Origin of the sequence: Chryseobacterium glaciei (assembly GCF_001648155.1) — a bacterium.
GTDB lineage: Bacteria > Bacteroidota > Bacteroidia > Flavobacteriales > Weeksellaceae > Chryseobacterium > Chryseobacterium glaciei.
On sequence record NZ_CP015199.1, the window covers coordinates 4,599,661 to 4,657,331 of the forward strand.

At 34.7% G+C, this 57,671-nt stretch carries 46 protein-coding genes (2 of these 46 only partly in view); 26 read left to right on the plus strand and 20 right to left on the minus strand.

The features are described 5' to 3' along the window. A protein-coding gene (locus A0O34_RS20845) for a YciE/YciF ferroxidase family protein (RefSeq protein WP_066758974.1) crosses the window boundary here: on the minus strand, positions 1–455 show its 5' portion. The gene continues 136 nt to the left of window position 1, outside the view; the window shows 455 of its 591 coding nt (coding positions 1–455); the start codon lies at positions 453–455; its stop codon lies off the left edge, out of view. 185 nt (positions 456–640) lie between these two features. Between A0O34_RS20845 and A0O34_RS20850 the strand changes: the two genes are divergently transcribed. The 11 genes from A0O34_RS20850 to A0O34_RS20900 all read left to right on the plus strand — a co-directional run bounded on the left by A0O34_RS20850 (position 641) and on the right by A0O34_RS20900 (position 13,470). Further along, entirely contained in the window at positions 641–2,140 is a 1,500-nt protein-coding gene (locus A0O34_RS20850; RefSeq protein ID WP_066758976.1) for a serine hydrolase, read from the plus strand. A 72-nt stretch (positions 2,141–2,212) separates the two neighbouring features. Then, positions 2,213–3,337: a helix-turn-helix domain-containing protein gene (locus tag A0O34_RS20855; RefSeq protein ID WP_066758977.1), complete on the plus strand. Its 1,125-nt coding sequence runs from the start codon at positions 2,213–2,215 to the stop codon at positions 3,335–3,337. 159 nt (positions 3,338–3,496) lie between these two features. Next, on the plus strand, positions 3,497–4,432 hold the full coding sequence (locus A0O34_RS20860) for an alpha/beta fold hydrolase (RefSeq protein WP_066758979.1): 936 nt from the start codon (positions 3,497–3,499) through the stop codon (positions 4,430–4,432). 26 nt (positions 4,433–4,458) lie between these two features. Continuing rightward, positions 4,459–5,586: a serine hydrolase domain-containing protein gene (locus tag A0O34_RS20865; RefSeq protein WP_066758981.1), complete on the plus strand. Its 1,128-nt coding sequence runs from the start codon at positions 4,459–4,461 to the stop codon at positions 5,584–5,586. Positions 5,587–5,704: 118 nt separating this feature from the next. Next, on the plus strand, positions 5,705–5,941 hold the full coding sequence (locus A0O34_RS20870) for a hypothetical protein (RefSeq protein ID WP_066758983.1): 237 nt from the start codon (positions 5,705–5,707) through the stop codon (positions 5,939–5,941). Positions 5,942–6,188: 247 nt separating this feature from the next. After that, the gene (locus tag A0O34_RS20875; RefSeq protein WP_066758985.1) at positions 6,189–7,664 is read left to right on the plus strand and encodes a hybrid sensor histidine kinase/response regulator; all 1,476 of its coding nucleotides are present in this window, start codon (positions 6,189–6,191) and stop codon (positions 7,662–7,664) included. A 5-nt stretch (positions 7,665–7,669) separates the two neighbouring features. After that, entirely contained in the window at positions 7,670–11,278 is a 3,609-nt protein-coding gene (locus A0O34_RS20880) for a response regulator (RefSeq protein WP_066758987.1), read from the plus strand. Positions 11,279–11,293: 15 nt separating this feature from the next. Further along, positions 11,294–11,659 carry a response regulator gene (locus A0O34_RS20885; protein ID WP_066758989.1) on the plus strand — a complete coding sequence of 122 codons (366 nt, stop codon included), beginning with the start codon at positions 11,294–11,296 and terminating at the stop codon, positions 11,657–11,659. Further along, entirely contained in the window at positions 11,660–12,490 is an 831-nt protein-coding gene (locus tag A0O34_RS20890) for a CheR family methyltransferase (RefSeq protein WP_066758992.1), read from the plus strand. An 11-nt stretch (positions 12,491–12,501) separates the two neighbouring features. Then, a complete protein-coding gene (locus A0O34_RS20895; protein WP_185097269.1) occupies positions 12,502–13,068 on the plus strand; it encodes a chemotaxis protein CheB in 567 nt (188 codons plus the stop codon). A 39-nt stretch (positions 13,069–13,107) separates the two neighbouring features. Further along, positions 13,108–13,470, plus strand: a complete 363-nt coding sequence (locus tag A0O34_RS20900) for a response regulator (RefSeq protein ID WP_066758997.1) — start codon at positions 13,108–13,110, stop codon at positions 13,468–13,470. Positions 13,471–13,554: 84 nt separating this feature from the next. On the opposite strand, the gene A0O34_RS20905 is transcribed toward A0O34_RS20900, so the two are convergent. The 18 genes from A0O34_RS20905 to egtD form a co-directional block, all read right to left on the minus strand. Continuing rightward, positions 13,555–13,848: a hypothetical protein gene (locus A0O34_RS20905; protein WP_066758999.1), complete on the minus strand. Its 294-nt coding sequence runs from the start codon at positions 13,846–13,848 to the stop codon at positions 13,555–13,557. A gap of 70 nt (positions 13,849–13,918) precedes the next feature. Further along, positions 13,919–15,214, minus strand: coding sequence for a cryptochrome/photolyase family protein (locus A0O34_RS20910; RefSeq protein ID WP_066759002.1), 1,296 nt, complete (start codon positions 15,212–15,214; stop codon positions 13,919–13,921). Then, a complete protein-coding gene (locus tag A0O34_RS20915) occupies positions 15,201–15,893 on the minus strand; it encodes a lycopene cyclase domain-containing protein (RefSeq protein ID WP_066759004.1) in 693 nt (230 codons plus the stop codon). Before A0O34_RS20915 ends, A0O34_RS20910 begins: the two co-directional genes overlap by 14 nt. Before the next feature lie 2 nt (positions 15,894–15,895). Beyond that, positions 15,896–16,354: a sterol desaturase family protein gene (locus tag A0O34_RS20920; protein ID WP_066759006.1), complete on the minus strand. Its 459-nt coding sequence runs from the start codon at positions 16,352–16,354 to the stop codon at positions 15,896–15,898. 5 nt (positions 16,355–16,359) lie between these two features. Beyond that, positions 16,360–16,821, minus strand: coding sequence for an SRPBCC family protein (locus tag A0O34_RS20925; protein ID WP_066759008.1), 462 nt, complete (start codon positions 16,819–16,821; stop codon positions 16,360–16,362). Positions 16,822–16,829: 8 nt separating this feature from the next. Beyond that, the gene (locus A0O34_RS20930; RefSeq protein WP_066759010.1) at positions 16,830–17,666 is read right to left on the minus strand and encodes a phytoene/squalene synthase family protein; all 837 of its coding nucleotides are present in this window, start codon (positions 17,664–17,666) and stop codon (positions 16,830–16,832) included. Positions 17,667–17,668: 2 nt separating this feature from the next. Further along, positions 17,669–19,141 carry a phytoene desaturase family protein gene (locus A0O34_RS20935; RefSeq protein ID WP_066759011.1) on the minus strand — a complete coding sequence of 491 codons (1,473 nt, stop codon included), beginning with the start codon at positions 19,139–19,141 and terminating at the stop codon, positions 17,669–17,671. 2 nt (positions 19,142–19,143) lie between these two features. Beyond that, positions 19,144–19,818, minus strand: a complete 675-nt coding sequence (locus tag A0O34_RS20940; protein WP_066759012.1) for a MarR family winged helix-turn-helix transcriptional regulator — start codon at positions 19,816–19,818, stop codon at positions 19,144–19,146. Positions 19,819–20,448: 630 nt separating this feature from the next. Then, positions 20,449–21,102 (minus strand): response regulator transcription factor, encoded by a 654-nt coding sequence (locus A0O34_RS20945; RefSeq protein WP_066759013.1) that lies wholly within the window; start codon positions 21,100–21,102, stop codon positions 20,449–20,451. Further along, the gene (locus A0O34_RS20950; protein WP_066759014.1) at positions 21,086–22,819 is read right to left on the minus strand and encodes a sensor histidine kinase; all 1,734 of its coding nucleotides are present in this window, start codon (positions 22,817–22,819) and stop codon (positions 21,086–21,088) included. Before A0O34_RS20950 ends, A0O34_RS20945 begins: the two co-directional genes overlap by 17 nt. Before the next feature lie 212 nt (positions 22,820–23,031). Then, positions 23,032–23,349: a hypothetical protein gene (locus tag A0O34_RS20955; protein ID WP_157886084.1), complete on the minus strand. Its 318-nt coding sequence runs from the start codon at positions 23,347–23,349 to the stop codon at positions 23,032–23,034. Between the two features lie 85 nt (positions 23,350–23,434). Continuing rightward, positions 23,435–24,574 carry a lysophospholipid acyltransferase family protein gene (locus A0O34_RS20960; protein WP_066759018.1) on the minus strand — a complete coding sequence of 380 codons (1,140 nt, stop codon included), beginning with the start codon at positions 24,572–24,574 and terminating at the stop codon, positions 23,435–23,437. A gap of 162 nt (positions 24,575–24,736) precedes the next feature. Then, positions 24,737–25,186: an IS200/IS605 family transposase gene (tnpA, locus tag A0O34_RS20965; protein ID WP_066759020.1), complete on the minus strand. Its 450-nt coding sequence runs from the start codon at positions 25,184–25,186 to the stop codon at positions 24,737–24,739. 115 nt (positions 25,187–25,301) lie between these two features. After that, positions 25,302–26,738 (minus strand): serine hydrolase, encoded by a 1,437-nt coding sequence (locus tag A0O34_RS20970; RefSeq protein ID WP_066759027.1) that lies wholly within the window; start codon positions 26,736–26,738, stop codon positions 25,302–25,304. A 276-nt stretch (positions 26,739–27,014) separates the two neighbouring features. Next, positions 27,015–28,580: an ABC transporter permease/substrate-binding protein gene (locus A0O34_RS20975; protein WP_066759028.1), complete on the minus strand. Its 1,566-nt coding sequence runs from the start codon at positions 28,578–28,580 to the stop codon at positions 27,015–27,017. Next, positions 28,577–29,494 (minus strand): ABC transporter ATP-binding protein, encoded by a 918-nt coding sequence (locus tag A0O34_RS20980; protein WP_066759029.1) that lies wholly within the window; start codon positions 29,492–29,494, stop codon positions 28,577–28,579. Before A0O34_RS20980 ends, A0O34_RS20975 begins: the two co-directional genes overlap by 4 nt. Before the next feature lie 9 nt (positions 29,495–29,503). Next, the gene (gene egtB, locus A0O34_RS20985; RefSeq protein ID WP_066759030.1) at positions 29,504–30,676 is read right to left on the minus strand and encodes an ergothioneine biosynthesis protein EgtB; all 1,173 of its coding nucleotides are present in this window, start codon (positions 30,674–30,676) and stop codon (positions 29,504–29,506) included. 19 nt (positions 30,677–30,695) lie between these two features. Continuing rightward, positions 30,696–31,679, minus strand: a complete 984-nt coding sequence (egtD, locus tag A0O34_RS20990) for an L-histidine N(alpha)-methyltransferase (protein ID WP_066759032.1) — start codon at positions 31,677–31,679, stop codon at positions 30,696–30,698. A 931-nt stretch (positions 31,680–32,610) separates the two neighbouring features. Here egtD and A0O34_RS20995 point away from each other — a divergent pair. The 8 genes from A0O34_RS20995 to A0O34_RS21030 are packed head-to-tail and all read left to right on the plus strand — an operon-like array spanning position 32,611 to position 50,399. Then, positions 32,611–39,600 (plus strand): type I polyketide synthase, encoded by a 6,990-nt coding sequence (locus A0O34_RS20995; RefSeq protein ID WP_066759034.1) that lies wholly within the window; start codon positions 32,611–32,613, stop codon positions 39,598–39,600. A 19-nt stretch (positions 39,601–39,619) separates the two neighbouring features. Then, positions 39,620–43,858 (plus strand): type I polyketide synthase, encoded by a 4,239-nt coding sequence (locus A0O34_RS21000; protein ID WP_066759036.1) that lies wholly within the window; start codon positions 39,620–39,622, stop codon positions 43,856–43,858. After that, on the plus strand, positions 43,846–44,145 hold the full coding sequence (locus tag A0O34_RS21005; RefSeq protein WP_066759038.1) for an acyl carrier protein: 300 nt from the start codon (positions 43,846–43,848) through the stop codon (positions 44,143–44,145). Before A0O34_RS21000 ends, A0O34_RS21005 begins: the two co-directional genes overlap by 13 nt. Beyond that, positions 44,136–44,930, plus strand: coding sequence for an alpha/beta fold hydrolase (locus tag A0O34_RS21010; RefSeq protein WP_066759040.1), 795 nt, complete (start codon positions 44,136–44,138; stop codon positions 44,928–44,930). The genes A0O34_RS21005 and A0O34_RS21010 overlap by 10 nt, the downstream gene beginning before the upstream one ends. Continuing rightward, complete coding sequence (locus tag A0O34_RS21015) at positions 44,923–47,319, plus strand: glycosyltransferase (RefSeq protein ID WP_066759042.1); 2,397 nt, start codon at positions 44,923–44,925, stop codon at positions 47,317–47,319. Before A0O34_RS21010 ends, A0O34_RS21015 begins: the two co-directional genes overlap by 8 nt. Positions 47,320–47,323: 4 nt before the next feature. Then, positions 47,324–48,592, plus strand: a complete 1,269-nt coding sequence (locus A0O34_RS21020; protein ID WP_066759044.1) for a condensation domain-containing protein — start codon at positions 47,324–47,326, stop codon at positions 48,590–48,592. Continuing rightward, the gene (locus A0O34_RS21025) at positions 48,589–49,836 is read left to right on the plus strand and encodes a condensation domain-containing protein (RefSeq protein WP_157886085.1); all 1,248 of its coding nucleotides are present in this window, start codon (positions 48,589–48,591) and stop codon (positions 49,834–49,836) included. Before A0O34_RS21020 ends, A0O34_RS21025 begins: the two co-directional genes overlap by 4 nt. Next, entirely contained in the window at positions 49,833–50,399 is a 567-nt protein-coding gene (locus A0O34_RS21030) for a hypothetical protein (RefSeq protein ID WP_066759046.1), read from the plus strand. The genes A0O34_RS21025 and A0O34_RS21030 overlap by 4 nt, the downstream gene beginning before the upstream one ends. Before the next feature lie 47 nt (positions 50,400–50,446). On the opposite strand, the gene A0O34_RS21035 is transcribed toward A0O34_RS21030, so the two are convergent. Then, positions 50,447–50,719, minus strand: coding sequence for a bacteriocin-like protein (locus A0O34_RS21035; protein WP_066759047.1), 273 nt, complete (start codon positions 50,717–50,719; stop codon positions 50,447–50,449). A gap of 501 nt (positions 50,720–51,220) precedes the next feature. Between A0O34_RS21035 and A0O34_RS21040 the strand changes: the two genes are divergently transcribed. From A0O34_RS21040 to A0O34_RS21070, 7 genes are all read left to right on the plus strand, one after another. Continuing rightward, positions 51,221–51,694: a Dps family protein gene (locus tag A0O34_RS21040; RefSeq protein ID WP_066759049.1), complete on the plus strand. Its 474-nt coding sequence runs from the start codon at positions 51,221–51,223 to the stop codon at positions 51,692–51,694. 66 nt (positions 51,695–51,760) lie between these two features. Then, entirely contained in the window at positions 51,761–52,456 is a 696-nt protein-coding gene (locus tag A0O34_RS21045) for a LytR/AlgR family response regulator transcription factor (protein ID WP_066759051.1), read from the plus strand. A gap of 95 nt (positions 52,457–52,551) precedes the next feature. Continuing rightward, the gene (locus A0O34_RS21050) at positions 52,552–54,738 is read left to right on the plus strand and encodes a hybrid sensor histidine kinase/response regulator (RefSeq protein ID WP_228394329.1); all 2,187 of its coding nucleotides are present in this window, start codon (positions 52,552–52,554) and stop codon (positions 54,736–54,738) included. Between the two features lie 53 nt (positions 54,739–54,791). Next, the gene (locus A0O34_RS21055; RefSeq protein ID WP_066759054.1) at positions 54,792–55,343 is read left to right on the plus strand and encodes an antibiotic biosynthesis monooxygenase; all 552 of its coding nucleotides are present in this window, start codon (positions 54,792–54,794) and stop codon (positions 55,341–55,343) included. A 357-nt stretch (positions 55,344–55,700) separates the two neighbouring features. Next, a complete protein-coding gene (locus tag A0O34_RS21060) occupies positions 55,701–56,747 on the plus strand; it encodes a cupin domain-containing protein (protein WP_066759055.1) in 1,047 nt (348 codons plus the stop codon). A gap of 26 nt (positions 56,748–56,773) precedes the next feature. Beyond that, entirely contained in the window at positions 56,774–57,484 is a 711-nt protein-coding gene (locus tag A0O34_RS21065) for a YoaK family protein (RefSeq protein WP_066759056.1), read from the plus strand. 4 nt (positions 57,485–57,488) lie between these two features. Then, on the plus strand, positions 57,489–57,671 hold the start of the coding sequence (locus A0O34_RS21070) for a redoxin domain-containing protein (RefSeq protein ID WP_066759058.1). 279 nt of this gene lie beyond the right edge of the window; only the first 183 of its 462 coding nucleotides appear in the window; its start codon is at positions 57,489–57,491; its stop codon lies beyond the right edge, outside the window.

Below are 57,671 nucleotides of genomic sequence, written 5' to 3' on the forward strand. Positions count from 1 at the left end.
GCTAGCGTACCATAAGTTGCGATCTCATAATGTTCTACTTTTTGTGCCGCAGCGATGATTCCAGCATCTCTTACAGCTCCCGGCTCGGTTTCTTCCATGATTCCTTTGCCTTCGTCTAATAGACCTTGCATTGCATCGCATTTTTTTGCTTGAGCTTTTTTACCCAATGAAGCAAAACACTCTTCCAGTCTTTTTACGTGTACATGAGTTTCGGCAAGATGCAGTTCAATCGCTGACTGTAACTTTTTGTCCGTTGCATTTTTATGCATTTTTGGAAGAGCCTTCGTAAGCGCTTTTTCTGCCCAATAAATATCTTTTAAAGAATCTTCAAATAAATCTTTCAATTCTTTAGCTGCATTTTTTTTAGCAGGAATTTTTGCCTGAGTCTTAGTTTGCGTCTTTGAAGATGCCGTTTTTTTAACCGTCGCTTTCTTAGCTGGTGTTTTAGTTTCCATAAGTATTATAATTTAGTGATTAATTGTAGAATTTGTCCTGTAACTCTAACAATTTTGAGACCAAAAGTGATAAAATTTACGATTGAATTAACATCTTATTAATTTATCATCAATTTTTCAGATGTAATAAAACCCTTTTCAAGATTGTCTTATTACTAAGCTAAAATTAATAACAATAAAACAAAATGAGAAAAATATTTTTTCTAATCTTACTGACTTCATTTCTCACTACTACTCTTTCGGGACAGGAATTTAATAATCTATTTTCAACACTTTCTAAAAATAATCTTTTCAATGGAAGTGTTATCATTTCCAAATCAGGAGAAACCGTTTTTTCCAATTCGTACGGGTTTTCAAATATTGAAAAGAAAGAGAAAATTAATAATCAATCTCAGTTCGCTATTGCCTCCATAACAAAAACGTTTACAGCAACGGCAATACTTCAACTTAAACAGAAAGGAAAACTCAATATTGATGATTCGGTTCAGAAATATCTTTCGGATTTTCCTTATCCAAATATCACCGTTAAACAATTGCTGAATAACACTTCAGGACTGGCGCAATATTATAATTTATTTGATACTGTCATAAAAGAACAACCGGAAAAAATAATTTCTAATCAGGATATTATACCAACATTTATTCGCTTCAAAACACCACTTTCATTTGTTCCGGGAAGCAAATGGGAATACAACAATGTTAATTTTTGCCTTGCTGCTCTGATCATTGAGAAAATATCCGGAATGAGTTATGCCAATTATTTGGAGAAAAATATTTTCAATCCTGCGAAAATGAAAGATTCATTTGTTCCGCTTAACAGGAAGATCAAGAAAGTAAATCAGGTAGAGTTATATACGTATCCTAACTTCTATTCCACTCAACTTGTGAATATCACTACTCAAAAAAAACCTTTTATAATCGATGAAAAAAGTAACTTTTACGGAAACGGAGGCATCGTAAGCACAGCCGCAGACTTACAAAAATACCAAAATGCATTGTTTACCTATAAAATTTTAGGCAAAAAAGAATTAGAAGAAGCTTTAACAGCAACAACACTTAATGATGGAAAAAAAGTAAGTTATCAAATAGACGGAAAAGAAGTGAGCTACGGCTTAGGCTGGGAAATGTACACCGATGAAAGTAACGGGAAAATTGTTTTTCATGATGGCTTCATTACCGGACTTACCAGTATCTTATTGCATAACATCACTAAAAATGAAACCATAATATTATTATCCAGCATCGGAAATAGCCCTGTTTTTCCAATATCCAATGCCGTTTTACAAATAATTGATAATAAACCTTATACAATTCCTGTACAGAATTTATCGAGAATTTATGGAAACCTGCTTGAAAGCGGAAATAAAGAAAAAGCAGATCAGCTGATTCAAGAATATCTAAAAAGCCCATGCAGTTATGAAGCCAGTGAAAATGATTTTAACCGATTAGGCTATCAATTTCTAAGACTTCAAAAAAATGAAAATTCTTTGCAGACCTTCTATTCGGCAACATTGATTTTCCCAAAAAGCGCGAATATATTTGATAGTTATGGAGAAGCATTACTTCAATCCGATAAAAAAGAAGAAGCACTGAAAATGTATCAAAAATCAGTTGAATTAAATCCTGAAAACACCAATGCAAAAGATATGATCAAGAAGATTGACGAACTTTTGATTAAAAAATAAGATATTTTAAAAATTTGTTCTTTATCAGTCTGTTTTCTTCACAACTTAAATCCTATTTTTGCAAAAAAACTAATGGACAAATTGAATTTTCTGGAAGTTATTGCAGCGATTTCCGTTTTTATATCGCTGCTTCTTGCCGTATTTTTATTAACGGTAAAAACAGAAAGGAAACTAGAAAACAGATTATTTGCGGCGTTCCTTATCATTAATGCAATTGATATGAGCGGACTTTTTATGCATTATTTTACTGATAGTTACAACCTGAAAACTTTCAAAATGTCTGCTTACTTATTGGTAATGCCTCTTTTCTATTTGTACGTTAATGCTGTCTGTTATTCAGATTTTAGATTAAAAAGAAAGCACTTACTTCATCTTATCCCTTTCATTGTTGTCAATTTACTTTTAGTTCCAAGACTTTATCTTGCAGAAGGTTCTCCTAAAGAATATTTTTTCAAGCATATGTGGGACTCTCCCGAGATGTTTTTTTATCAAGTTATTGCAGAACTACAGTATTTCTTTTATATCGTTGGCGTATTCATAATACTCAAAAAATACAAGAAAATTTATCTTGAGAATTACACGAACCCCAACACATTGTTGTACAAATGGCTGTTTCAGCTTACAATGATTTTACTATTCATCCATGTATTTATTATTTTTAAAAATACAATACGATATACAGCATACAACGACCTGTTTATTTGGATACATATTGTCGCGGGAACTTCCTTTTTATTGGCTGCCTGCTGGTTTATATTGAAGGCATTAAATTATCCTGAGCTTTTTCGAAGAATTGATTCTACCTTACAACCGACAGAAGATTTTACTGAAACTCTCGAAACTGAAAATAAAACCGACGAAACAAAAAGTTTTCAGATCGAACAACTTAAAAATTTCATGACTGAAAAGGAGCCGTTTTTAGAACCTTCATTAACGATTCAGGAATTGGCGGATCAGGTGAAAATTCCCGTTCGGGATTTGTCTGTTTTAATTAACCATCACATCAATCAGCATTTTTTTGATTTTGTGAATGAATATCGCGTGAAAAAAGCAATGACCATTCTAAAAGATCCTTCAAAAAAAGAATATACCGTGCTGGAAATTTTATATGAAGTGGGTTTTAATTCAAAATCTTCGTTTCATACCTCATTCAAAAAATACACGAACCAAACACCTACAGCTTTCAGAAATAATTGATATTTAACTAATTGCAAATACTCAAACTTCAGTTTGTAGAAAGTCGGACTCATTTCAACAGGAAAAATGAGTCCGACTTTTTTTACATGGACTTATCTCAAAACTTTCTACAGCATATTTGTATCAGAAAATTCAAAGTCAAATTAAAACTTAGAAACTATGAAAAAAATAAGCCTGTTTATCCTAACTCTATTATCCGTATTTTGTTTAGCACAACTAAATCCAGTAAAAATTGACACCCTTTTAACCACTGAAATTGGCGGAATAAAACAAGTCATAGAAATTAAAACTGATGATGCCAACAAGCCCATCCTTTTATTTTTATCGGGCGGCCCGGGAAGCTCAATGATGAAAAACGCAGACTCTTATACTAATATTTTAAAAAACAAATTTACCATAGTTCAATGGGATCAGAGAGATGCAGGAAAAACATTAGCCTTGAATCCTTCACCTGTGCAGCCGTCAGTTGATTTAATGGGAAAAGATACTTATGAGGTTATTAATTTTCTATTAAAGAGATTAAATCAGAAAAAACTTTACTTATTAGGCAGCTCTTGGGGAAATGCTTTGGGTTTTTATATTGTTAGAAACCATCCGGAATTATTACATGCTTATTTTGCTGTAAATCCTGTTATCAGTCAATTAGAGAGTGAAAAAGAACTACTCAAAACATTGAAAGTTCATTTTAAAGATAAGCCTGCTGCCATGGAAGAATTGGAAAAAGTACATTTTCCTTTTACCAATGATGAAGAAATGTTTTATTTAAGAAAATGGCTTTTTTACAAAGATGGCAAAGAATATGTAACGACTGATGATTTCAAAAAGGGCTTCCTTCAATGGTCAAAAACATGGTCTCCTGCATGGAACGAAGTCATGAAAATTGACCTTCCAAAAACTTTAAAGAAAGTCGACTGCCCAATTTATTTCTTTGTTGGAAAAAATGATATTCAAACCTTGACGAGCATTACAAAACAATATTTTGAAAAAGTGAAAGCGCCTAAAAAAGATTTATTTCTATTTGAAAATTCAGGGCATCAAATTCATAAAGACGAAGCAGAAAAATTTCAAAATACAATCATTCAAACAATGAATTAATACACTCCTATTAAACTTTGGAAACCATGAAAAAAACAAGCCTTTTTACCGCAATAATAGTATCAGTATTTTGTTTAGCACAACAATCATTAAAAGAAAGCATCAACCTTAAATCTGTCGTTGATAACGCCGCTCAAAAGATGGTTGAAAAACCATTGATCAATGCAGTCTCCATAGGAATTGTTTATCAAGGACAAGAATACATTGGACATTACGGTGAATTAGAAAAAGGAAAAGCCAATTTGCCAACCGATAAAACCATCTATGAAATTGGTTCGTTAAGCAAAACGATTACCGGAACATTAGTTGCAAAAGCTGTGTTGGAGGGGAAAATAAGCCTTGAAGATCCTGTTCAAAAATATTTATCCGAGGATTATCCTAATTTAAAATTTAATAATCATCCCGTTCGCATAAAGGATTTAGTGACGCATACCAGCGGATTACCTCCTATGCTGCCTTTATCCATCAATGCACTTTTTAAAGATTTTACCAATCAAAAAACGCCGGAAAACATCAATAATGTGTTGAAAAATTATATTCAAAAAGATTTTTTAAGAGACTTGCATACCGTGAAAATCGACACGATTCCCGGATATAAATACGCCTATTCAAATGCAGGAATAGAAGTATTAGCTTCTGTATTGGAAAAAGTATACCATAAAAAGTTTGAGTTGCTGTTAAAAGAATATTTGGCTCAACATATTCAGATGAAAAATACGACCATCAATCTGACAAAACAGGAAGAAAAAAACCTTGCAGTGGGCTATCATTCTAATTATAACGATATAACAATGAAGATGCCTACATTACCTTGGGGTTCGTCCGGCAATATAAAAACCACCCTTCCGGACATGATGAAATATCTTACCTATCAGTTGAAAAATAATCCTGAAATAGCAGAATCTCACAACCCATTGGTGAAAATTGATGATACATTTAGCGCAGGTTACGCTTGGCGCATTATTAAAGATGAAAAATTGGGAACGTTATACAAGCATCACGGCGGAGTTTTTCGTTCACAATGTTTTATTTATATCATTCCAAAATATAATTTGGGAGTATTTATTATCACTAATCAAAGTGGTGAAAACACTCCAAAAGATATGCAGGATACATTAAATGAAATATTTGAAAAAATAGAAAAAAACAGCTGATTATCTACATAACATCAATAAACCAAATCCTTTAATAATATGATCCAACTCATAATATTAAAGGATTTTTCTTTGTTTCTTACTCTAAAATTTACAAAATAATTAAAAATCAAGTTACATGAAATACAGCGAAGCAGTACAACACAAAAAAGAATCTTTAAAAAATGCAGACGAATCTGTATTAAAAGATTACCACATCATAATCACTCCGGCCAAAACAGATGAAAGCCAAAAGTACATTGAAGCTTTTACGGAAAATCCTGAAAAATTTGATGATGAAAGCTGTAAAAAATTCTGTTCCAACGATGATTATGAAGTCGTAAGTTTTAGAAAAGAGACAGAAGAAGAAAATTAAGACATCACATTTTAATTATTCTAAAACTAAATGATATTCTCATTTATTATCTAATTTTTAGGAATAAAAAACATAATTAAATTAATCTTCAAATAATCACTAATGAAAATTTTTCTAAAAATTAGATTTAAATTTTCAAACATGTGGTATGTAAGCATAAATGGTTAAAAAAATAAATGTTTTTCGGATTTTTGTGAGTATTTTTGATGCAAGAGTAAACATAATTAATTATTGATTTTTCATTCCTATGATCTTAATTGTTGATGATAACCAAAATAATCTTTATTCACTAAAAAAATTATTAGAATCTAAAGATTTTCAGGTTGATATAGCGAGTTCCGGTGAAGAAGCATTGGGAAAAGCATTAAAAAATGATTACGCTTTGATTATCCTGGACGTGCAGATGCCCGACATGGATGGTTTCGAAGTCGCAGAAACATTAGCTGATTACAGCAAAACCAAAGAAATACCTATCATATTCCTATCTGCCGTAAATACTAAAAAAAAATTCATCACCCGTGGATACGCTTCAGGCGGAAAAGATTATGTAACCAAACCTATAGATCCCGAAATTCTTTTATTGAAAGTAAAAACTTTCTACAGCCTTCAGGAACAGAATCTTGCGATGAAAAAAGCACAGCAAGGCCTAGAATTGGAAGTAAAAGGAAGAAGAGAATCTCAGGTCATTATGAAATCCCAGATCGATCATTTTCACCTAATGCTGGAATCTCTACCTCAAATTGCTTTTACATTAAATGAAGACGGAATTGTAGATTTTGTCAACAGAAAATGGCATGAATATTCGGATTCTGAACATGAATTTCCTGAAACTCATTTCGACGATCACAATATCAAAGAAGAATTTGAACGTTGCAAAAAGAAAGGCAAAGCTCTCGAGTTGGAGGTCAGAATAAAAAACATAGAATCTGGAGACTATCGCTATCATTTACTGCGAGTTACCCCCGTTTATGAAGAAAATACTATAAAGAATTGGGTCGGAACATTTACTGATATTGATGATCAGAAAAAAGTAGAAAAAGAAAAAGACGAATTCCTAAGTATCGCCAGTCATGAGCTGAAAACACCTCTGACAAGCATTAAAGCCTATGTTCAGCTATTGGATCGTAAGTTAAAATTAGACAAAGAAGGTGCGGAAGCTGGCTTTATGATTAAAGTTCAGGATCAAATAGAGAAACTTAACACCTTAATTACCGACCTTTTAGATGTTTCAAAAATAGAGAATGGAAAACTGAAAATCAACAGAAAACCTACCAATATTGGAAACGTCATCCAAAATGCAATTGATACGATATTGCAGACCCATGAAGATCGTCAGGTAAAAATCGACTGGCACGGAATGAAACCCGATATTTTAATTCCTTTGGATGAAATTCGAATCGAGCAAGTTTTGATCAATTTTCTTACCAACGCTATCAAATATTCTCCACAAAATAATCAGGTCATTGTTACGACTTTCGTTGACGAAGAAGAACAGGAAGTTAAAGTAAATATTACCGATTTCGGGATCGGAATTCCAGATATCAAACAAGATGCCGTATTTCATAAATTTTATCGTGTAGAAGAATCTTCGCTACAGTTTCAGGGAATGGGAATTGGCCTGTTCATCTGTTCCGAGATCATCAAACAACATCATGGAAACATCGGAGTATCAAGTAAAGTGGACGAAGGCTCTACATTTTATTTCACATTACCATTAAATTAATTTTCATGCCGAAAAAAATCATAAGAAATCTTCAGTTTGGAGTTGGTTTATCTTTATTGATCTTAATTGCGAGTTCAATTGCCTCTTATATAAGCATCCAAAGGCAGATGGAACACAGGGAAAGCTTATCCCAAAGCCGACGTTCGGTTACGGCTGTAAAAGACGTTTTAATCGCTCTTTTGGACGCAGAAACAGGAAACAGAGGATATCAGTTAACGGGAAAAGAAAATTTCTTAGAACCTTACAAACGTAGTTTAGCCGACTATCCAAAAGCTTTCGAACGTGCAAAAGCATTAGATATTAAAGATAAAAATCAACTTGACCGCCTAAATAATTTACAGCAGAATGTCAATAGCAATATCAGTAATTTAAAACATTTTGTAGAAAACAGACGAAAAGGCATTGTAATGACTCAGCAGCAGGTTTTGATGAGCAAAACTTACATGGACAAATGTCGCCAGATCGTTCGCGATTTTGTACAATATGAAGAGGCTCAGCTTGCTATAAAAAATAAAGACCTTAACCGTTCATCAGATACCACCGTATTATTTATCCTGTTTTCTGCAATAGCAGCCGTTGTTGTCACTACATTTTTCTATATAAAATTACGTGCAGACCTTATCCGCAGAGACAAGCTTGAAAAACAGTTAAAAGCTAAAGATCTGGAAATCAGCAGACGTGTAAGTGCGATTCAGCAAGTAGCAAACAGGGTTGCCAATGGTGATTACAGCCAAAAAGCTTCTGATACTTCTCAGGACGATCTTGGAGATCTGGTTGGATCTCTTAACAATATGACGGATTCCCTGAAAAAATCTTTCGACGAGATCAATAAAAGCGATTGGCGTCAGAAAGGTCTTGCTATTTTAAATGAATCTTTAGTAGGAAATAAATCTGTAAACGAGGTTTCAAAAAAATCTTTACATCAATTAATTGAATACGGAAATTGTATCAATGGTTCATTATATCTTTTTGACGAAGGCGTATTAAAATTAAATACAGCTTTCGGACTGGAAGACAACATGAAAAAGACCTTTGAGCTAGGAGAAGGAATGGTTGGTCAAGCTTTTGTTAACGAAAAAACACAGGTTTATAATAATCTTCATGAAGAAGATTTTACGGTAACTTTTGCCAGCAGTAAAATTACAATCTACGGAATAATATTATTGCCGATTTTGGCAGACGGACACACAATCGGAGTTTTAGAATTAGGCTCAACATCTAATTTTGAAGAAGAACGCGTAGATTATTTCTCAGAATGCAGCCGAAATATCGGAATTGCTTTAAGTGCCGCAAAAAGCCGTGAAAAAGAACAGCAATTATTAGAAGAAACCCAAGCTCAATCAGAAGAATTACAGGTTCAACATTCTGAATTGGAGAATCTTAATACAGAATTAGAAGCGCAGACTCAAAAACTACAGGCTTCGGAGGAAGAATTGAAAGTTCAGCAGGAAGAACTGATGCAGGCCAATGCCGAATTGGAAGAACGTTCAAGATTATTGGAAGATAAAAATCACCTGATCGCCGAACGCAATAATGAAATTCAGAAAAAAGTAGAAGAACTTGCTTTAAGCACAAAATATAAGTCAGAATTTTTGGCGAATATGTCGCACGAACTTCGTACTCCATTGAATTCAATCCTACTTCTCTCTCGTTTAATGACTGAAAATCCTGATGAAAACCTAAATGAAGATCAAGTTGAATCAGCGAAAGTAATTCAAAGTTCAGGAAGCAGTTTATTAACCTTGATTGATGAGATTTTAGATCTTGCTAAGATTGAATCCGGTAAAATGACGTTGGAATATGAGGAAGTAATCATCGATGATATTATAAAAGATTTAAAAAGTTTATTCAAACCTATTCTTCGTGAAAAAGGGATTGAATTTAACATCGAAATAGAAAATGATGTAGAAAAAGCGATTGAAACCGACCGTTTGCGTGTAGATCAGGTGATGAGAAATTTACTTTCAAATGCTACAAAATTTACAACCGAGGGAAGCATCAATTTAAATATCAAAAAAGATCCAAAGAACAATGATTTCATCATTTTCAGTGTAAAAGATACCGGAATCGGAATTGCAGAAGACAAACAGAAAATCATTTTTGAAGCTTTCCAACAAGCAGATGGATCTACAAGAAGAAAATTTGGAGGAACAGGTTTAGGCCTGTCAATAAGCCGAGAAATTGCCAGATTATTAGGTGGCGAACTAATGCTTACAAGTAAAGTAAATGAAGGAAGTGAATTTAGCTTAATCATTCCAATTAAAGCAATCTCAGAACCTATTCACCCTGAAACAGATCAGCATTTAATGGAAACCATTCGTGAAGATGTTGAAGAAATTCAAAATATCCTTGAGGATGGAGAAATTCAATATACACTCCCTGTCAATACCTTGGGAATTCCGGAAAATGTAGCCGATGACCGCGAAACCATTACTGATGGTGATAAAGTTATTTTAATCGTTGAAGATGATATTAATTTCGCCAAAGCATTATTGAAATACGCTCGTTTACAAGATTATAAAGGAGTCGTTTCCGTAAGAGGTGATCACGCCTTATCCACTGCTATTCAGTATCATCCGGCGGCTATTTTACTGGACGTTCAGCTACCTGTAAAAGATGGATGGCAAGTAATGGATGAATTAAAATCAAATCCTCAAACCAAACACATTCCGGTTCACATGATGTCTGTTTTGCATGTGAAAAAGGAAAGTCTGATGAAAGGCGCTATTGATTTCATTAATAAACCGATGGCTTTGGATCAGATGACTGAAGTTTTCAGAAAGATTGAAGAAGCCCTAAAAAAATCTCCGCAAAAGGTTTTAATTGTTGAAGAAAATGCGAAACACGCAAGCGCACTCTCCTACTACCTAAGCAACTTTAATATCTCATTATCAGTAGAAAACAACGTTGAAGATTGTGTTAAAGCTTTAACGGAAGGTAATTCCGACTGTGTCATTTTAGATATCGGAGCAGAAAAAGGAAATCAATATCAAATTATAGAATCCATCAAAAGTTATGAAGGACTTGAAAATCTGCCGATCATTATTTTTACTGGACATAATTTAACTCAGTCAGAAGAGCTGAAAATCAAGCAGTACGCTGATTCTATCGTTGTAAAAACGGCACATTCTTACCAAAGAATTTTAGATGAAGTTGGTTTGTTTTTGCACTTGGTTGAAGAAAAAAGCAATTCAGAGACCATTAAAAATAAAGTATTAGGTTCATTAACGGAAGTTCTGAAAGGCAAAAAAATCCTGATTACTGATGATGACGTTCGAAATATCTTTTCTCTAACAAAATCGTTGGAAAAATATAAAGTAGACGTAGTTTTAGCGATGGATGGCAAGCAGGCTTTAGAGAAGATGAAAGAAAATCCTGATATCGATGTTGTTCTGATGGATATGATGATGCCGGAAATGGATGGATATGAAACGATTAAGGAAATAAGAAAAATGCCGTCACACATGCGTCTTCCGATTATTGCCATTACTGCAAAATCGATGATCGGTGACCGTGAAAAATGTATCGCTGCAGGAGCTTCAGATTACATCTCGAAACCTGTGGATATTGACCAATTGTTATCGTTGCTACGTGTTTGGTTATATGAAAGTTAAACAGAATAAATTCTGATGAATAAGAAAATTTTAATTGTGGACGATGATCCACGTAATATATTTGCACTGAAACTGACCTTAAAGTCAAGAGGTTATCAGATTGAAAGTTCTACAATGGCACAGGAAGCTATTCAGATCTTACAAAAAGATGACGGAATCAATGTGGTGTTGATGGATATGATGATGCCCGAAATGGACGGATATGAAGCCATTAAAATCATTCGTAACACTCCATCAATCAGCAAAGTAGATATTATTTCTGTGACTGCGCAGGCAATGCCGGAAGACCGCCAGAAGTGTCTGGATGCTGGCGCTCAAGATTATGTATCAAAACCGATTGATGTTGATCAACTGATAACTGCCATTGAAAAATTATCGTAAATGCTGGAACCAAGTATCGTAAAAGACGAAGAAGTAGAACATTTGATTAAAGATGTTTACGGCATGTACGGATACGATTTTTCCGAATACAGCAGAGCATCTTTTAAACGCAGGGTTAACCGTATCTGTTTGATTGACAGGTTCACAAGTTTTGCAGAATTGAGATATACTATCCTTAATGATCCAGAATATCTAAAGCGTTTTGTAGAAGAAATTACAGTGAATGTAACAGAAATGTTCCGCGATCCTGTATTTTTTAAAACATTAAGGGAAAAAATACTGCCGCAGTTAGGAACTTATCCGTTGATCAGAATCTGGGTTGCAGGTTGCTCCACTGGTGAAGAAGCGTATTCGATGGCGATTTTGCTTAAGGAAGCTAATCTTTATCATAAATCATTGATCTACGGAACAGATCTTAATCCGTCTGTCTTGGAAACAGCCAGATCAGGCGTTTTTCCATTACAACAAATGAAACTATATTCTGAAAATTATATGTTATCAGGCGGTAAAAAAGACTTTTCAGAGTATTACACCGCGAATTATGACAGCGTAAGATTTGATAAAAGTTTACAGGAAAAACTGATCTTATCTACTCATAATTTGGTTTCAGACAGTTCTTTTAACAGTTTTCAATTAATCATCTGCCGAAATGTGTTGATTTATTTTGATAGAGGGTTGCAGGAACGTGTTTTCCGTCTTTTTGATAACAGTTTGGAAAACTTGGGTTATTTGGCTTTAGGATCGAAAGAGACGTTGAGATTTTCTAATTTAGACAAATCTTATCATCAGGTTGAAGATCAAAAAATCTGGAAAAAACTGGATCATAACTAAACGCACCGATAATGAAAAACACAGATACAAAATTAATCGTTATCGGAGGATCTGCAGGCAGTTTGCAGGTCATTCTGGAAATGATAAAAAAATTAAATATTGAATTAAAATTTCCAATCGTACTCGTAGTTCACCGAAAGGCACATTCTACAAGTATACTTCCTGTATTGTTACAGCAGTTTTCATCTATGGAAGTCGTTGAAATTGAGGATAAAACGGAAATTAAAAACAATACATTATACATCGTTCCCGCAGATTATCATTTGTTGTTTGAAAATAAAAAAATAATGTCTCTGGACAGTTCAGAAAAGATGAATTATTCGCGACCGTCCATTGATGTAACGTTTAAATCTGCAGCCGAAATTTACGGTGAAAACGTGATCGGAGTTTTGCTGTCAGGAGCCAATGCAGATGGTGTTGAAGGTTTAGGATATATTAAAAAAAATGGCGGAAAAGTTTGGGTTCAGGATCCGGAAACTGCCGAAGTAAATTATATGCCGAAACATGCGGTTGATGAAGTTGATTATGATTTGATTATCACATCAAATAATCTAGCGAATTATATCAATCAATTATAAAAATTAAAAGAAAAAATTTAGGATTTAAATATAACTAATATGAGTAAAAAGAAAATTTTGATTTTCGATGATGATACCACTATTTTAGAGGTAATTACCATCATCTTTGAGGAGAATGGATATGAAGTCGAAATTTCAGAAACGTCTCATGATATTGTAGAAAAAGTAACAAAATTTCAGCCGGATGTTATTCTGATGGATAACTGGATCCCGAGAATTGGCGGTGTTGAAGCTACAAAACTTTTGAAAAGTCATGAAGAATTCAAGCATATTCCTGTCATTTATGTAACGGCGAACAATGATATTGTGGCTTTGGCTAAGGAAGCTCAGGCTGATGATTATGTTGGAAAACCATTTAATCTGGATGATCTGGAAGGAAAAGTAGCTAAATATTTAAGCTAAAAATCATCCTCAAAACTCTCCCGATACAATAATAAAGTCCCTGCTTATGAAGTGAGGACTTTATTATTGCAGACTTTTGCTGCTTCAAGCTTCAGTAATTGAATCTGAATTCTTTAAATATTCTATTTCTTTTTTCAGATCGGTAATATTGTAATTCATATGATTAAGGTTCAAAATAAGAGCCGTTAAAAACATTTTTATTCTTGGATTACTTATAATTTTATCTGAAAATGTAGGAACAATTATTCTTGTTTTTGAAACAATATTTTTAGCTAAAATATATTCGTTAAAAAGGTTTATTTCTAAATTAAAATTCTTTTTAATACTTAAAACCAAATATTCATAAACAAGATACTTATTTTCTGTATGGTCGATCATCTTGTGAGTTTTTATACCATAGTATAAGTAATATCTATGCCATAATGGTTTTAAAATTATTTTTGTGAGATTATTCTACAATCAATCCTTCTTTATACGTTTTTAAAGCCCTTTCTCTAGCCAATTTGTGATCTACAATAGGCCTGTTTAGCAAAGCATCCTGAGGAAGCCATTTTTTGATATACTTTAAATCTTTATCAAACTTCTTAGTCTGTTCTTCAGGGTTGAATATTCTAAAATACGGCGCAGCATCGCAACCACAACCTGCCGCCCACTGCCAGTTTCCGTTGTTGGCTGAAAGGTCATAATCTAAAAGTTTTTGAGCAAAATAAGCCTCACCCCATCTCCAATCGATCAACAAATGTTTGGTAAGAAAGCTGGCAACGACCATTCTTACACGATTGTGCATAAAACCTGTTTGGTTCAGCTGTCGCATTCCTGCATCTATAATTGGATATCCTGTATTGCCTTCACTCCACGCTTTGAATTCATCTTCATTATTCCGCCATTGGATATTTTCGTATTTCTGTTTAAAACATTGAGTCACAACATGCGGGAAATGAAATAAAATCTGCATGAAAAATTCTCTCCAGATCAATTCGCTTAACCAAGTTTCATTATGTTTTTGGGCAAATTTCACACATTTTCGTACTGAAATTGTTCCAAATCTTAAAGCAATTCCCAAATGAGTCGTATGATCTAAAGCCGGAAAATCACGATTTTTATCGTACGAATCTATAATTTTTGAATCTAAAGAAGGTTTTAAAAATTCAAATTCTGCCTTTTCAAATCCGATTTCTTTAAGACTTAGAATATTTTCGGGAGTTTTTATAGGAAGGAAGTTTTTAAAATCGATCTCAAAATCTTTAATCTCAACTTTATTTATATTTTCTTTCCATTTTTTGGAATATGGTGTAAAAACGGTGTACGGAGTTTGGTCACTTTTAAGAATATCGTTTTCTTCAAAAATAACCTGATCTTTATGAGCCGAAAATTTCACTTCTTTTGTTGCTAAAAATTCAGCTATCTTTTGGTCTCGTTTGATGGCTTGGGGTTCATAATCACGGTTACAGAAAACGGTATCAACATCAAATTCTTCAATCAATTTTTCGAAAATATCAGAAGGTTTTCCGTAAAATGTTTTAATGGCAGTTCCATATTCTTTTAATTCCTGATTGATTTCAGTTAAAGCCTGATGAATATAGTCTACCCTTTTATCATTTTTATCACTCAATTGATCTAAAATCTCACGGTCAAAAATAAAGATAGGAAGGACTTTTACACCCGATTGTAAAGCTTCATGCAAGCCACAATTGTCCTCCAGTCTCAGATCACGTCTAAACCAGAATATATTAATTTTGTTCATTTTTCTTAAATTTTTGAAATAAAAAGAGATTCCACAAAATCATTTCATAGCCATAAACCGTGTCTTCTAATGGAATGGTTAACATTCTTATTCCCATGAAGTTTTGAGGATTATAATTCACGATTGGCGATTCCAGTCCGGTTCCTGTTAGAATTCCATTTACTGCTAAAAAACCGGGCATTAAAATCAAATAGATGAAAGATGCTTTGCCGATCCATCTTGCTTTCAATACAAAATATAGCAAAAAGATGCTCACAGCAGTTGTAAGAAACGTCATGAATGTATAAATCTTATCATGGAAATAAGCTGCAATGATTAAGGCTAAAATGATACTGATAATCACAAATATTTTTTCGGGAAGTAGTTTCCAATTGAGATTGAAAAATTTATCTAAACAGAAATAGGTAAATACACATGAAAAAGGAATACAAATAAAAAATAATATTTCTTCAATCGGCAAGTTTAAAATCCTGATTCCCAAAAGGTAATGATCGTTAAACCACCACACGCCTATTTTCGTAAACCACGCGTCCCAAACTATAAAAACCAAAGCCACCAAAAAGGAAGCAGAGGAAAAAGCTCCGAAATGTCTGTTGAATTTTATTTTATGATGAAACGAAAAAATAAAACAGATAAATACCGTAAAAAAATTGATTAACAGATAGGTATAGTGATGCATTTTTATGATTTATTTCTATTAAAATACATTTTGAAATATTTAATCGGAACCCATAAAAACCCAAAGCACTCTCCTCTTTCTTTTCCTGTATGCTTATGATGCTGTTTATGTGCGCGTCTGATCGACAATAAATATGGATTTTTTGTATCTCTCAAAAACTTTATCCTTTGATGAATGAAAATATCATGAACAAAAAAATAAGCCATCCCATACAAAGCAATTCCAACAGCAATATAAAAGTAGATGTTGTAGTTATTGACCGTTCCGTAATACATCAAAGCGATGGTTGGAAGGGCAAAAATCAAGAAAAAGTAATCGTTTTTTTCAACATGACCTTCATTACTGTAATCATGATGATCTCTGTGAAGCGACCATAAAAAACCGTGCATGACGTATTTATGAATCAGCCACGTCATGCCTTCCATGATGAAAAATGTACTTATGACAATCAGAAAATTCATGATTTTTATTTATTGTTAAACATTTTGTCTAAAACTTTATTTCGATAGCTGAAAATATGCTCCAGCTTACTTTTCACAAAAAGTTTGTGAGCAATTTCACCTAAAAATCCCATTGGTAGTTCGTAGTCGACCGTATCTTTCATTAAAACTCCTTTATCATTTACGATAAATTCATGAAAATGATTCCATAATTTATAAGGTCCTTTTTGCTGATAATCGGTAAAACTTTTTTGAAAATTAACTTGTTTGATCTCTGTTGTCCAGTTCATTTTAATGCCTAACAAAGGCGAAACATGGTAATCGATAATCATTCCTTCATAAATTTCGTCGTCATCTGTTTTAGTCAAAACAACAAATTTCATGTCTTCCGGAGTGATCTTAGACAGATTATTGGCCGAGGAGAAAAATTTCCACGCGGTTGCTAAATCACAATTCAATTGCTGTTCTTTATAAAGTCTGTGTACCATTGTAATTTTTATAAAAATGAAGTTTTATACTGTAAATAACTGCTCATCATTAAAGAAATCTTCTTACTGTTTGAAATTCTTATCCTTTGATTAATGATTTTATGAGCCGAAGTTCTTTTAATTTTTCTAAAAAGTGAAATATAATAACGATAAGCCAAATACACTCCAAATCTTGATGAATTGGGAAGTTTTTTAATTCCAATTAAGGCTTCATTAAATTCTTTTTCGATGTCTTTTTCAATATCAGCTTTAATTTTATTGTCGAACAAAGTAATATCTACATCCGGAAAATAACTTCGTCCCAAAATCTGATAATCATCTTTCATGTCTCTTAAAAAATTTACTTTTTGAAAAGCCGAACCTAATTTCATTGCAAAAGGCTTAAGCCTTTCAAATTCAGCAACATTCCCTTCCACAAATATCTGCAAACACATTAAACCCACCACTTCTGCAGAGCCTAAAATATATTGTTTATAAAGATCTGAATTATAATCTACTTTCTGAAGATCCATCTGCATGCTATCCAAAAACTGATTGATTAATTTTTGATCAATATCAAAACGATGAACCGTATCCTGAAACGACTGAAGAATAGGGTTTAATGAAATTCTATCCTCCAAAGCCTGAGCAGTTTCTTCCCTGAATTTGGCAAGCAGTTTTTCTTTATCATATCCATGAAAACTGTCTACAATTTCATCCGCCAAACGCACATATCCATACACTGCATAAATCGGGTTTCTGATTTTCGGAGACAACGCCAAAATACCCAAAGAAAAGCTTGTGCTATACTGTTTGGTTGTTTCTTTACTTACCCGATAAGAAAGTTCATCAAATAATTTTTTCATAATTAATTTGTTTTGGTAGCTTCGATAGCAGCAATTTTTCCTGAAATAATCGACGGCGGAACACCGGGTCCCGGAACGGTAAGCTGTCCGGTATAAAAAAGGTTTTTCACTTTCTTATTTCTGAGTGACGGTTTTAAAACTGCAGTTTGTGATAAGGTGTTGGCAAGCCCATATGCATTGCCTTCATAGGCATTATAATCTTCTTTAAAATCTTTAATACAATAGCTTTTTTTATAATCTATTTTTGGTAATAAATTCGAAATTCCTGTATGTTTTTCGAGTCTTACGATCATTTCGAGAAAATATTTTTCTCTTTCCATTTCAGAATCTTCTATTCCGGTAGCCACAGGCATGAGAAGAAATACATTTTCGCAATTTTCAGGCGCTACATTCGGATCTGTTTTTGAAGGACAACAAGCATAAAATAATGGTTTTGTAGGCCATTTTTTATCTTCATAAATTTCTGTGGTGTGAAGGTCAAGGTCATTTTCAAAAAACAATGTATGATGTTTTAGGTTTGGAATTTTTTCTTTAAAACCTAAATAATAAATCAAGCAGGAAGGCGCAAAAGTGAGCTTTTCCCAATACGATTCTTTATAATTTCTAAATTCTTCAGGCAACAATTTGCTTTCCGTGTGATGGTAATCTGAGGAAGCGATAATTGTATCAAAATCGATTTCTTTTTCATTAACTAACAGAGAAGTAGCTTTACTATTTTTAACAATAATTTGTTCTACATTTGAATTAAAATGAAATTTCACTCCTTGACTTTCTGCAACGTTTTTCATCGCGTCAATTACTTTTGAAAAACCTCCCATTGGATACCAGGTTCCCAATTTGTATCCGCCATAATTCATTAAACTGTACAAGGCGGGAATATCTTTGGGTGCTGCTCCAAGAAAAATAACAGGAAATTCCATCAACGTGATCAACTTCGGATCACTGAAATATTTTCTTACAAATTTTTTAAAATTGGTTAAAAGATCAAGCTTCAAAGCACTTTTTGCAATTTTTGGAGAGACGAATTCAAACCATGAATGACAAGGTTTATTTACGAATTCTTTCATTCCCACTTCATATTTATATCGGGCATCTTCCATGAATTCATCCAGCTTTTTACCGGAACCTTTTTCTGTTTTTTCAAACAAATCCCGCATTTCAGTATAGCTGTGAGGGATATTCATTTTACTGTCTGAAAATACCATTTCAAATTGAGGATCAAGCGGTACAAGCTGAAAAAAATCAGACGTTTTTTTACCAAAATCTTCAAAAAAAGATTCTATAATATCAGGCATCCAATACCAACTCGGTCCCATATCGAAAGTATAACCATTATCTGTGACGAATTTTCTGGCTCTGCCTCCTACTTCACTATTCTTCTCAAAGACATGAACTTCATGACCTTCTTTTGCAGAATAGGCAGCAGCCGACAATCCCGAAAACCCTGAACCAATGATGGCTATTTTCTTTCTCATTCTTAATTTTTTTCAAATGAATATTCCTGATAAACAGTGCTGATCAAATCTTTACTGTCTATATTTCGATTAAAAATGGGATAGTGAAATTTGTCTAATTTGTTCAGAATACGAATAAGATCCATCTTTTCAGAATAATTTAGATTGCCTGAAACTATATTTGTTGCGCTTCGGATCTTTTTCATTTGGTTTTCCAACGCTTCGATTCCTTGTTCTGTAATTTTTATGAGTTTCGTTCTTTTGTCATCGTTTGAATCTGTCTGATGTACCCAACCTTGCTTGATCAATCTGGTAATAATCAACATTCCCACAGGTTTGTCCTGAATATTTTTTTTGATGAGTTCCATTTTGGTCATTTCACCAAATGCTTTCAAATTGATCAAATAAATAAAATCTTCCTGCGTGGCAAAATCAGAACCAGAAATAGCTGATTTAGAATACGTTTTCGCGTATCTGTTAAGATGAACCAATAAAGTACTGATCGCACTTTCCGGACTTCTTCCGCTTTCTTTGCCTTCCCAATAAGGAGCATCAGCTTCATCATTATTAGTCATAGATTCTTTATTATAGATCCATGATTTGAATCCATCAACATCAGAAGAATACTGAGAATTTTTATTTTCAGACTCAAACTGCTCTAGTAATCCTACAACATCTTTGACAAGGGAGAAATTCATAATAATAAATTTAGAATACAAATATACTAAAATACATCTATAATAATATATTTATAAACTAAATTTAATTATACTTTCTTATATTTAGAATTAATTGGTCATCAGTTGTTTTGAATTTAAACAAAAAAAGCCTGCTAATCTTATGACTAACAGGCTTTTTCCAAAGTTTATTCCACAAAAAAAGGAGACTTTCGCCTCCTTTTTTTTACCGTATACTAACCTTAGATGACCATCTCACTTCTTTATATAATCTTTGTGTTTTTTTAATAAATCAGTTTTCAAGAAGGCGGTTAAAGGTTATCATATACCCTATTTAATTTCATCACTTGCTCGATAATTTAATCTCATCACTTGTGCTCGAATATAATTCAAGTTTATTATTTGTGTCGAAATTTATTTGTGTTTAAAAAATTTACTCTTTTGAAAGTTTGAATTAAAATTAAAAAGCTAATAAACCTTTTCAATTAATAATCCTTGTTTTCGTTTAGTATTTTTCTCTGGTACAAAGTAACAACAATGGAGAATAAAGTTATCTACAAAACACATCGATATATATCGATAAGGCTATAGATATTTATCGATAAAAATACTTTTAGTAATAAAGAAAGTGAAGAATGGAGGGTTGAAATCCTATATTTTGTGATGGGTCTTGATGATATCAATAAGCTCAACAAGATTTTCTATTTTCAGTTTGTCGAATATATTTTTCTTGATCGTACTTACTGTATTCTGCTTTATATCAAGATTATTGGCAATTTCGAGGTTACCAAATCCATCTGCATACATTTCAGCGATCTGTAATTCTCTTTTCGTTAGATGATGAAGAGGATTCATAGAATTCGGATCATTGGCGAATTTCACCAACAAATTCTGAGAAACAGCAGAAATATATTCACCTTTATTAGCAATGCTTAGAAGAGCCTGTCTTACCTCTTCTTCTTCACTTAATTTGCTCAAAAAACCGTTGGCTCCTGCATTGATGAATTTAAGGGCATGAAGTTCTTCTTCAAGACCGGAAAAGATCAAGATTTTAATATTCGGTTTTGCATTTTTTATGTCTGATAAAATATGAATACTGTTTCCGTCGGGAAAATGGGCATCAATAATAGCAATTTCTATTTCTTTTGAAGTCACTTCTTCCACCACTTTCTGTAAAGAGGAAGTATGATGAATGGTAGCATTTGGAAAAATTTCATTGATTGTAAACGCCATTCCATGTCGCACAATGCTGTGATCGTCTGCTAAAAGGAACGTAATTTCTTTATTTTCAATTGGTATTTCCATTGTTGTCGATATTTAAATTGATCCTGAATGTCACTTTTGTGCCTTCACCTAATTTGCTTTCGATAGATATTTCGCCATTAAAAAGTTCTATAATTTCCTTACATAAATTCAACCCAAGTCCTGCTCCAAGGTTATCGATTTCACTAGAAACCATTCCTTGATAATAAGGTTCAAAAATATTTTTAAGATCCGATTCTGAAATTCCTGCGCCCGTATCTCCTACTGTTGTCAGCAGTGAAATTCTATTTTTGCCGATAGCTTCAGTTGACATGGTAAGATCAATCTGTCCGTTTTCGGTAAATTTGTTGGCATTTCCCAGAATGTTCATGAAAATCTGGTTGATTTTTATATTATCTGAATATACAACTGTTCCCGTAGGTATTCCATCATTTACCACAAATTTATTATTTCTCGTTTCCAAATAAGGCGTGATTGCCGTCACAATTGAATTGATTTCGTCTTTAAGATTAAAAACATTCTTCACCAATTTCTGATCCGCATTCTGATTTTTTGTATACTCTAAAATCTGATTAGACTGAATCAACAAAGTACTGTTGGTAAATTTTATCGATTTAAGATATTCTTTTATCGTCTCGTCTTTTGTCGTTCTGTTGATTTTATCAATGAAAATATTGATGATTTTTAATGGTGATCTTAATTCATGGCTTAACATTCCTAAGATTCTATTTTTAAAATTAAGATTGTTTTTAATTTCCTTGTTTGCAGCGTTTAATTTCCATTCATAGATAAATGCGACTCTTGTAAAATACATGATCAAAATCGAGACAATGAACATCAGGATCATTAATCCAAGCACCAAATAGGTTCGGATTTCATTATTAATCAGCTTCTGTTTGTTGTATTCTTTTTCCAGATCTGATTTGAATTCTTTGATCGCATTTCCATAGACATCTATCAATCCGTTGCTGTAAATCAGCAACTTATTAAAACTACCATAAAACTGTCTGCTATCATGCTGATCTCTAACTGTAGACAATTGAATCTTCTTAATTTCAGTTGTATAATGTTTTTCCATAGACTTTATGGCATCCTTCATTTCGGATTTTAAGCTAGAGAGATCCACTGCTTTTTTATTCTTTAAAGTAATCACCGTACTTTCTTTTTGTACATCAACTTTACCCGCGATTGCATCTCGTAAACGTCCTACAAACCCTTTTTTCTTTATCGTGTCAGAGTAAGTACGTGTTTCAATATCAATATCATCAAAATTGTTTTTAACTTTATATTTTTCAATATTATACTGTTTATCTTCAATCTTTGGAGGAGGATTTTGAGAATATTTATATACGGAATCTATCAATGTCTTTAGCTTCGTAATTTTAAGAGTATCTTTTTTCTGTAGATTAAATTTACTTTTCAGCTTTGGAGCTATGCTTTCATTTTCATCAATCTTATCAAAATTATTTTTAAGCTTTGTAAGCGATTCAAAGTATAATTTTAAGTCTTTGTCATCCTCACTAATCATATATCTCTGAAGATGATTTTGTGCATCCATAAAGTCTCTTCTTGAATTATCGGTCATTCCTTCCAATTCACGACTTTCCTTCAATTGATTCTCGATAAATTTCAGTTTTTTCTCATTGATAAACTCATTGTAAAAAAACACAGCGATAATCACCTGTATTAGTAAAATACACAGGATCAATGAGTAATGAACAATTTTCCTCAACTTAAAATTTAAGAATTTATATTTCATATCTATTTATCAGCTAAATTAATTTCCCCGATTACTTAAGTTTGCTTGATATTGATTTTAATCTGAATAATAATTTCTCCAAAAACATAGTAATTGGTGTATATCATTCAATTCGCAAAGTTAAAGTAATTTTTGTCTTTTTATAATAGTAAATATCAGACAAATGCAGGGAATTTCATAATAATTTATATCAAAATAGTTATATAATCAGTTTATTGATGTCGATTTCCTTTTTGATGATAGGTAATATTTTTATTCTGACTGTTTTTAGAAATATTTACTGCATTTTCCTCATAGTGGTTAATTGAGGAATGATTTTCCTGTTCAGATTCTAACTTATTAAAACGCAGACGTTTCCCGTTTTTATAAAATTGATTATCAATTGTTCTGTAAGTTTGATTTTCTTGATAGGTATTCCCGTCTGGTGCAGTGAACATTTTTAATCTTTCACGTCTTTTTCTTTTAAGATTAATAAGAACTAATGTTCCTGTTGCGATTAATCCTAATGCTATTTTTACTTTATTATTCATATTAATTATTTGCTTTGAAATAAACAAATAGCCTGCCATTAAAAATGAATAATAGGCATCAATACCTTATGGATACCACATTTTTTTACATCGAAAGGTTTTTCTGATGATTAATTTTATTGATCACCGGATTGGCATACATGGCCAGAAAACTCTTTTTCATATCTGCATCAGAAATATCGATACGCATTTCCATTCTTCGCTCAAACAGCATTTTTTCATTTTCTGAATAATTTTCCGAATATTGATTGGTTTCATGAAGCAAATCATAAGCAATAAAATTCGTTGGCCAAAGCTTATAATTATGAATAATAGAATCGTCAATAATCTGCGAAATCGCCTGTAACTGTTTGTTTTTGTTCTCTATTTTCGCTACAATATCATCAAATTCAGTCTCAAGAACGTCACCTGCATGTATGTGAATGCGCTTTTTTTGCCCCAATACTCCACTTAGCATCGTTTTAAAATCTTCACCCGGATTTTTAATATATTCCTCGTTTCTTGATTTTGCCATTAGATGTGGCATTTTAAGAACGTCCGTAGGATCATATTCGTATGAAATAGATAACGGAACAATTTTCAGCATTTTGAAGAAATCGGTTAATGACTGATCTCCTGCCATGGCAAGCATTTTCAATACACCTTGCTGAGTGGCATCGTTTCCATCTTTCGTACGCCCTTCACGCTGTGCGATCCAGATAGAACGGTTTTCTTTGGTTAATAAATCGTAGATATATTCCGACATGATCTTTGAACTGCTTAATTGTTCACGAAGAGGAAGTCCTCTCTGAACCAAAAAGTTACGGTTCAGTTTTGCCAATACATGCAGAAATGTTTTCTGAACAAGATTATCTCCAATCGCAGAAGAAGTCATGATCAATCCACGATCCAACAGCACTAAATTAAGCAAGCAGGTATCCAAAACAATATCTCTGTGATTAGATATGAATAAATAGGATACATTTTTATCTAAATGATCAAATCCCGACGTCGTTAAGCCTTCAGAACTCTGTTTAAGAATCTGACGAACGGTCTGCGATATATATTGATGCTGAAAATCACTTATGGAATGAATATTTTTAAACTGTTCAATCCAAAATTTCTCATCTTTATCAGGGAAAGTAAAATTCATTAACGCCTTCATCATCGGATGCCTGGCAATACTTAGCAGCGCATCATTTACTTCATGGTCATAAAAAGGCCTTATATCATCAAACTTGTTCATATCATTATTTAAAAAATTACGTTTTGCAAAAGAACAAAAAATTATTGACTACGTCTGATGATGTATATCATAATTGTAATTTTATAAATTGATCGCCGAAAAAAGTTATTAAATACTTCTTTTTTATAGAAATAAACTACCTCGGGGCAAGCCCACGAGGTATTAAAATAACCTGAGTTGTCCTGTATAAATTTTTGTGTATTGTTTTTCTTTACCTTGGTTTTCAATATACTTCTGAATAACCTCTTTATTTCCATATTGTCCTACAGTATTAGCATAAAATCCACTTGTCCATATATTTCCTCCCCAAAGAACTTGTTTTATTTCAGGATGAAGTCGAAATAGCTCCCTACCTGTTATACTTTTTACCGTTCGAACAATTTGACTCAATGACAAAGAAGGAACACTTTGTATCAGAAAATGCACATGATCTGATTCATAACCAATTTCTATAAATTCAATCTCATAACGCTCTGAAATTTCTTTGCATATGAACTTTAAAGTTTCTCCAGAAACTTCATTTAGAACCTTTCTTCTATATTTCATAGGAAAAACCAAATGATACACAAGCAAAGTTTTATTATGGCTCTTGAAAATATGCTCATCTTCCATGAATCAAATCTACAGTTTTACAACCTATTTTGAAAAACCATCCGTTTTTCAAACTTTTCCTCATTTCACCCCGAGGCAAGCCTCGGGGAATTCTTTAGATTAAATTACTTAACTGTTATTCGCTCAACTGTTTCAAGATCGTTTTTCCGTTTTCGTTATCGGGATTCAGCTTTACTGATTTTTCGTACATTTTACGGGCTTCATTTTTATTTCCCATTTTTAATAATACTTCTCCGTAGCTGTCATAAGCGTTTGAGCTTTCAGGATATAAATAAACGTACAATTTAAAAATCTCATACGCATCATTAAGTTGATTAGGTCGGGACATCAATCGGTAAGCCCAATCATTAAGTTCAGATTCTCCGGGATTGAAGTCAGGATTATTTTTCTTTTCAGAATTTACGACATCAATCGCTTTGTTGAAACCTTGTTTTTTAAGATTGGTTCTAAGATAGGTTATAGGATCATATTTAACAATATCAGGATTATAAACCCCTGCAAGTTCTTCCAGAAAGTCTTCGGGAGTACTTCCCATCAAATTTGTGAAGACGATTACAGCCAAATTATCATCAGGATAAACTAAAAACGCAGATCTCCCACCACCCGACATACCCAAAGCTTTATGCTTTGCTCGGAATTTTGTTATTCCCCATCCTAATGCCCAAGATGTTGGATTTCCGTCGTTCATTTTGATGGGCGACCACATTTTCGTCAAGGTTCCTTTACTTTTAAACAATTCTTGTTTTTGTAAAGAAATGATCCATTTTGCCATATCTTCGGCAGTTGTATTGAGGCCGGATCCTGTTCTGCTGTAATCAGGAAATACATGATAATCGTTGATCAGTTTTTCTTTATTCAATTTTTTTCCATCGATAAAACTTCTGTATCCGTAAGTTGGCGCAAAATGAGGAATAAGGTCTCTTGAGTCCCCAAATACTGTATTTTTCATCCCAACAGTTTGAAATTGTTTGGTTTTAAAAAACAGATCAAAAGGTTGTCCGCTTACTTTCTCAATTATTTTTCCTAATAAATAATAATTGGTTTGATTGTATCTGAATTGTTCTCCGGTCTTAAAATCCATTGGAAGCGCTTTAAGTTCTTCCCAAATTTGTTTTTCCGGCTTCAACGCTGCTCCGGTAAGAGGATCAAACAATCTTACGATATCAGGAAAACCTGAAATATGCGTCATCATCTGCTCAACCGTCACGGCTTGCCATTTTTCAGGAAGATCAGTCAAATACTTTGATATTGGAGCAGATAATTCTATTTTCCCCTCTTCCACCAATTGCATTACAGCAACGCCCGTAAAAACTTTAGTACATGAATTAATTGGAAAAATGGTTGCATCAGTAACAGGAATATTATTCTGAATACTTGCCATTCCGTATGATTTTTTCAAAATAATTTTACCGTTTTGAACCACTGCAATCTGTAATCCCGGAATCTTCCGCTCACTCATTTCTCTTTTAATGATAGCATCAATATCTGATTCTTTTTGAGCCGATAAATAGGAAGAAAACACAGAGAAGATCAATAGAAAACAAAATTTCATAGTTAGTTTTAATTATAAGACAACTTTGAAAACGATTCTATTACATTCATTATTAATATAATTTTGATTCTCTATATTATTAAACTTTTTATTTTAACCACAAAAGGCACAAAAGATCAACACATTAGTATTTTAAGTTTATCAATAAACCGTAAATAAGAACACATTAGTTTTAAAAATCTTTGATTTTTTTCTTTTGAAAACTTTGTTTTCTAATAATACAAAAATTAGATATCCAAATAGCTTTTGTCTCTTTTGTGGTTAAAATAAAAATAATTATTTCGAATCTATATAATTTTTTAGATCAGATATACTTTTAATATTCAATTCTTTAGATTGTTTCCTGCGCATCATTAATGCATAAGAATTATTAAAACCAAGAGGTATCAACCACTGAATTCCATATTGTTTTTGAAATTCTGAATTGACATAATTATAAGTTTCATCAGGACTTTGACTTACCTTTTTAATCGTTTGTTCGGTTGGTTTTAATAATACTAAAAGTCCGGTTCCTGTATATTCAGGGTAAAAATCGATGGCGTCGTTCATCAAAGCATCAAAACAGATTTTAGTTCCTCCCAACCCTGTTTTTGTTTCTACTTTATAATTGGTATTGCCTTCAATCAGCATTTTATACATTTCCGTGAGAATATATTGCTCACCGAAAATCTTTGAGCCAATTCGTACTGTTCCCGAATTTCCCTTCCTCGAATTTTTATATAAATTATTTTTAATTAAAAAGTCTTTCGCAATTTTTTCTGGTGTTTGATGAAGATAATCCGATTTATAATTTAAATCTGTCATAATTGAATCATTAAATTTACCCGACAATAAATTCAATGTTTTTTCTAATTCAGGGAATTTTTCTAATGTTTTGGTTTTAATAATCGGCGCAGCGAAATAGGGCGGAAATATTTTTTTATCATCATTCAAAACATATAAATCAAAAGCTTTGATTCTACCATCTGTAGAATATCCACTGATAAGATCCAATTCCTTTTCATAAGCTGCTTTGTACATGATCGCATCGCTTACTACAACAGGATTTACATTCAATCCATACACAGAACGCAGACCGAGATCGCCGTCTTGTCTTCCCATAAATTCGGGCGTAAAACCAGCTTTTAGTTTATTTTCTGAAACAGAAGTAAGAAGATAAATAGCTCCGAAAATAATCAAAATCGCAGGAACAATATATTTTAGTTTATGAAATAATCGATACCCTGATTTCTGCAAAACAGCAATCGCCTGATCCAACAAAATAGCCAATAACGCTGCCGGAATTGCGCCTGCCAAAATCATGTTGGTGTTATTTAATGAAATTCCGCCAAAAATAAATTCACCTAATCCGCCTGCGGCAACAAATGAAGCCAAAGTCGCGACTCCAACATTAATGACGGCTGCCGTTCTTATTCCTGCAATGATAACGGGCATCGCCAAAGGAATTTCAACTTTAAAAAGAAGCTGGGTTTTATTCATTCCCATTGCTTTTGCGGCTTCAATAACGGTCGGATTTACTTCTGTAATTCCTGTATACGTATTTCGAATGATCGGTAAAAGAGCGTAAATTAATAAGGCTGCGATGGCAGGTGTAGCACCAATTCCAAAAGCAGGAATCATAAAACCTAATAAAGCAATACTCGGAATCGTCTGCAAAATCCCAGCAATGCCAAGAACAGAACTGGAAAGTTTTCTTTTTCGGGCAATCAATATTCCTAAAGGTACGCCAACTACGATCGCTAAAAGCAATGACAAAAAAGTAAGCCCAAGATGTTGTGTAATCTGGGTTAATAATTTTTCGTGCTGTTCAATAATAAACTGCCAAAGACTTTGCTGCGTCATACGATCTGTAATTTTCTGTATTCATTAAATGCTTTGATCAACATTTCGTACTGCATTGTATCTTTATGATCTGAACTTAATTTTTGTAAAGCATCCCAAACACTTGTATTTTCACTAAAATTAAATTCATCAAATAATTTTTCTGAATTAAAATCATTAACATCCTTTAAAGTCGCCACTTTATATTCCAATAATAATCTGTTTTCGGCAAAAAAATCCGTGACAAAATCATTTTTAGACTTGTAAAGCATTTCTTTTGGCGTTCCAATCTGAATAATCTTTCCTTTATCCATTAAACATACTCGATCTCCCAATTCAAAAGCTTCCTGTACATCGTGTGTGACTAAAATAATGGTTTTATTTTTAAGCTCTTCCAACGATTTAAATTCCGAATGAATATCCGCTTTCGTGATATTATCCAATGCTCCGAAAGGTTCATCCATCAACAAAATCGGTGAGTTGGCGATCAACGCTCGGGCGATTCCTACTCTTTGCTGTTGACCACCACTTAGTTCGTTCGGAAAACGTGAAAGAATGTCTTCGGAAAGATGAAGTTTATTCAACAATTCTTCGGTTCTGTTTTCTGTCTTTTTTTTATCCCATTTTAATAACTCGGGAACGACAGCAATGTTTTGTTTTATCGTATAATGAGGAAATAATCCGGAATGTTGCATGACAAAACCGATCCCCATTCTCAACTCTTCTACTTTTTGATCGCGGATATTTTTACCATCAATCAAAATATTTCCGGAATCTGATTCTATGAGACGATTGATCATTTTTAGCGTTGTCGTTTTGCCACAACCGCTGGTTCCGAGAAGCACCAAAACTTCTTTATCATTGACTTGAAAAGAAATATTATCAACTGCGGGTTTTCCGTTAAAATTCTTTGAAACTGATTCTACTGTAATCATTGGCAAAAATTATTGGGCAAGTCTGATTCCTGTGAATTGCCATTGTAAACCTGTCTGGAAAAAATTACGGTATGTATTTCGGCTGTGCCCGAGAGGTGTTGCTTCGGAAGCACCTCGCAAAACCATTTGATTCACCATAAATTTCCCGTTGTATTCGCCAACTGCACCTGCTTCTTTTTTAAAATCAGGATAAGGTAAATAAGCGGAATTCGTCCATTCCCAACGGCTTCCCCAATTGAAATGATTGGAAGCAACTTCCCATTCTGCTTCAGTTGGCAAACGCATTCCTTTCCATGATGCAAAGGCAGAAGCTTCAAAGAAATTGATGTGACAAACCGCTTCGTTAAGATCTAATTCCCGCAAACCGTTTAAAGTATAATGCATCCATTTATCATCAATAAAATGCCAATACAATGGTGATTTTGCATGATTTTGTTTCACCCAATCCCAACCTTCAGCGTGCCAATGTTTAAAATCGGAATATCCCCCTGCTTCTATAAATTGTAAATATTCTTGATTGGTAACTAGCTGATTACTAATTTCAAAATCATTCAGAAAAACTTTGTGTCGCCCTAATTCATTATCAAAACAGAAACCTTCTCCTTTAAAGCCAATTTCATAAATACCTTCTGAAAAACTGAGCATTTCTACATGTTCTGAATGTTCTTTTTTAACAGTACTTTCTTTCTTATAAGCTGGAAAAAGTGGATTGTGACCTAAAATATATTTAATATCTGTAATTAATAATTCCTGATGCTGTTGTTCATGATTAAGCCCAAGTTCCAACAAAGGCTCAACAGCTTCCGTCATAAATGCACTTTGAAGAAAAGCTTCCATATGTTCATCCACATATTTTCGATACTTATAAATATCAGAAACAGACGGACGGCTCAAATTTCCACGATCGGTACGAATCACCCTCGCTCCTATCGTTTCATAATAACTGTTGAAAACAAAATTATATTGAGCATCAAAAACTTTATAATCCGGAAAATTGGGTTGCAAAATAAACGTTTCGAAAAACCAAGTCGTGTGACCGAGATGCCATTTAGGCGGACTAACGTCTACAATTGGCTGTACGACGTAATCTTCGATTTCCAAAGGTGCGCATATTTCCTCAGAATGCTTGCGAATATCTGTATATTTTTTTACTAAATCTGTTGTGATGGTGTTTGGTGTCATGTTTTTAGCTTTTGATTCGTTATTTTACTTGCCAGACGGTATCTACAAACCATTTTTTGGAATCTTTAATTTCTCCGATTATTTTAAAACCAGATTTTTCACTTAATTCCTGTATTTTTTCGGGTGAAAATTTTTGTGAAATTTCCATGTCAATGAGTTCGTTTTCTTTAAATGAAATTAAGTCATTTCCGATAGTGACATTTTGGTCTTTTAAGCTTACCAAATAACTTTTACAAGCTCCACTTACCGGATCGTAGGTTTGATAATGCTGAAATTCTTTCAAATCAAAATCTGCATCAAGCTCTGTATTGATTCGAGTTAAAAGATTGAGGTTAAACGCTGCGGTAATGCCTTCTTTATCGTTATAAGCGTTTAAAATAATGTGCGGATTTTTCTTTAGATCAAAACCTATTAAAACCACATCATCTGAAGCTAAGTTTTGGTTTAAATCTTTACAGAAATTTTCAGTTTCTTCAAGGCTCATATTTCCGATATTGCTTCCTAAAAATAAAATAACTTTTCTTCGGGAAGATAAAGAAGCCGCTTTTTGAAGCATTTCAAAATACTCTCCTTCCAATGGAATAATCTTTAAAGTCGGAATTTCCTGGCTCAGTTTTTTATTTAATATCGAAAGAATATTTCCTGAAATATCAATCGGCATATAACTAAAATCGGTTCCTTTTTCTACAAGATATTTAAGTAAAAAAGTAGATTTCATGGCGTCGCCTGCTCCCAGTTCTATCAAATCAAACGGTTCATTGTCAGGAGTAATTAAATTGGCAAGATCTGCCGTTTTATTTTTGAATATATCCAGCTCCGATTTTGTGAGATAATATTCCGGCATTGTCATAATTTTCTGAAAAAGATGATCTCCTTTTTTATTGTAAAAATATTTTGAAGATAACTTTTTAGGGTTGCCGTGTAAGCCCTCTAACACATCAGACCGAAAACCATCAATATGATCATTTTTTACCTGAGAATCTGGATGTAACCTTAAGTTCATGTTTTCTATTTTGTGTGGTTTTAGGTAACTACAACTATCTTGCCGTCCACATCACTCCTAATAAAATTTACACTCCTCTACAATATTACCAGATTAAATATAAGCTTAATTTATTGAAAAACAGCGGTTATTTTAGATCATATTGTTCGACATAACATAAGATTTTCAGCCAATTATTCACTTTAAAAAACTTTTTAATCATTTTTATTAATTGAATTTTAATTAATAAATAACTATTCTGCATTGATCTTTTACTTTAAAATTTGAAATTATAACCTTTTGACTTATAAAAGATAGCAATTCTGTATAGATTTTTGCAATTTATTAACTCTTACTTATTGATAGATTATATTTATGTAACATAAAAAAACAAATCTCTATTTAATGAAATATTTTATTATTTTATTTATATATTTGTTCAACATTACACAATTATAAACGATTATAATTATGTAATTACACTGATTGTATCCGCTTTTTTTTGAGAATAAAAATATAAATAACTGATTTTAACAGTATTTAGATAATTTCAAGTTCTTATTTAAGAATTAATATTAAATTATCTATTTCATTAAAAATAAAACAGGAGTTGAGCTTTTTATTCTGTCGTAAAAGACAAACGTTTTTTATACTCAACGTATAAGCGTCTTGTCATAAAACATATTGTTAACATTCAATAAACATCAACGAAATGAAAAATTTTGGATTAACCTTTTTTATAAGACCTGAAAACAATCTCATATGCAATAACCTCCTGTTTAATAGCAATTTTAACATTCTTTGCATTAAAATATCACTGTTAAATTAACATAATATTTAAAAATATAATAATCAGACACTTTACTTTAGCACAGCAAAAATTGTTTTTAAAGACCGGAATTTTTAACGTTTTGCTATGTAAAATCTGCTATCATTTCAATATATCAACACAATGAAAAACTTAACCATTTTTGGACTAACGCCTTTTGAAAAACCGGATGCCAACCTAATGCTTGCAATGCAACAGGCTGGCGCATTTCCCATCCTAAGCTTAGGGCATCAATTAACGACCGCACAACAAGCACTAAATCAGCTTGAACAGGCAGATATACCTTCTTATGGTATTTGCTTTTCTAATGATAAACTTACCTCACTTCAACTTTCAGAGAAGGTGACATTTGCAATTCTTCCGTTTGGATCTAGGTTTAATTCCAACTCAGAAGTATCAATTATTTATCAGGTAACCAGTTTACAGGAAGCCAAAAAAGCGGAACAATCAGGAGCAAAAGGAATTATCATAAAAGGAAATGAAGCAGGCGGACTTGTCGGCTACGAATCAACTTTTATATTATTTCAACGCATCATTAAAGAAATCAAAAACATTCCTGTTTGGGTACAAGGAGGAATCGGACTTCATACTGCGGCAGCGGTAAAAGCGTTGGGAGCAACCGGTATTGTACTGGATAGTCAACTTGCTTTATTCCCGGAAAGTTCCGTTCCAAAAGACATCAAAGATCTCTGTTCAAAACTTAATGGAACAGAAACTAAAATCATAGCCAATCATCGTGTATTGGTGAGACCTAATTCTCCTGCATTACCCGAAAATATAACCGCTGAAGATCTTAGAAAACACTTTACAGATCTTAATATCACCAAGAGTTATATCCCTATGGGACAAGATATTTCCTTGGCAACAGACCTTTATGAAGACTTTAAAAATCTAAAGAAAATGGTTTTTGGATTTAAAGAAGCAATGTATGGTCATCTGAAGCAGGCAAAAGTTCTTCAGGTTATCAATCAGGATAATATTTTAGCTAAAGATTTAGGTTTAAAATATCCAATTGCCCAAGGGCCAATGACACGTGTGAGCGATGTTCCGTCATTTGCCAATGCCGTTGCAGAAGCAGGAGCTTTACCTTTTGTTGCTTTATCTTTATTAAAAGGTCAACAGGCAAAAGCCTTGGTAATGGATACTAAAAAATTAGCAGGCGAAAAAACATGGGGTGTGGGAATTTTAGGATTTGCCCCTCAGGAATTAAGAGAAGAACAAACATCTTATATATTAGAAGCTAAACCTCCCGTTGTATTAATTGCCGGAGGAAGGCCAGCCCAAGCAAAAATATTTGAAAAAGCAGGAATAAAAACATTTTTACATGTTCCTTCTCCCGCTTTATTAGATATTTTCTTGAAAGAAGGCGCGACCAACTTTATCTTCGAAGGACGTGAATGTGGTGGCCATGTGGGCCCACTTTCAAGCACAGTTCTTTGGGAAAAACAAATCGAACGTATTTTAAAAGAAGAACATCCTGAAAATATCAGCGTATTTTTTGCAGGAGGAATTCATAACGATTTTTCTACAGCTTTCGTTTCGATAATGGCTGCTCCATTAGCAGCAAGAGGTGTAAAAGTTGGCGTATTAATAGGAACAGCTTATCTATATACCCAAGAGGCAGTTACTTGTGGAGCCATTCAGGAAGAATTCCAGGTACAAGCTTTACAGGCAGAAGAAACCGTTTTATTAGAAACCGCTCCGGGACACGAAACCAGATGTTTAGACACTGCATTTGCTCAACATTTTAATAATGAAAAAGCAAAACTGATCGCAGCCGGAACAGATAAAAAAGAGGTTTGGGAAAAACTCGAAAAATTAAACGTAGGTCGTTTAAGAATTGCAGCAAAAGGTGTAGAACGTCAAGGCGATCAATTGGTTACCATTCCTAAAGAAGAGCAACTGGATTTAGGCATGTACATGATCGGACAGGTTGCTACCATGCATGAAAAAGTTATCACTCTTGATGAACTTCATCAAAATGTGAGCATAGACAATCATCAATATATTCAAAATGCAGCATTACCGGAAGAGCCGACATCCAATGAAAAAGCATTGGATATCGCTATTGTAGGCATGGAATGTATTTTCCCTGATGCAAAAAATTTAGAAGAATATTGGCGCAATATTATTTTAGGAAAAGACAGTGTAACAGAAGTTCCGGACGAAAGATGGAATAAAGAACTGTATTATCACCCGGACTCAAATGAATCAGATGTATCTCACTCAAAATGGGGCGGATTTATTCCTAAAATTGATTTCGATCCTTTAGAATTTGGAATTCCACCACAGTCTCTTGCTGCCATTGAACCTACGCAATTGCTAACCTTATTGGTTGCCAAACGTGCGATGGAAAATGCAGGCTATGGTGACAAACATACAAACAGAGAAAACATTTCTGTAATTATTGGTGCTGAAGGTGGAAATGACCTTGCCAACAGCTACAGTTTCAGAGGATTTTATAAACAGGTTTTCGGGGAGCTTCATCAAGAAGTTAAAGAAGCATTTCCGCATACAACAGAAGATTCATTCCCCGGTATTTTAGCGAATGTTATCGCAGGAAGAATTACCAATCGTCTGGATCTTGGGGGAAGAAACTTTACCGTAGATGCCGCATGCGCTTCTTCTCTGGCAGCTCTTGAATTGGCATGTCAGGAATTGATCTTAAATAAATCAGATATGGTTCTTGCGGGCGGAGCCGATTTACATAACGGAATCAATGATTACCTCATGTTCTCCAGCACCCATGCCCTTTCCAGAAAAGGAAGATGTGCCACCTTCGACAGTGATGCAGACGGAATTGCCCTTGGTGAGGGCGTTGCCATTATTGTTTTAAAACGATATGATGATGCGGTACGCGATGGTGACCGTATTTACTCTGTGATTAAAGGAGTTGGAGGATCCAGTGATGGTAAAGCTTTAGGTCTTACTGCTCCGAGAAAAATCGGTCAGGTAAGAGCATTGGAGCGCGCATACGCCCAAGCTGGTATCAGTCCTGCATCCGTTGGATTGGTCGAAGCACATGGTACAGGAACTGTTGTTGGAGATAAAACTGAATTAAGTGCCCTTACCAATTTATTCAGTCGTTCAGGTGCATTGCCCGGACAGACTCATTTAGGTTCTGTAAAAACACAAATCGGACATACAAAGTGTGCGGCGGGATTAGCAGGATTAATTAAAGCTTCTTTAGCAGTTTATCACGGAGTAAAACCTCCTACTCTTCATTTACAGCATCCTAATGCTTATTATAACGCTCAAACCAGTCCATTTGCTTTTTATGCAGAAAGTGGATTATGGAGCGAGAAAAACCGTTATGCAGGAATCAGTGCTTTTGGATTTGGGGGAACTAATTTCCATGCTGTCATTGCCAATCATCCTAAACAAGACGATTCTGCGGTATTGCAATCTTGGCCTTCGGAATTATTTGTATTCCGTGGAGAGACTTATGATGAGGCTAAAATTCAATTAAATCAAATTAAATCTTTACTTGAAGTAAACGATACTATTTCATTAAAGAATATTGCTTACAGTTTAGCCGTTAGTTCAGAAAAACAAGTTCAGTTAAGCATTGTTGCAGACACCACCGAACATTTGATGATGAACATCGAACTGGCACTTTCCGGAATTGAAAGCAAAGACACTTTCACTATTAATAAAAGAGACGGTAAAGTAGCATTTTTATTCCCTGGACAAGGTAGCCAGAGAATCAATATGGCTCGTGATCTTTTCGTTGCTTTCCCCGAAATGCGAAAATTAATCAATTCATATCCTGAATTGGAAAAAGTAGTTTTCCCTTCAACCACTTTTAACGAAGCAACATTAAAACAGCAAAAAGAAACCATTAAAGATACCCGATTAGCACAACCTCTTTTAGGAATTGTTGATCTTGCTTTAGCTAAACTCCTACAATCTATTGGGATTGTTCCGGATATGTTGGCGGGTCACAGTTATGGAGAATTACCTGCTTTATGTTTTGCAGGCGTTTTCGAAGAAGAAAAATTGGTTGATTTAAGTATCAAGAGAGCGCAATCTATTTTAGATTCTGTAGAAGGCGGTGATCCCGGAACAATGATCGCAGTAAGCTCAACAAGAGAAAATCTACAACCTATTTTAGATACCGTTGAAGGTTGCTATCCTGTAAATTACAATGCGCCAACGCAATGTGTGGTAGCAGGAAGTACAGAAGCCATTAACAAATTAATGGAAATCCTTAAACAGGAACGTATTTCTGCTAAAAAGCTGGAAGTTGCATGTGCTTTCCACAGTCCGTTATTAGCTAAATCTAAACGTTTATACGAAACTGTTTTACAAGGTGTTTCTTTTGAAGAAATGCAGATTCCGGTTTGGTCGAATACAACAGCCACAACTTATCCGACAGCAGTTTCAGAAATAAAAGAAAGACTAACCAACCACTTAGTACAGCCTGTAAGATTTGTAGAAGAACTTCAGGCAATGTACGAAGACGGCGCAAGAATATTTATCGAAGTGGGCCCTGGAAAAGTATTGGCAGGATTAACCAAATCTTGTTTAGATAAAGAACATGTAACGTTATCTGTAGAAGACAGTAATGGGAATAAATTGACTTATCTGCTTTCTATGCTGGCTCAATATTTAGGAACAGGTCGTAATTTTAATATTGCTAAACTTTTTGAAGGTCGTAATGTTCAGGTAATTCAAATCGATCAACCTGAATTATACAAGAAAAGCCCTGCCATCTGGCGTGTGAACGGACAGGCAGCTCACCCAACAACAGGTACATTGCCTGCCAATGGTGCATTACCAATCATAACTCCAATTCAAATGAACAACTTTACAAATAACCAAGCTCCTGTGATTGAAACTCAATCTAATACTGAACGTATGTTGCAGGAATATTTAAACAGCATGCAACTTATGATACAGGCTCAACGTGATGTGATGCTAACGTTCTTGGGACAAAATCCTCAAGTAAGCCCTTCTCCTGTTTATGTTTCACAAGTTCCGGCTCATTCAAACAGCCATGCACCAATCATCTCTGCTCCTTTAAATGACGGTGTTGAAAAAACGATTATTATTCCGGTAAAACAAGCTCCGACAAAGGATATTAAAACGTTATTGCTTCAGGTTGTAAGTGATAAAACAGGATATCCTCACGAAATGTTGGGCATGGAAATGGACTTGGAAGCTGATTTAAGTATTGATTCAATTAAAAGAGTTGAAATCATTGGTACACTGAAATCTGAACTTGGTTCTTTCTCCTCAAATAGTACAAATGAAGATACCATCATGGAGCAATTGGCTTCGATAAAAACCTTAAACGGTTTGGTTTCTTGGTTAACAGAATATTCAGGAGCATCAAACACTTCAGAAAAAGTTACACCTGTAGAAACAACAGCTTCAACGGCTCAAAATAAATCTGCATTCTCTCTTGAAGAACTTCAGACAGCAATTCTGGATATAGTAAGCGAAAAAACAGGATATCCAAAAGAAATGTTAGGTCTAGACCTTGATTTGGAAGCAGATTTAAGCATCGACTCCATCAAACGTATGGAAATCATTGGTGAGCTTAAAACCAAAATAGGTTTCGGTGAAGATTTAGAACAGGCGGATGATTTAATGGAAAAATTAGCTGCCATCAAAACATTGAGCGGATTAGCTTCTTGGATCAATGAAATGAGCGGAAATAACACTCCAGAACCTATTCAGAATTTACTATCCCGTCTTCGATTTGATTTAACGCCAACGGATGTTTCTTTAATCGAAAATAATGAAATCCTGCAAGGAAAACGTTTTGCAATCACTCAAGACAACAGCAACCAAAATTTGGCTATCAAAAATGCCCTTGAAAAGCATGGAGCAATCGCTGAATTGGTGGATACAGACAAAGATCTTACGAATTTCGACGGATTAATTATTCTTGACTTATTCTCATCTGCCGTAAAGCAAAATATTATTGATCATGTTGATTTAATTAAAAGATTAGACCTTGATAAGACTCAATGGATTTATCTGATTTCAGATATTCCGGCACATGTTCAGGAACTTACAGACACGACTCTTTTACGTCATTATAAAGGATATCCGGGTTTTTTCAAAAGCTTAGCTAGAGAATTTGAAAACACGAATTGTAGATTAATCAGCTTAAACTCTCCTCAACAGGTAGATCAAATTGCTGATATCATTTTAAAAGAAATATTAACAACCGACAAACCCTCTGAAGTTATTTATAAAAATGATCAAAGACATAAAATAAACATCATCCCATCGCCTTTGGCAACAGGATTGAGTGAAGCACACATCCAATTAGATAAAGATTCAGTTGTTTTAGTTCTTGGAGGCGCACAGGGAATTACTTCCGAACTCGCAAAACACATGTCACAGGCTTATCCGTGTACTTATATTTTGGTGGGAAGATCAGAAGATCCAAGAAATCAGGCAACGAATAAAGAATTAGAAGCATTTAAATCGAAGGAAGAAATAAGAGCATATCTTATTAAATCCGGAACATTCACTTCGCCTTCTGAAATCGAAAAAGAAACAATAAAAGTTTTCAAAAACAATCAGATTCTACGTACCATCCGCGATATGGAACAAATGGGAAATACGATTGTTTACCAATCATTAGACCTTTGTGATGAAGACAGATTATCTGAATTAATCAATTCGATTTACGAAAAATACAACCGTTTAGACGGGGTAATTCATGGGGCTGGTCTTTTGGAAGATAAATTATTCAAACAAAAAACAACAAGTTCTTTCGGACGTGTGTTTGATACCAAAGTAAAACCACTTCGTGTATTAGCAGAAAAACTGCGCACAGATTGTCAGTTTGTAGTGTTATTCTCAAGCATTGCGTCCGTTTACGGGAACAAAGGTCAGACCGATTACGCTGCCGCTAACTCTGTATTGGATGATTACGCAAATGCTTTAAATAAGAAATTAAAAGGAAAAGTAATTTCCATCAACTGGGGTCCTTGGAAAGGTGCCGGAATGGTTTCATCGACACTGGAAACAGAATATGAACGCCGAGGTATTTCTTTAATTCCATTGGAACAAGGAAAGGAAATTTTTCTGAATGAAATAAAATACGGAACTGAAAGTCAGGTATTGATCATGTCCGGAAATAATTGGTAAACCTCTGTATAAGATACGTATGAAAAAAACAGATGTTGCTGTCATTGGTCTATCTTGTGTCTTTCCGGGGGCACAGGATGCCAACACTTTTTGGCAGAATATTGTCAATAAAGTAGACTCTACTCAATTAGCTCCAGCCGACCGAATTGATCCTGTTCATTTTAGCGATACCACCAATCCGGTTGACCGTTTTTATTGTCAGCGTGGTGGGTTTATCTCTGATTATGAATTTGATCCAACTGCTTTTGGAATTTTACCATTAGCCGTTGAAGGGACTGAACCCGATCATTTATTAACGCTTGATCTGGTTCAAAAAGCCTTGGACGATGCAGGAATTTTTCAAAAAGAAATTTCGCTTGAAAAAACAGGAATTATCATTGGGAAAGGAAATTATACGGGACCTGGCGCTACCCGTGCCATTGAAATCGTAAGAACAGGGGAACAAATTTCTTCGTTGTTAAAAGAATTACTACCCGAAGTTTCTTCTGCTGATATTGAAAAAGTAAAACACGCTTTTCAGGAAAAAAAAGGACGTTTTGCCGCTGATACCGCGATGGGATTAATTCCCAATTTGGTAGCCTCTTTAGTGGCTAACCGATTTAATTTAGGCGGGGTTGCATTTACCGTAGATGCCGCTTGTGCAAGTGCTTTAATTGCAGTAGACCACGCGGTACAGGAACTTCAACGAGGAAGATCTGACATTATGATTGCAGGAGGTGTACACACTGGACAAAATGCTGCTTTCTGGAGTATTTTTGCTCAGTTGGGCGCCATGTCCCGTCAACAAAAAATTAAACCTTTCAGCAATGATGCCGATGGTTTGTTGATTGGTGAAGGCTGTGGTTTTGTGGTGTTGAAAAGATTGGAAGATGCCGTTCGAGATCAGGATAAAATTTACGCAGTCATTAAAGGCGTTGGCGTAAGCAGCGATGGTAACGGAACCAGCGTGATGAGTCCTGCGGTAAAAGGTCAATTGAAAGCCCTAAAACAAGCTTGGAGCAATGCAGATCTAGATGAAAAACAAATCGGTTACCTGGAAGCTCACGGCACAGGAACTCCACTTGGTGATAAAACTGAACTTCAGACGTTGGCTCAGTTTTTCGGAAAAGAAGAAGGTGCTAAAATTGCCGGAATCGGTTCTGTAAAATCAAACATCGGTCACGCTATGCCAGCCGCAGGAATTGCTGGTTTAATAAAAACTTGTCTGGCTCTACATCACGATACTTTGCCACCAACATTATACTGTGAAAATCCGACTTCGGATATGCAGAAAACTCGATTTGAACCCGTTCAGGAAGCAAAAAACTGGACAAAAACAGGCTTACCTAAAGTAGCAGCGGTCAATGCTTTCGGTTTTGGAGGTATCAATGCACATGTAGTTTTAGAAGGTTATGATATGCCGAAAAAAGATAAAGTTCTCATCTTAGCCCGACCAACCCATGAAGCATTATTATCTGCTTTGCAAAATAACGAAAGCACATTAGGCGAAGGAGATTATCGTATTGCGCTATTTGATCCAAACCCTGCAAGAATAGAAAAAGCCATTAAAATTGTCGCCAAAAATAACCCTTGGCGCAACAAACAGGATATTTGGTACACCAACACTCCTCTATTGCAAAATGGAGAAAAAGTAGCCTTTGTTTTCCCCGGATTAGACGGATTAGCAAAAGGTGAAATTGACAGTGTAAGCCGTTATTTCAACTTAACAGCTCCTATTGAAACAGAAGGTGAAGGGTTGTTGAATGATGCCTTAAATATTTTCAATAAGTGCAGCATTCTAGACAATTCATTAAAAAAACTAGGCATTGTTCCAGATATGAATGCCGGACACAGCTTAGGAGAATGGTTGGCAGGTTATTCTTCCGAATTAGCGGAAGTAAATTCTGTGAAAGCTTTAATTGATGTTTTAAATCCTGAAACCTTTGAATTAAAGGATTCCAGATTCATCGCCATCGGAGCCGGAATTGAAACCATAAAACCTATTATTGAAAACATTCCGAACGTATATATTTCCAATGACAATTGCCCCAATCAGGTAATTCTTTGCGGAAGCAATGCAGCATTGGATGAATTGGTTCCTGTATTAAAATCAAAACAGATATTTCATCAGATATTGCCGTTCCAATCTGGTTTTCACTCGCCTTTTATCGCTGATAAACTGGATGTGATTTTAGCAGGAATGGAAAAAGCACAATTTCAGAAAACAAAAATTCCATTATGGTCGGCAACGACTTTGGAACCTTATCCATCAGATCAGGAAGCCATCAGAAAACTGAGTGCAGAACACCTTGTACAACCCGTTCGTTTCCGTGAACTTACCGATAAATTGTACGAAGAAGATGCAAGATTCTTCATCCAAATCGGAACAGGCGGATTGATTGGGTTCATTGATGACACGTTGAAAGGAAAAGCATTCAGTACGATTGCCTCCAGCGTTCCTACCCGATCTGCGTTAGCACAATTACAACGTGTGGTAGCCGCATTATTCGTGGAGGGTAAAGTGGTTGCGCTAGACTTTTTGGATATCCATACGTTCTCCAAAAAATCATCGGGTAAAGGTATTAAACTGGAATTAGGTTCGCCCATTATCCGTGATTTTAAAGAAGCAAAAGCATTGGCTCAATCTTTTGAAACTTCAAAGCAGAATACCGTTTCTATTCCTGTGGCGAAGTCTGGACATCCTTTGGTACAGGCATTTCAGAATAACATTTCGGATATGATTCGTATGCAGGAGGAAGTGTTGACCTTATTTCAGGATCGCCCGAAAGTTTCGATTCCAAATGTGGTTTTAGCAAAAGTTCAGGCTCCGATAAGTAAGAATTTTGAAAAAACATTGTATGTTACCTTGGAAAGCCACCCTTACCTTATCGACCACAGTTTATTAAGACAACCGAAAGGCTGGCATGAAGTGGCCGATATGGAACCCGTGATTCCAATGACGATGATCTTTGAACAGTTAGCAGAAATTGCACAAGCCGAAATACAAGGATCGCAAGTTCATAAAATCATGAACGTAAGTGTGTTTCAATGGATGAACGTTGCCCAACCTTTTGAAAAAACGGTGAAAGCAGAATGGAAATCCACTAACCACGCTTATTTAGATATTGAAAATTTCGTGAATGCTGAGGTGGTATTAACCTCATCTTCTCGCCCCAATCCTACTTTTAATCTTTCAATCGGAGATTTACTACCTATCGAAAGAACACCTGAAGAAATCTACGACAAACACATGTTTCATGGAGAATGTTATCAGGGAATAACGGAAGTTTCAAAGGTCGGAACAAAAGGAATTATCGGAAAAATTAAAGGAAACGGAGGAAAAGGTTCTTTGCTGGATAATGCAGGACAATTATTCGGACTATGGTTACAACTTACCTTAACGAAAGATAGAATTGCATTTCCTGTAAAAATTAAAGACATTGAATTTTTCGGAGATTTACACGATCAGGACGGTATTTTCGAATGCACCTGCAGCCTGACTGAAATGAATGACGAATTTGCGATCGGAGATATTCTTTTAACCAAAAATAATAAAGTGTGGTGTAAAATTTCAGGTTGGCAAAACCGTCGACTGGAAATTGATGAACCTCTATGGAACGTTTCTATGTCACCTTTGCACAACCGTCTTTCGGAAGAAATTTCACCTCAGGTATTTTTCTTCCATCAGGCGTATACCAGAGTGGCATCTTGGGATTTTATCCTGAAACGTTATTTCAATCAAACTGAAAAACAACATCACCAAAAACTGTTTCCTAATAAGAGAAAAAGCTGGATGGTAAGCCGTGTAGCCGTGAAAGATGCGGTACGAAATCTCCTAAAACAAGAGAAAAATCATCCTTGCTTTCCTATCACTTTTGAAGTTGCTTCTGATGAAGTTGGAAAACCTTATCTAATCAGTGAGTTTACAAAAGATATTCATATTTCTCTCGCTCACAAAGGGAAAGATGCTGTAGGAATTGCCCGCAGCGGAAAAGCAGTAGGAATCGACATGGAAATCATTGAAGAACGCAGTTCAGGATTCTACGATCTGGTCTTTACCGATAACGAATTAGCTTTATTAAAAGAGAGAGATCAGGCAGAATGGACCACCCGTTTTTGGGTAGCTAAGGAAGCCTACGGAAAGTTTTTAGGAACAGGATTAAAAGGAAATCCAAAAAAACTAGAAGTCGAAAAAATCACAGAAGATTCTTTATGGATCAACCAAACAGAAATCAAAACAATTAAACATAAAAATTATATCATAGGATGGACACTATAAACACAACACTAAAATTAAATCACGAAGAATTATTCACGCTTTTAAAAGGTTTTATCACAGAAGTTATCGGTGAAGAATTTGTAGAGGAAATGGACATCACTCCGGAAAGTTCTTTCACGAAAGATCTGGAAATGGACAGTATTGAAATTGTTTCTTTTTCAGAGAAGATCAAAGCGCATTTTGGAGATCAAATCGATTTTACAGGATGGCTGTCTTCTATGGATTTAGACCAATTGATCGACCTTGACCTAAGTATGATTATTAATTATATCTACGAATGCCAATAATTACTGTTGACAATAAGAAAGTTCACATTCAGGAACTCAACAAAGGAGCTGAACAAACTGTAGTGATGATTCACGGTATGTTCAGTAACCTTTCTATTTATTATTTTAATATTGCTCCGATTCTTGCAAAACACTTCCATGTTGTGATGTTTGATTTGAAAAGTCACGGCATGAGCGAACGTTTTACAGACGGTTATGATTTGGAAAATATGTCTTCCGATGTCTTGGCTTTAATGGATGCTTTACATATTGAAAAAGCACATCTTGTCGGCTATAGTTTTGGAGGACTTATTGCCTTGAAAACCGCTCTGAAAGCACCCAACCGCGTTGAGCAATTAGTGGTTATCGAAGCGCCCGATCCTCAGGACGAAAAAGCCAGAAATATCATTGATGAATACAGCAAAGAGTTTCTGGAGCATTATGTTGCCAATTTTACGGATACCACCAAAGTGCAAATGGGGAAAAGGCAGATGGAAAAAAACCATCGCATGTATGAGTTTTTGTTTAATCAAACCAGTATCAAAGCAGACATGATTAAGGAAAAGCATTTTCTTACTGAAGTGAATCTATCTCAACTGGAAGCCTCAACCTTATTATTGTACGGTTCAGATTCCAATTGCAGACCTACAGGAGAATCTCTGAATGCACAGATCGAACAAGCTGAATTAGAATTAATTCCCGGAGATCACAACATCCCAATTCAGGAGCCAGCACTGATTGCCGAAACTATTATCCATTTTTTATCTCAATCATTATCAACACCTTTAACACAAAACCATGGCTAAATTTGTATTTATAGTTCCACCACTGACTGGTCATGTCAACCCAACCCTAAGCATCGGCGCTACTCTTTTAGAAAGAGGACACGAGGTAGCTTGGATCAGTCTTGATAAAAATCTAAGCAGCAAACTTCCTGAAGGAGGAGAATTGCTACTCATTCAATATGATCAAACCGACGAAGAAAAAAGAGACAGTGAAAACTATCTCGATATCATTTCTAAAAAAGTAGTCTACGGAATCGACAGTATTAAATTCCTTTACGAAGATGTTTTGATTCCTTTAAACAGACATACTTATAACGGGATTATTCCATTATTAAAAGAATACCAACCCGATTTAGTGATTGGTGATCATCAGTTATTTGCGGCTTCCATTGCCGCGAAAAAACTAGGTTTACCTTACGCTACAACGGTTACCGCTCCGGCTGCCATTAAAATTATGAGCGAACTTCCTAAAGTTCATGAATGGGAAGAAAAACAAATTGTTGCTTTACAGCAGGAATTAGGGGTTGAAGAAAACCGCGCATTGGATTGCTCGGATTTATTGACGTTAGTTTTAACATCACAATATTTCTTTGGTGAAATGGATTTGGAATCCAATTTCCAGTTTACAGGCCCCGTTCTTACGGAACGCCGTGTTTCTTCCGATTTTGATTGGGAGAAATTCAACAGCAATCCAAGAAAAAAGATCCTGGTAAGCATCGGAACAACTTTCGACCACGAACATAAAAAAGCATTTTTCCAAAAGGTTGTTGATGCTTTTAAAGATGAAAACTTAACGGTTGTTGTAGTTTCAGATCCTCAACTTTTTGAGCAATGGCCAGAAAACTTTATGGTGTATCAGCAAGTTCCTCAATTAGATTTACTTCCGCATTTAGATGGCGTTGTTTCTCACGGCGGTCACAATACCGTTTCCGAAGCATTATCAAACGGTTTGCCGTTGGTAGTGATTCCGATTGCGTATGACCAGTCGCATGTTGCAGGGCGTGTTGTACGTACCGGAGCGGGTGAACGTCTGAATTTCAACCGATTTAAAGCACATCATTTAAACGAAGCCGTACAGAATATTTTAACCAATCCTGAATATAAAAAAGCTGCCGAAATCGTTCGCGAATCTTTCATCGAAGCCGGAGGAAGTGTAACAGCAGCCAATTTACTGGAAAATGCCATTTCAAATTCAATTATGGAAAAACCGAAGTCTAAATTTTTATTTGTTGTTCCTCCATTTTTTGGACATATCAGTCCTACCTTGAGCGTTGGAGCGAGTTTAATTGCCCGTGGCCATGAAGTAAAATGGTTTGGAATTACGCCTTTAGATAACAAACATATTCCTGAAGGTGGAAGTTATTTTTATCCCGAAGAAGATTTGATTCCGTATCAGGATGAAATTAAAAGAATTTTAAAAAGACAAGATGACGGACCTGCCTGTTCAGGTCCTGAGGTGATGAAATTAGCTTTGGAAGAAACCTACGTTCCTTTTGCTAAAATGATGATGCCCGGCTTGGAAACATTGACCAAAGAATGGCAACCTGACGTTATTGTGAATGATTGTATTACTTTCGGAGGAGCGCTTTTTGCTCATAAAAAAAATATTCCGTGTGTGACGACAACGCCTGTTCCACCCGATGTGATGGGCGATACCGAAAATAGTGCTCCGAAAATTTTCGAATGGCAGCAAAATTTAATCAAAGAACTTCAAAAAGAAGTCGGAATAGAGGATGAAGGTATTTTTATTCATTCGCATGAATTAAACTTGGTTTTTACGTCACAAAAATTTGCTGATTTTGAAACCGTTCCGTCACACATGCAATTTGTTGGTCCGGTTAAAGGTCGTCCGAATCCTGCACCTTTTGATTGGGATAAATTGAACGCATCAACAACACCGAAAATATTTGTTTCACTAGGAACATTATTGGTAGATATCAGAAAAGCATTCTTCGAAAAAGTAATTGCTGCGTTTGCAGATCAACCCGTAACGGTAATTGCCGCTACTCCACCTGAAATTTTTGAGGAATGGCCTTCTAACTTCATTGTGAGCAGCTTTGTACCTCAATCTGCTTTGATGCCTCATATGGATGCTGTGATTTGTCATGGCGGTTTTAACACAGTGAATGATACTTTTACCAATGGATTACCGATGCTAATCACTCCTATTGCTTATGATCATTTTCATATTGCTAAATTAATTGAAAAAGCAGGTTGCGGAATTAGTATCAGATATAAAAGATTACGTGTTGAAGCACTTCGCCAAACCGTTTTTGAACTATTGGAAAATCCAACGTACAGAAATGCAGCGAAAGAAGTTCAATCGAGTTTAATCAACGCAGGCGGAAACGACCGTGCGGTAGAATTACTGGAAAATTTTGTAGAACAATCAACTTTAGTTCCTGTGTAAGCCTATGAGACGAAAATTGTTATTTGGTGAACGAATGCTGCTTGGGGACGGAACAGAACCTTTCAACACCGTTATTCCTTTCAGATTGAAGGGGACATTTAGCCTGAAAGATATTCAACATGCTTTGAATCAGCTTCAGGTAAAACATCCGTGGTTAAAGGCCGTAATTAAACATGATGAAAAAAATATTCCTTGGTTTGAGGTTTCAGAAAAGGCTAAAATCCCAATCCGAATCCTCGCCAAGAGGGAAGAAAATGACTGGCTGGAAGAATCTAAAAATGAGTGGTACAAAATGTTCAATTACAAAGAACAGCCACTCATGCGATTTGTCTGGATCAAAGGAGAAGAGACTTCGGATATGATGTTTGTGTTCCACCATTGTTTGTGTGACGGTGGTTCTGCGATGGTTTTATTAGATGAGTTTTTGAAATTACTGGATAATCCGACTTATGATATTGGGTTGGAAAATCCGATTTTAGGCATTCAAGATGTTGTTCCGAACGAAATTCTGAACAGTCGCGGACAAAAATTTAAAGCAAAATTTATTGGCAGATTGGCTGCAACGGCTATCAAATGTATTCCCATCAATAAAAAATCGATTGACCGACAAAGCGATTATTTGATCAATTGGAAATTCGATCAAGAGACAAGCAAAGAATTTATTTCTTATTGTAAATCTCAACAAGTGACGGTCAATACTTTCCTGTGTGCAACGGTTTTAAAAGCATTTGAAAAAATCAGGAAAGAAAAAGCGTTTAATAAAGTTTCTTGTCCGGTTGATATCAGACGTTTTGCCAATCAGATTAAAGATGATCATATTTTTGCTTTTGGATTGATGATTGTGGTTTCTTTAAACAAGAAATTCGGTTTTGAAGAAAATTTAAAACTGATGCAGGAATCCGTAGAGAAAAAAACATCAAAGCTCAATCCCTACATCACGATGATGGTGATGGAATCTGCCCATGATGCCTTGACAAATTTCACCAAATTACTGAAAAACGGAAAATCTTCCAACGATTGCATGTTTTCTAACTTGGGACGCATTCAGATCGCGCATCAATACAAAGAATTTTCGCTGGAAAATATTTTCAGTCCGTCCGTAATCGGGCCTTTGGGAAATACAACGACGATGGTTACTTCAACTTTCCGCGGGGAAATGAATTTTTCTTTCATGGGAAGTGAGGGGTATTTGCCTTATTCGGACGCTTTGGCGATTCGTGATGAGGTGACTAAGATGGTTAAACAACAACTTGAAACTCTAGCCGTATCATGATGAAACGAAAATTAATGTTGGTAGAAAGAATCATGTATGTTGATTCTAAAACACCTTTAAATGTTGTTTACACAGCAAAAATCAATGGAGAAATTTCGGAGGAGAATTTTAAAATTGCCTTAGATAAAATTCAACAGAAACATCCTTTGTTGAGGGTTTCAATTGATCATAAAAGTGCAAAATATCCTTTTTTTGTTGAAGAAAAAGAAATTTCATCGATTCCGCTTCACATTGTTGAAAGAAAAACCGATCAGGATTGGCTTTCAGAATCTGAAAATGAATGGTACAGAATTTTTGAGGACAACAAAAAACCAATGGCACAGCTCGTTTGGGTGAAAGGTGAAAAGATATCCGAACTTCTTTGGGTAATGCCTCATTGTCTTTGTGACGGAACAACGGGCGTTACATTGATTCGTGAACTTTTAGCTTTATTAGACAATCCTTCCATTGAATTAAATTCTTACGAAGGCTTTGATTCTGTTAATGATTTTCTGCCTATAGATTTTAATTTAAAAAAGAAGAAACGAAAAGCCCGATTTTATTTAATGATGGCAAAACTGTTTTTTTTAATTCAATCGAAAAGCAAAAACAGAAATCACGGGAAAAATTACGCGCTTCATCGAAAATTAGATGCCATTGTTTCAAAACAAATAGTTGAAAAATGTAAAGCGAATGAAATTTCTGTTCATGCTTTGTTGTGTTCGGCTTTTATGCAGGCTTTTAAAGAGGTTCAAGGTAAAAATGCCAAAGGAAAAGTAATCAGTCCGGTGGATGTTCGTCATTTTATCCCCGAAATTAAGCAAGATCATATTTTTGCGTTTGCTCCAACCGTTGAACTTTCATTGAAAAAAGGAACTCAGGATCTATTTGAAAACTCCAGACACATCAAAAAAGAGCTTCTCCAAAAAATTGAAAAGATGGAAGCTAGAGAACTTTTGTGGATGGGCGAAAATATGCATCCGGTTGTTGAGCGCATGATTTCTATGCTAAAATCAAGCAAAGGCGGGCATGATATTACCTTATCCAACATGGGAAGAATTGATATTCCGAATGAGTATAAAAATTTTAAAGTTGAAACCATTTTTAGTCCGACGGTTGCTTTTCCATGGCTGAATTCAAACACTTTGGTTACAACAACTTATAATCAGGAAATGGATTTTACCTTCATGTCTAATGAAAATTTTCTTCCAAAAGAAGAAGCAATAAAAATAAAAAATAAAGCTATTGAACTGTTGACTTCATGAAATTTAAATTAAAAAAGGCTCAACCAAAACCTATCAAAAAAACCACGCTAAATCGTTTTCTCAGGAAGCGGATGATTATTTATGTCCTCCCAAATGTATTTTTTAATTTCATTATTGCTTATGCGAGTTTTAATCAATTGGGTTACACTCATTTTTTTGCAGGAAGTCAATGTCTGGCTCGATTAACGTTGCCGATGGCCATATTTTTACCAGTAGTTCTTACGATTGACATCATTAAAAGAGTAACCGATGCCGCTGGTCAAAATGCTATTGAATTTGCCGTTGATGATCAGCTTAATTTAAAAAAAATGATGACCAAACTGAGTATTTTACATGGTATAATTACGGGGTTATTGGTTTTATCAAGTTTATTATTTGCGCAATTGGCATTATCCAAATATTATAAACTCGATGCTACTGCGATGGCCATTGTTGTTGGGATTTTGGCGGGTTTACTCTCTATTCTTTTCACCTATCTTCCCATTATAAAACTAAAAAGGCATTTATATAAACCTATGAATATTATTGCTTCTGATATGAATGAAAAAAATTTTAACCCATAAAAAAACCGCTCTTAAAAAGAGCGGTATACCTTATAATACAGATTATCTTAACAAGTAGATCCGCAAGCAAGAAGTTGAATGTGAATTACACCGTTAACCGCACACTGTACTTGACATAATGTACCGCTTACAACGCCACCTAAACCACCTACTGCACCACCAACACTTCCAACAACGCCGCCTACTACACCGCCAACGCCACCAATTGCACCGCCAATTGCGCCACCTAGACCGCCTACTAAACCACCGATGTTATCAAGTAGTCCGTTACCAGAAATTGTTTTCAATTCGTTTCTGTTTAATTTTTTTAAGTTTTTCATGAATTAAATATTTATTTGATTAATACTTCACGAATATATGAATAATTATAATACACTCAAATAATTTTTAAAAAAATAATTAAATATTTTTATTATTTAATATTCGATTAACATAATTGATTATTAATACATATTCAATTCCTATGTTAATCATTTCATTTAATGAATATTAACCAAATTTTAAGAATAAAAAAATAATTTTCCACAATATCACTTTATTCACATAATCGTTTCCAAAAATTAAACTATAAACATCATTTTTCATTTTATTCCTATTGCTAAGGTTTTATTTGTGAGAATAAATTTCCTTTTTCTACTTACATTTCACAAATTCTCAGTTTAATTACATTTTTCAGAGCCATAATTCAAAGAATTTTCTGTTCAATTCACCGACTGTTTTTGCCCGTTCACCGAAAAGGAAACAATTCCAACACGATTGTTCCAGACCTTTACATCATAAAACAAGCACTATTGCTTAAAAAACTTTAAACCTTAATTATTATGAAAGCAAACATTGGTATCACAGAAAAAAACACAGAAGCAGTTGCAGAACAATTGGCAAAATTATTGGCTGACGAATTTGTATTGTACACCAAAACAAGAAATGCACACTGGAATGTAACGGGCGATAATTTTCACGCGATGCATATCTTCTTTGAAAATCAGTACAAACAATTGGACGATTTGATTGACAGCGTTGCAGAACGTATGCGTAAAATCGGACATTACGCTCCCGCAACAATGAAAATCTATTTGGAACTTACCCATCTTACAGAATACAGCGACAGAACAAATGACGGTTTAGGTTTCATGAAAGATCTATTGAGCGATCATGAAAGTATCATTGAATTTCTTAGAGGAAACATCACTCCTTTTGCTGAAGAATACAAAGATTTCGGAACCAGCGATTTTATTACAGGCCTGATGGAAACTCACGAAGAAATGGCTTGGATGATCCGCTCTTACTTCAGATAAAATTAAAAGCCAAAGGAAAAAATAAAAAGGAATAAGTATATTTGTGTAAACTATAAACTTACTATCATGAAAGCTTTGATCGTTGATGACAATGATATAGCAAGAACGACTTTGGCTCATCTCGCAAAACAGATTTCGGATCTTACCATCGTAAACGAATACTCTAATGCTATTGAAGCTTACCATTATTTACAGACCAATCCGGTAGATCTGATATTTTTGGATATCGAAATGCCTGAAATGACGGGAATTGAATTAACGAAAACTCTTTCAGGCAAGGATACCATCATCATTTTTACATCTTCAAATAAAGAATATGCCTTGGAGGCTTTTGAATTGAATATTGCCGATTATATCCTAAAACCCATCACTCCCGCAAGGTTTTTGCAGGCAATGAGCAAGGCGCAGGCTATTTTTGAGAGCAAAAAAGAGAATGTTCAGGTGAATAAAGACGAGTTTTTATTCGTCAGAGATTCAAATATTACAAGACGTTTGAAGCTGGATGACATTTTTTATGCCGAAGCAATGGGCGATTACGTAAAGTTTTACACCAAAGAAAAAATGTTTGCCATACACGGAACCATGAAATCTGCGGAAGAACGTTTACCGAAAGACCATTTTATAAGAGTTCATCGCTCCTATATTATTGCGGTCGGAAAAATTGATACTCTTCAGGATGGCGGAATTATGATCAACGGTAAATTCATTCCCGTAGCCGATGCTTACCGAAAAGCACTCAACACAAGAATGAATGTTTTTTAAAACTATTATTACCTTTTTGATTCTGAATTCTAAATTTGATTGAACAAGCCATCAATCGTTATTACTATTTAATTATGATCAATACATTTTCTATAATGGAAAACAAACGATTTAGCTATTTTATAATTCTTACATTTATTGCAGGAACTATATTATTGATAGCTGTTCAGATCAATTCAGCTAAAAATACGAAAGCACTCATCCAGAATAACAACACGCTTCTCAACGAGCTGCGTTCCAGCAATCATTTAAGAGAAATAGACCGTGATATTTTGGGTGTTGAAAGTAGAATACGCGCTTCTATCGCCACCAATGACACTACACATTTGGAAGGTATCAACCAGAAAATCAATCAAATTGAAAACTTTCTCGATTCTTTATCTAAAGACAATACGGATGCCGAAGAAGAACGGTTGATACACAGACTCAGCGTTCTTGCGATGGAGAAAAAAACAACTAAAGAAAAATTATTACATCGATATCTTTCTTTGGGAAATATGAATGATAATACTTCGATTGCCAATCCACATGCCCGAATAATTTCCAACGAAATTACCACGATCACAGCAAAAATCTACGAAAGTCGCCGACTACACATGGTCGAACTCAGTAAACGAAGCGAAGAAATGGGAAGAAAAGCAAGACTCTACGATATTTCTTTATTGATTTTATTGATATTGAGTGGCGCTGTTGTCGGTTATCACATACTTCGTCAGTTTAAAAGACAACGATTATTAATAGAAGATCTGGATATTGCAGAAAAAAAAGCATCCGTCGCCGCGCAGACTAAGGAAAATTTTCTCGCCAATATGAGCCACGAAATACGGACTCCGTTGAGTGGAATTTTAGGCTTTACCAATTTACTCCAAAAAAGACCTTTGGATGCGACTTCTACAGAATTTGTGTCATCAATTCAGCGATCGGGAGAAAATTTAATGGCGATCATTAATGATATTCTTGATTTATCTAAAATTGAAGCAGGAATGATGCGCATCACGCCCGGAACCTTCAGTATTAATGGATTGGTGAATTCCGTGGAAACATTTTTTCTTGAACGCGCAAAAGAAAAAGAACTGACGATTTTCAGCAAAGTAGATGCAACAATTCCGGATACGCTGACGGGCGATGCAACACGACTTACCCAAATTTTAGTCAATCTCATTGGGAATGCGATAAAATTTACCCATCACGGAAAAGTAGATATTGAAGTTTATAAAAAATCTCAGACTGAAACAGAAATTGTTCTTGGATTCAAGATTTCCGATACCGGAATAGGAATCGATAAAGAAAAATTGAGCGAAGTTTTTGAAAGATTTAATCAAGGTGAAGAATCTACCACAAGAAATTATGGCGGGACAGGTTTAGGTTTGTCTATTGTTAAAAAATTAATCCTTTTACAAAATGGTGACATCGATGTAGAGAGCGAACAGGGAAAAGGGACGACTTTCAATTTTCATATTCCTTACGGTATTTCGGAAGAACAGCTTAACACAATAACTGCTGTTAATTCTGATTATTTTAAAGATAAATCAAATGCGCCTTTGCGTGTTTTGGTGGTTGATGACAATACAATCAATCAAAGTCTGATGAAACATCTTTTATTACAATGGAATATTGATTTTGATGTTGTTTCTAATGGTTTGGAAGCCGTTCAACAGCTGATTAATCAAACCTATGATTTGGTTTTGATGGATATTCAAATGCCTCAGATGGATGGCTACGCTGCCACCCAACAGATCCGTGAAGTTCTGAAATTGGATGTTCCAATCATCGCAATGACCGCACACGCACTCGCAGGTGAAAGAGAAAAATGCCTGAGCCGCGGGATGAATGAATATATCTCTAAACCTATAAAAGAGGAAGAACTTTTTAAATTAATTTCAAATTTCGGATTGGAAGAAATTCCTCAAGCGGAAATGAAAATTGAACAAATAATTCCCAATTTTCAATACATAGATTTAACCTATATGCAGTCCATAAGCGGCGGCGATACAACTTTTGAAAAAACAGTTACTCAGCAATTTATCGAAAATATACCGCAACATTTGCAACAGCTTACGACAGCTTATCAGAACAATGAATTTACAACAGTAAAACTCAGAGCACACGATCTCAAATCCAGCACAGCTATTATGGGAATTCTCCCTTTACTAGAAGAGAAACTGAATATTCTCGAAATGGCTACAGAGCAAAATGCAACTTTGCAACAGGCTTTGGAAGAGGTGAAAAACATCATCAATTTAGCACTTGAAGAAGCAAAAATTTTTGCGAAATCATTATAAAAATCTAACTTTTGAATTAATTTTTATTTCAACCATCAAAAAACAAAATCATTATGGAAAATCAAGGTGCATCAGTTGTGATTACCCATCATATTTTGGATGGCAAACAGAAAGAATATGAAAACTGGTTAAAGGAAATTGTCCCGCTTACCAAACATTCAGAAGGTTTTATTGATCATCAGATTGTACGCCCAATTCCTGATTTAACCTTTGTTTACACGGTAATTATTCGATTTGACACTATTACAAATCTTAAAAAATGGATGGAATCTGACAGTCGAAAAAATTTGATTGAAAAAGCAACTCCTCTATTCAGAAAAAACGATAACTATCAAATAAAATCAGGCTTAGATTTTCTATTTAATGCTGAAAATGAAGGAAATAAAGTTCCTGTCCGATGGAAACAGTTTTTGGCAACCTGGTCTGCAATTTACCCGTTGTCTATTGTGATTCCATTAATCTTAATTCCATTGTTGAGATTTTTGAAAATTCCTGCAAATCATTATTTTGATGCATTGATTAATTCAGGAATTGTTGTTTTTATGATGGTATTTGTTGTAATGCCCAATTATACAAAACTGATTAAAAAATGGCTCTATAAATAATTGAAATTCAAACAAATGAAAACATAAGTCACTGGGAAATCTCAGTGATTTTTTTGTTTAAAATGATCTTCAATTTTACTTTTTTTTCATTTTGAAGGATTCTCAACTAGAAATTTAAATTAACAATTTAAATTCCTGCGAAATGACAAACTATATGTATTTAGAATCATGTGTAAACCAATCCCACACTCAATTTTTTCATTTTAAAACATAAATAACTTCATCATCTATTCCTTTTAAATTCTCATCGACTCATTTTGCCTTTTCACCGAATGACACTTAAAAATGTGATGATTCCGTGGTAGCTTTACAATAGAAATAAAGACAAACACTCATTAATCAATAAAAACTACTATTATGAAAAACGAATCATTAAGTTTCAGATACGAACTAGAAAAAAAAGAACCTCGCACCAATGATGGCGGAACTACAAGAGGAGCTTCTGTGACAGATTTTCCTGCTTCTATAGGTATTGCCGGAGTTTCTATGAGATTACAACCGGGAAGCATGAGAGAATTACACTGGCACGCCAACGCTGCAGAATGGGCTTACGTGATTTCAGGAACTGTTCGTACAACGATCATTCATCCTGACGGACATAGCTATGTTGATAATTTTGAGCCGGGCGATGTTTGGTATTTCCCCAAAGGTTACGGGCACTCGATACAGGCAACGGGAACAGAAGAATGTCATTTTATTTTAATTTTTGACAATGGTAATTTTTCTGAAGATCATACATTCAGTGTTACAGATTTTGTTTCATGCATGCCACCTGAAATTGTTGCTCAAAACTTAGGATTAACCCTTGAAGAAGTTGCAGCATTACCTCAAAAAGAAGCTTATTTCGCGGCAGGAATTGTTCCGGATGAATTATCATTTAATGCAACTGCCCGTCCGGAAGAATCAGATATACAACTAACCAGTTTTCACCGTTATCCTTTGCACGCACAACAACCGAGAATCGTTCCAGGAGGAGGTTTACAAAGGTTGGTTACCAGCAAAGAATTTCCTATCAGCAGTACCATGTCGGGTTCAATAATAGAATTACAGCCGGGCGCTTTAAGAGAAATGCATTGGCATCCCAACGCTGATGAATGGCAATATTATATTTCAGGTCAAGCAGAAATGTCGGTTTTCTTAGCAGAAAGTACGGTTGTAACAGAGGAGTTTAATGCAGGAGATGTCGGTTATGTCCCAATGGGAGCCGGACATTATATTAAAAATACAGGAGATACAGTTTGCAAAATTTTAATCGGATTTAATAGCGGAACTTATCAGTCCATTGATCTAAGCGAATGGCTGGCAGGAAACCCAAAAGATGTAGTGGTAACTAATTTTGGTTTGAAAGAAGGCGAAATAGAAAAATTCCCGACAGAGAAGGTTTTTATTCAGCCTAAAAAATAAGGACTTTCTATTTAAATCTATTATAAATGGATAAGTCTGTAACTTCAGAAAGCATTTCTTTTTCAGATAATCAGATCAGGATACAGGAGAGATTAGCCATATTTCTTGCTTTGATTGCAGGATACATCGATGCAACAGGTCTTATCAAATGGAAAACATATGTGTCTTTTATGAGTGGAAACACCACACAGTTAGGCGCCGCACTTTCTACCGATAAATATGGAGTTATCATCACATCGGTTACAGTTATTGGCTGTTTTCTATTGGGAATTTATGCCGGAACCTGTTTATCACTATATAAAAGAATTAAGAACCAAATATTAACATTTTACACAGTTTGCGGAATTTTGATTTTCTATACAATAATTGCTTATTTTTATAATATTAATACCATATCCTCTATTTCAATTATCGGATTTTCAATGGGAATTATGAATACGATTGTAACTTCTGTCGGGAACCAAAAAGTAAATACAGATTTTGTGACCGGAACATTAAACAGCCTGGCAAGAAACACTGCAATGTTGAGTATGACCAATGACAGAGCGGAAAAAAAGCAATATAAAGCCAACGCAATTCATCTTTTACTGTTGTGGATCGGCTTTTTATCAGGTGCGTTTGCGGCTCCTTTCCTACTCTCTTTTTTAGGAAATTGGTCTTTGAGTTTTCCTGCACTATTATTACTGATTTGCGGATTATGGATTTCAATTTTTAATATTAAACTTAAAAAAAACTAATAACATGCTACAAAAAAATGATATTGCCCCGGACTTTACATTATTTGCAACGCCGGATCAAAAAATCACCCTGTCAGAGTTTAAAGGACAGAATGTGATCCTTGCATTTTATCCAGCCGACTGGAGCCCTGTCTGCAGTGACCAAATGGCTTTATACAACGAAACTTTAAAATATTTCAAAAAATAT

Coding starts and splice junctions, on each gene's coding strand:
- A0O34_RS20850 (WP_066758976.1), top strand. CDS start 641: ATGAGAAAAATATTTTTTCTAATCTTACTGACTTCATTTCTCACTACT.
- A0O34_RS20855 (WP_066758977.1), top strand. CDS start 2,213: ATGGACAAATTGAATTTTCTGGAAGTTATTGCAGCGATTTCCGTTTTT.
- A0O34_RS20860 (WP_066758979.1), top strand. CDS start 3,497: ATGAAAAAAATAAGCCTGTTTATCCTAACTCTATTATCCGTATTTTGT.
- A0O34_RS20865 (WP_066758981.1), top strand. CDS start 4,459: ATGAAAAAAACAAGCCTTTTTACCGCAATAATAGTATCAGTATTTTGT.
- A0O34_RS20870 (WP_066758983.1), top strand. CDS start 5,705: ATGAAATACAGCGAAGCAGTACAACACAAAAAAGAATCTTTAAAAAAT.
- A0O34_RS20875 (WP_066758985.1), top strand. CDS start 6,189: ATGATCTTAATTGTTGATGATAACCAAAATAATCTTTATTCACTAAAA.
- A0O34_RS20880 (WP_066758987.1), top strand. CDS start 7,670: ATGCCGAAAAAAATCATAAGAAATCTTCAGTTTGGAGTTGGTTTATCT.
- A0O34_RS20885 (WP_066758989.1), top strand. CDS start 11,294: ATGAATAAGAAAATTTTAATTGTGGACGATGATCCACGTAATATATTT.
- A0O34_RS20890 (WP_066758992.1), top strand. CDS start 11,660: ATGCTGGAACCAAGTATCGTAAAAGACGAAGAAGTAGAACATTTGATT.
- A0O34_RS20895 (WP_185097269.1), top strand. CDS start 12,502: ATGAAAAACACAGATACAAAATTAATCGTTATCGGAGGATCTGCAGGC.
- A0O34_RS20900 (WP_066758997.1), top strand. CDS start 13,108: ATGAGTAAAAAGAAAATTTTGATTTTCGATGATGATACCACTATTTTA.
- A0O34_RS20905 (WP_066758999.1), bottom strand. CDS start 13,848: ATGATCGACCATACAGAAAATAAGTATCTTGTTTATGAATATTTGGTT.
- A0O34_RS20910 (WP_066759002.1), bottom strand. CDS start 15,214: ATGAACAAAATTAATATATTCTGGTTTAGACGTGATCTGAGACTGGAG.
- A0O34_RS20915 (WP_066759004.1), bottom strand. CDS start 15,893: ATGCATCACTATACCTATCTGTTAATCAATTTTTTTACGGTATTTATC.
- A0O34_RS20920 (WP_066759006.1), bottom strand. CDS start 16,354: ATGAATTTTCTGATTGTCATAAGTACATTTTTCATCATGGAAGGCATG.
- A0O34_RS20925 (WP_066759008.1), bottom strand. CDS start 16,821: ATGGTACACAGACTTTATAAAGAACAGCAATTGAATTGTGATTTAGCA.
- A0O34_RS20930 (WP_066759010.1), bottom strand. CDS start 17,666: ATGAAAAAATTATTTGATGAACTTTCTTATCGGGTAAGTAAAGAAACA.
- A0O34_RS20935 (WP_066759011.1), bottom strand. CDS start 19,141: ATGAGAAAGAAAATAGCCATCATTGGTTCAGGGTTTTCGGGATTGTCG.
- A0O34_RS20940 (WP_066759012.1), bottom strand. CDS start 19,818: ATGAATTTCTCCCTTGTCAAAGATGTTGTAGGATTACTAGAGCAGTTT.
- A0O34_RS20945 (WP_066759013.1), bottom strand. CDS start 21,102: ATGGAAATACCAATTGAAAATAAAGAAATTACGTTCCTTTTAGCAGAC.
- A0O34_RS20950 (WP_066759014.1), bottom strand. CDS start 22,819: ATGAAATATAAATTCTTAAATTTTAAGTTGAGGAAAATTGTTCATTAC.
- A0O34_RS20955 (WP_157886084.1), bottom strand. CDS start 23,349: ATGAATAATAAAGTAAAAATAGCATTAGGATTAATCGCAACAGGAACA.
- A0O34_RS20960 (WP_066759018.1), bottom strand. CDS start 24,574: ATGAACAAGTTTGATGATATAAGGCCTTTTTATGACCATGAAGTAAAT.
- tnpA (WP_066759020.1), bottom strand. CDS start 25,186: ATGGAAGATGAGCATATTTTCAAGAGCCATAATAAAACTTTGCTTGTG.
- A0O34_RS20970 (WP_066759027.1), bottom strand. CDS start 26,738: ATGAAATTTTGTTTTCTATTGATCTTCTCTGTGTTTTCTTCCTATTTA.
- A0O34_RS20975 (WP_066759028.1), bottom strand. CDS start 28,580: ATGACGCAGCAAAGTCTTTGGCAGTTTATTATTGAACAGCACGAAAAA.
- A0O34_RS20980 (WP_066759029.1), bottom strand. CDS start 29,494: ATGATTACAGTAGAATCAGTTTCAAAGAATTTTAACGGAAAACCCGCA.
- egtB (WP_066759030.1), bottom strand. CDS start 30,676: ATGACACCAAACACCATCACAACAGATTTAGTAAAAAAATATACAGAT.
- egtD (WP_066759032.1), bottom strand. CDS start 31,679: ATGAACTTAAGGTTACATCCAGATTCTCAGGTAAAAAATGATCATATT.
- A0O34_RS20995 (WP_066759034.1), top strand. CDS start 32,611: ATGAAAAACTTAACCATTTTTGGACTAACGCCTTTTGAAAAACCGGAT.
- A0O34_RS21000 (WP_066759036.1), top strand. CDS start 39,620: ATGAAAAAAACAGATGTTGCTGTCATTGGTCTATCTTGTGTCTTTCCG.
- A0O34_RS21005 (WP_066759038.1), top strand. CDS start 43,846: ATGGACACTATAAACACAACACTAAAATTAAATCACGAAGAATTATTC.
- A0O34_RS21010 (WP_066759040.1), top strand. CDS start 44,136: ATGCCAATAATTACTGTTGACAATAAGAAAGTTCACATTCAGGAACTC.
- A0O34_RS21015 (WP_066759042.1), top strand. CDS start 44,923: ATGGCTAAATTTGTATTTATAGTTCCACCACTGACTGGTCATGTCAAC.
- A0O34_RS21020 (WP_066759044.1), top strand. CDS start 47,324: ATGAGACGAAAATTGTTATTTGGTGAACGAATGCTGCTTGGGGACGGA.
- A0O34_RS21025 (WP_157886085.1), top strand. CDS start 48,589: ATGATGAAACGAAAATTAATGTTGGTAGAAAGAATCATGTATGTTGAT.
- A0O34_RS21030 (WP_066759046.1), top strand. CDS start 49,833: ATGAAATTTAAATTAAAAAAGGCTCAACCAAAACCTATCAAAAAAACC.
- A0O34_RS21035 (WP_066759047.1), bottom strand. CDS start 50,719: ATGAAAAACTTAAAAAAATTAAACAGAAACGAATTGAAAACAATTTCT.
- A0O34_RS21040 (WP_066759049.1), top strand. CDS start 51,221: ATGAAAGCAAACATTGGTATCACAGAAAAAAACACAGAAGCAGTTGCA.
- A0O34_RS21045 (WP_066759051.1), top strand. CDS start 51,761: ATGAAAGCTTTGATCGTTGATGACAATGATATAGCAAGAACGACTTTG.
- A0O34_RS21050 (WP_228394329.1), top strand. CDS start 52,552: ATGGAAAACAAACGATTTAGCTATTTTATAATTCTTACATTTATTGCA.
- A0O34_RS21055 (WP_066759054.1), top strand. CDS start 54,792: ATGGAAAATCAAGGTGCATCAGTTGTGATTACCCATCATATTTTGGAT.
- A0O34_RS21060 (WP_066759055.1), top strand. CDS start 55,701: ATGAAAAACGAATCATTAAGTTTCAGATACGAACTAGAAAAAAAAGAA.
- A0O34_RS21065 (WP_066759056.1), top strand. CDS start 56,774: ATGGATAAGTCTGTAACTTCAGAAAGCATTTCTTTTTCAGATAATCAG.